This window comes from Marinococcus sp. LNHM3E3-2.2 (genome assembly GCF_056034385.1).
Genome location: NZ_JBQLIC010000003.1, coordinates 341,809 through 383,886, shown reverse-complemented (window position 1 = coordinate 383,886; position 42,078 = coordinate 341,809). Strand labels below are relative to the sequence as shown.

The 42,078-nt window shown below is 51.1% G+C and carries 40 protein-coding genes and 1 pseudogene (1 of these 41 only partly in view); 2 read left to right on the top strand and 39 right to left on the bottom strand.

Annotated features, from left to right (window positions below; translation table 11 throughout):
* The 27 genes from ACTRXF_RS06870 to ACTRXF_RS06740 all read right to left on the bottom strand — a co-directional run.
* A partial coding sequence (locus ACTRXF_RS06870) for an FAD-dependent oxidoreductase (protein ID WP_474278376.1) occupies positions 1-497 on the bottom strand: 497 nt, incomplete at its 3' end.
* Positions 498-587: 90 nt separating this feature from the next.
* A complete protein-coding gene (locus tag ACTRXF_RS06865; protein WP_474278374.1) occupies positions 588-1,619 on the bottom strand; it encodes a tetratricopeptide repeat protein in 1,032 nt (343 codons plus the stop codon).
* Between the two features lie 194 nt (positions 1,620-1,813).
* Complete coding sequence (hisIE, locus tag ACTRXF_RS06860; protein ID WP_474278372.1) at positions 1,814-2,443, bottom strand: bifunctional phosphoribosyl-AMP cyclohydrolase/phosphoribosyl-ATP diphosphatase HisIE; 630 nt, start codon at positions 2,441-2,443, stop codon at positions 1,814-1,816.
* Positions 2,440-3,198, bottom strand: a complete 759-nt coding sequence (gene hisF / locus ACTRXF_RS06855; protein WP_474278370.1) for an imidazole glycerol phosphate synthase subunit HisF — start codon at positions 3,196-3,198, stop codon at positions 2,440-2,442. Before hisF ends, hisIE begins: the two co-directional genes overlap by 4 nt.
* Positions 3,198-3,929: a 1-(5-phosphoribosyl)-5-[(5-phosphoribosylamino)methylideneamino]imidazole-4-carboxamide isomerase gene (hisA, locus tag ACTRXF_RS06850; protein WP_474263059.1), complete on the bottom strand. Its 732-nt coding sequence runs from the start codon at positions 3,927-3,929 to the stop codon at positions 3,198-3,200. The genes hisF and hisA overlap by 1 nt, the downstream gene beginning before the upstream one ends.
* On the bottom strand, positions 3,922-4,566 hold the full coding sequence (gene hisH / locus ACTRXF_RS06845; RefSeq protein WP_474263061.1) for an imidazole glycerol phosphate synthase subunit HisH: 645 nt from the start codon (positions 4,564-4,566) through the stop codon (positions 3,922-3,924). Before hisH ends, hisA begins: the two co-directional genes overlap by 8 nt.
* Before the next feature lie 20 nt (positions 4,567-4,586).
* Complete coding sequence (gene hisB / locus ACTRXF_RS06840; protein WP_474263063.1) at positions 4,587-5,177, bottom strand: imidazoleglycerol-phosphate dehydratase HisB; 591 nt, start codon at positions 5,175-5,177, stop codon at positions 4,587-4,589.
* Between the two features lies 1 nt (position 5,178).
* Positions 5,179-6,450: a histidinol dehydrogenase gene (hisD, locus tag ACTRXF_RS06835; RefSeq protein WP_474278388.1), complete on the bottom strand. Its 1,272-nt coding sequence runs from the start codon at positions 6,448-6,450 to the stop codon at positions 5,179-5,181.
* A complete protein-coding gene (gene hisG, locus ACTRXF_RS06830; protein WP_022793868.1) occupies positions 6,450-7,091 on the bottom strand; it encodes an ATP phosphoribosyltransferase in 642 nt (213 codons plus the stop codon). The genes hisD and hisG overlap by 1 nt, the downstream gene beginning before the upstream one ends.
* Positions 7,084-8,271, bottom strand: coding sequence for an ATP phosphoribosyltransferase regulatory subunit (locus ACTRXF_RS06825; RefSeq protein ID WP_474278368.1), 1,188 nt, complete (start codon positions 8,269-8,271; stop codon positions 7,084-7,086). Before ACTRXF_RS06825 ends, hisG begins: the two co-directional genes overlap by 8 nt.
* Positions 8,272-8,470: 199 nt before the next feature.
* Positions 8,471-8,950, bottom strand: coding sequence for an acyltransferase (locus ACTRXF_RS06820; protein WP_322526891.1), 480 nt, complete (start codon positions 8,948-8,950; stop codon positions 8,471-8,473).
* Positions 8,947-9,603 carry a pyrophosphatase PpaX gene (ppaX, locus tag ACTRXF_RS06815; RefSeq protein ID WP_474278366.1) on the bottom strand — a complete coding sequence of 219 codons (657 nt, stop codon included), beginning with the start codon at positions 9,601-9,603 and terminating at the stop codon, positions 8,947-8,949. Before ppaX ends, ACTRXF_RS06820 begins: the two co-directional genes overlap by 4 nt.
* Before the next feature lie 26 nt (positions 9,604-9,629).
* On the bottom strand, positions 9,630-10,460 hold the full coding sequence (gene lgt / locus ACTRXF_RS06810) for a prolipoprotein diacylglyceryl transferase (protein WP_474263069.1): 831 nt from the start codon (positions 10,458-10,460) through the stop codon (positions 9,630-9,632).
* A 36-nt stretch (positions 10,461-10,496) separates the two neighbouring features.
* Complete coding sequence (gene hprK, locus ACTRXF_RS06805; RefSeq protein WP_462866298.1) at positions 10,497-11,432, bottom strand: HPr(Ser) kinase/phosphatase; 936 nt, start codon at positions 11,430-11,432, stop codon at positions 10,497-10,499.
* Positions 11,433-11,635: 203 nt separating this feature from the next.
* Positions 11,636-11,998 (bottom strand): phage holin family protein, encoded by a 363-nt coding sequence (locus tag ACTRXF_RS06800; protein ID WP_091613443.1) that lies wholly within the window; start codon positions 11,996-11,998, stop codon positions 11,636-11,638.
* On the bottom strand, positions 11,998-12,204 hold the full coding sequence (locus tag ACTRXF_RS06795; RefSeq protein WP_091613446.1) for a PspC domain-containing protein: 207 nt from the start codon (positions 12,202-12,204) through the stop codon (positions 11,998-12,000). Before ACTRXF_RS06795 ends, ACTRXF_RS06800 begins: the two co-directional genes overlap by 1 nt.
* 21 nt (positions 12,205-12,225) lie before the next feature.
* Positions 12,226-13,353 carry a DUF4097 family beta strand repeat-containing protein gene (locus ACTRXF_RS06790; protein WP_474278364.1) on the bottom strand — a complete coding sequence of 376 codons (1,128 nt, stop codon included), beginning with the start codon at positions 13,351-13,353 and terminating at the stop codon, positions 12,226-12,228.
* A gap of 106 nt (positions 13,354-13,459) precedes the next feature.
* Entirely contained in the window at positions 13,460-16,345 is a 2,886-nt protein-coding gene (gene uvrA / locus ACTRXF_RS06785; RefSeq protein ID WP_474278362.1) for an excinuclease ABC subunit UvrA, read from the bottom strand.
* 7 nt (positions 16,346-16,352) lie between these two features.
* Complete coding sequence (uvrB, locus tag ACTRXF_RS06780) at positions 16,353-18,329, bottom strand: excinuclease ABC subunit UvrB (RefSeq protein WP_474278360.1); 1,977 nt, start codon at positions 18,327-18,329, stop codon at positions 16,353-16,355.
* A 190-nt stretch (positions 18,330-18,519) separates the two neighbouring features.
* Positions 18,520-19,713 carry a hypothetical protein gene (locus tag ACTRXF_RS06775; protein WP_474278358.1) on the bottom strand — a complete coding sequence of 398 codons (1,194 nt, stop codon included), beginning with the start codon at positions 19,711-19,713 and terminating at the stop codon, positions 18,520-18,522.
* A gap of 64 nt (positions 19,714-19,777) precedes the next feature.
* The gene (locus ACTRXF_RS06770) at positions 19,778-21,238 is read right to left on the bottom strand and encodes a S41 family peptidase (RefSeq protein ID WP_474278356.1); all 1,461 of its coding nucleotides are present in this window, start codon (positions 21,236-21,238) and stop codon (positions 19,778-19,780) included.
* Positions 21,239-21,412 (bottom strand): hypothetical protein, encoded by a 174-nt coding sequence (locus tag ACTRXF_RS06765; protein ID WP_474278354.1) that lies wholly within the window; start codon positions 21,410-21,412, stop codon positions 21,239-21,241.
* A gap of 19 nt (positions 21,413-21,431) precedes the next feature.
* Positions 21,432-22,310: a YitT family protein gene (locus ACTRXF_RS06760; protein WP_474263081.1), complete on the bottom strand. Its 879-nt coding sequence runs from the start codon at positions 22,308-22,310 to the stop codon at positions 21,432-21,434.
* Between the two features lie 69 nt (positions 22,311-22,379).
* A protein-coding gene (gene prfB, locus ACTRXF_RS06755; protein WP_462866311.1) for a peptide chain release factor 2 occupies positions 22,380-23,484 on the bottom strand; the annotation gives its coding sequence in 2 pieces (ribosomal slippage) (positions 22,380-23,411 and positions 23,413-23,484; 1,104 coding nt in all).
* 90 nt (positions 23,485-23,574) lie between these two features.
* A complete protein-coding gene (secA, locus tag ACTRXF_RS06750; RefSeq protein WP_474278352.1) occupies positions 23,575-26,067 on the bottom strand; it encodes a preprotein translocase subunit SecA in 2,493 nt (830 codons plus the stop codon).
* A 253-nt stretch (positions 26,068-26,320) separates the two neighbouring features.
* Positions 26,321-26,917, bottom strand: a complete 597-nt coding sequence (gene hpf, locus ACTRXF_RS06745) for a ribosome hibernation-promoting factor, HPF/YfiA family (protein WP_474263085.1) — start codon at positions 26,915-26,917, stop codon at positions 26,321-26,323.
* Between the two features lie 225 nt (positions 26,918-27,142).
* The gene (locus ACTRXF_RS06740; RefSeq protein WP_474278350.1) at positions 27,143-28,570 is read right to left on the bottom strand and encodes an NAD-dependent succinate-semialdehyde dehydrogenase; all 1,428 of its coding nucleotides are present in this window, start codon (positions 28,568-28,570) and stop codon (positions 27,143-27,145) included.
* 525 nt (positions 28,571-29,095) lie between these two features.
* On the opposite strand from ACTRXF_RS06740, the gene ACTRXF_RS06735 reads away from it, so the two are divergent.
* Positions 29,096-30,118 (top strand): DUF6612 family protein, encoded by a 1,023-nt coding sequence (locus ACTRXF_RS06735; RefSeq protein WP_474278348.1) that lies wholly within the window; start codon positions 29,096-29,098, stop codon positions 30,116-30,118.
* A gap of 32 nt (positions 30,119-30,150) precedes the next feature.
* Here the strand turns inward: ACTRXF_RS06735 and ACTRXF_RS06730 are convergent, their stop codons facing one another.
* From ACTRXF_RS06730 to ACTRXF_RS06700, 7 genes and pseudogenes are all read right to left on the bottom strand, one after another.
* On the bottom strand, positions 30,151-30,534 hold the full coding sequence (locus ACTRXF_RS06730) for a DUF8042 domain-containing protein (protein ID WP_474263091.1): 384 nt from the start codon (positions 30,532-30,534) through the stop codon (positions 30,151-30,153).
* 96 nt (positions 30,535-30,630) lie between these two features.
* A complete protein-coding gene (gene fliT, locus ACTRXF_RS06725; RefSeq protein WP_474278346.1) occupies positions 30,631-30,987 on the bottom strand; it encodes a flagellar protein FliT in 357 nt (118 codons plus the stop codon).
* Positions 30,987-31,361 (bottom strand): annotated as a pseudogene (gene fliS / locus ACTRXF_RS06720) (flagellar export chaperone FliS); the annotation flags it as partial. The gene fliT and the pseudogene fliS, both read right to left, overlap by 1 nt.
* Before the next feature lie 173 nt (positions 31,362-31,534).
* Positions 31,535-33,544: a flagellar filament capping protein FliD gene (gene fliD / locus ACTRXF_RS06715; protein WP_474278344.1), complete on the bottom strand. Its 2,010-nt coding sequence runs from the start codon at positions 33,542-33,544 to the stop codon at positions 31,535-31,537.
* A 136-nt stretch (positions 33,545-33,680) separates the two neighbouring features.
* The gene (gene gnd, locus ACTRXF_RS06710; protein WP_474278342.1) at positions 33,681-34,580 is read right to left on the bottom strand and encodes a phosphogluconate dehydrogenase (NAD(+)-dependent, decarboxylating); all 900 of its coding nucleotides are present in this window, start codon (positions 34,578-34,580) and stop codon (positions 33,681-33,683) included.
* Positions 34,581-34,602: 22 nt separating this feature from the next.
* Positions 34,603-35,955 carry a GntP family permease gene (locus tag ACTRXF_RS06705; RefSeq protein ID WP_474263099.1) on the bottom strand — a complete coding sequence of 451 codons (1,353 nt, stop codon included), beginning with the start codon at positions 35,953-35,955 and terminating at the stop codon, positions 34,603-34,605.
* The gene (locus tag ACTRXF_RS06700) at positions 35,952-37,529 is read right to left on the bottom strand and encodes a gluconokinase (protein WP_474278340.1); all 1,578 of its coding nucleotides are present in this window, start codon (positions 37,527-37,529) and stop codon (positions 35,952-35,954) included. Before ACTRXF_RS06700 ends, ACTRXF_RS06705 begins: the two co-directional genes overlap by 4 nt.
* 186 nt (positions 37,530-37,715) lie before the next feature.
* Here ACTRXF_RS06700 and ACTRXF_RS06695 point away from each other — a divergent pair, with 186 nt between their 5' ends.
* On the top strand, positions 37,716-38,570 hold the full coding sequence (locus ACTRXF_RS06695; RefSeq protein ID WP_474263103.1) for a MurR/RpiR family transcriptional regulator: 855 nt from the start codon (positions 37,716-37,718) through the stop codon (positions 38,568-38,570).
* A 431-nt stretch (positions 38,571-39,001) separates the two neighbouring features.
* On the opposite strand, the gene ACTRXF_RS06690 is transcribed toward ACTRXF_RS06695, so the two are convergent.
* The 5 genes from ACTRXF_RS06690 to ACTRXF_RS06670 all read right to left on the bottom strand — a co-directional run.
* Positions 39,002-39,661, bottom strand: coding sequence for an SOS response-associated peptidase (locus tag ACTRXF_RS06690; RefSeq protein WP_474278338.1), 660 nt, complete (start codon positions 39,659-39,661; stop codon positions 39,002-39,004).
* Between the two features lie 47 nt (positions 39,662-39,708).
* Complete coding sequence (locus ACTRXF_RS06685; RefSeq protein ID WP_474278336.1) at positions 39,709-39,987, bottom strand: hypothetical protein; 279 nt, start codon at positions 39,985-39,987, stop codon at positions 39,709-39,711.
* A gap of 155 nt (positions 39,988-40,142) precedes the next feature.
* Entirely contained in the window at positions 40,143-40,991 is an 849-nt protein-coding gene (locus ACTRXF_RS06680; RefSeq protein WP_474278334.1) for a GNAT family N-acetyltransferase, read from the bottom strand.
* Between the two features lie 23 nt (positions 40,992-41,014).
* On the bottom strand, positions 41,015-41,266 hold the full coding sequence (locus tag ACTRXF_RS06675) for a hypothetical protein (protein WP_474278332.1): 252 nt from the start codon (positions 41,264-41,266) through the stop codon (positions 41,015-41,017).
* A gap of 32 nt (positions 41,267-41,298) precedes the next feature.
* Positions 41,299-42,078, bottom strand: partial view of a GGDEF domain-containing protein gene (locus ACTRXF_RS06670; protein ID WP_474278330.1) — the 3' portion only. 318 nt of this gene lie beyond the right edge of the window; only the last 780 of its 1,098 coding nucleotides appear in the window; its start codon lies off the right edge, out of view — the gene reads right to left on this strand; it ends in the stop codon at positions 41,299-41,301.

Genomic DNA, 42,078 nt, shown 5'->3' with positions numbered 1-42,078 from the left:
CGGGTCAGGTACACCGCCTCCTCGACGGCGGAGTCCCCGCCGCCGACGACGACAATCTCCTTGTTCCGGAAAAAGGCGCCGTCGCACACCGCGCAGTAGGAGACGCCGCGGCCGCCGAGCTCCTTTTCGCCCTCGACGCCGAGCTGCTTGTACTCCGCGCCGGTCGCGATGATAAGCGCGCGCGTTTTGTACACCTTATTGCCGGCGTAGACCGTTTTGTACTCCCTGCCGTCCTCGACGCGGGAGACGTCGCCGTAGGCATACGCCGCCCCGAACTTCTGGGCGTGCTGGAACATTTTCGTCGACAGGTCGGGCCCGAGAATATGGTCAAAGCCCGGGTAGTTTTCCACGTCCTCGGTGTTGGCCATCTGGCCGCCGGGCACGCCGCGCTCGAGCATGAGCGTATCCATTTCCGCCCGGGAGGCGTACACCGCCGCGGTCATGCCGGCCGGGCCGGCCCCCGCGATAATCACATCATAAATCCGTTCTTCCGTCATAAAAGGCCACTCCCCTTATTTTAAATATCGCTCTCTTATGGCATTTATACTTATTGTATGGCAGCCGCTTTTTGGCGTCCAGTACTCTGCTTACTGCTGAAAATCGTCCTCTACCATTTCTTTTACCCTCTGGCCGGTCAGTATATTCTCTTCATATTCCCGGTAAAGCTGTTTCACTTCCGGATGATCGAGCTGACGGTTCTGTTTCCACCATTTTGCCGCCTGTTCCGTTTCACCGAGCAAATATAACGCCGCTCCGTGATAAAACGCAACCGATCCGCGTTCAATCACGAACCGTTTATGATAAAGACGGGCGTAACGGCAGGCATCTTCATAATAGCCAAGATACGTACAGACCGCACTGATCCAGTGAAGGGACTCCCGGTCGAGCGGAAGGATCGCTGTAAGCACGTTCATCACTTTCTTCGAACGCTCATGCTCCCCTTCGCTTTCATACAATGCGGCAAGCTGACAGCTGGCCGGCACGTAAGCACCCTCCTGGTGCACTGTTTCCAGCAGCTTTACAGCCTGTTCCGTGTCTCCGCGGTGCTGGTGCAGCTTTGCCAGCTGATGGTAAGCGGCCCAATAATCAGGCTCCTCCTCCAAAAGCTCTTCAAATAGTTCCTGGGCTTCCTGCAACCGGCCTTTATCAGCTTTTTCCACTGCCCGTTCATAAATGGTCATGTCTCCCGGATGCTCTAGAAGGCCAGGCTCATTTTCTTTAATCATTTCGAGCAGTTCCTTTGTTTCCTCTGCAAAGTCGCCTTCCGGTGCGATCTTCATATAATAACCGGCTGTTTCCGCTGCTTTTTCAAAATTGCCTTGGAAGGCATAATTGTTGGCCAGAAAGAAGTAGCATTCGGAGCGTTCCGGCTCAATTTCTTTAAGCACCCGGTCGAGGATGTCGTTGGAACGGTCAAACCGTTCCATGTCTGTATATATGGCAGCAAGCTGGCATTGAAACAATCCCTTGGAAGGTTCGAGCTCCACAGCTCTTTCCAAAAAGAGAACGGCACGCTTCAGGTGATTTTTCTGATAAGCCACCACGCCCCGCTGAAAGAAATATTCGCCTGACTGCAAGAAAGGAATAATTGCGTCTTCGTTTTTTTGTTTTGAGCCCAATTCCTTTCATCCTTCCTTCGTTTGTTTTTCTTTGTCTCTTCACGTTCCACATCAATTGTGACATTATAACACGCCCCCTGCTTCATGAAAACTCCTAGGAGCCCGCATGTTTTTTCAGCAGCCAGAGACGGCGAAGGAGGATGCGCAAAGAAAAAACCGCCCGGAGAGGACGGTTTTTTCTGCGGTCAGCCTTATTACGAACGATGTCTTTCTTCGAGAACCCGCAGCACATCATCAAGCGGAAGCTTCTGTTCCCGCAGCAGCACCATCAGATGGTAAAGAAGATCAGCTGTTTCCCAGCTCAGCTCTTCGTGATCCCGGTTTTTGGAAGCAATAATAACTTCTCCGGCTTCTTCACCGACTTTTTTCAAAATTTTATCCACGCCCTCGGTAAACAAGTACGTTGTATAGGCGCCCTCCGGCATTTCTGCCTCGCGGGTGGCTATGACCTGCTCGAGTTCATTAATAATCGCGAACCGCCGGCCGTCGGCTGACTGCTTTTCCTCCGACAGCAGCGAACGGGAAAAACAGCTGTAGTCCCCTTTATGGCACGCAGGTCCTTCCGGCTCCACAAGCACATTTAACGCGTCACTGTCGCAGTCATAGCGGATGTCTGTCACCTGCTGTTTGTTTCCCGAGGTTTCTCCTTTATGCCAGAGCTCCTGGCGGGAGCGGCTGTAAAACCAGGTTTCTTTCGTATCGATTGTTTTCTGCAGCGATTCTTTGTTCATATAGGCAAGCGTCAGTACCTCTTTACTGACAGCATCCTGCACTATGGCCGGAATCAGGCCTGCTTCATCAAATGTTAGTTCGTCGACGTTCATCGTACTAAGACTCCTCTCTCCCGGATAAAAGCCTTCACTTCTTCAATCGATGTCTCTTTATAATGAAAGATTGAAGCAGCGAGTGCCGCATCCGCCCCTGATTTTTCAAATACATCCACAAAATGCTCTTTGGCTCCGGCGCCACCGGAGGCGATAACAGGCACATCCACTGCTTCGCTGACCGTTCGTGTCAAAGCCTCATCAAAGCCAGTCTTGGCTCCGTCCTGATCCATACTTGTCAGAAGAATTTCGCCGGCTCCGCGGGCGGTGACTTCCCTCGCCCACTTGACGACTTCCCAGTCGGTCGGCGTGCGGCCGCCGTGGGTATAAATTCTCCAGGAGCCGAGTGCCTCATCGTATTTTGCATCAACCGCCACAACAATACATTGGGAGCCAAAATAGGTAGACCCCTGAGTAATCAAATCAGGGTTTTTCACCGCAGCTGTATTGAGCGAAACCTTATCGGCCCCGGCACGGAGCATGTTTCGCATATCATCGACCGAGCTGATGCCGCCGCCAACCGTAAAAGGGATCGCGATGCTTGCTGCTACCTGTTCCACGACATCTATCATCGTTTTCCGTCCTTCATGCGAAGCGGAAATATCAAGAAAGACAAGTTCGTCCGCCCACTGCTCATCATAAAATGCAGCGAGTTCCACCGGATCACCGGCATCCCGCAGTTCCACAAACTGTGTGCCTTTCACGACCCGCCCTTCTTTCACATCCAGACATGGAATAATCCGTTTCGTAAGCATTACTGTACCTCCTTCACGGCTTCTGCCACATCCACTTTGCCGGTATATATCGCTTTTCCGACAATGACACCTGCTATCCCTTTATCCCGTTTCTCCGCAAGATTCCGGACATCCTCCATCGTGCCGATTCCGCCGGAAGCAATAACATTTACGCCGGTCGCTTCTGCGAGCTGCTTTGTCGCCTCGACGTTCGGCCCAGTCATCGTCCCGTCGGTGGAAATGTCGGTGAATATAAATGTCTCCGCCCCGTGGGCTGCCATTTCCCGGCCAAGCTCAACGGCTGTTACCTCCGAGGTGTCGAGCCAGCCGTTGACGGCTACGTATCCGTCTCTGGCATCAAGACCGATAGCGATACGGCTGCCGTGCTTTTCGAGCATATCCCGGGCAAATTCCGGATACTGCAGGGCAACACTTCCAAGTATCACCCGGTCCACGCCGTTGGATAAGTAATAGTCCACATCCTCTTCGGTTCGGATGCCTCCGCCGACCTGGATACGGACATCAAGCTCCCGCGCGGCACGAACGACGTGGGCATGATTGATGCGTCGTTTTTCTTTTGCACCGTCAAGGTCGACCATATGAATCCAGGAAGCACCCGCCTGTGCAAATGAAGCAGCCATTTCAAACGGCGAATCCCCGTAAACGGTCTCCTGATTGTAATCGCCCTGAAAAAGACGGACACAGTTGCCGTCCCGGATATCGATGGCGGGGTATACAATAAAATCACTCATGAGCTCCGCTCCTTTCACGGACAATCGCCCCGAAATTTTTAAGCATGCCGATACCGACTGTGCTGCTTTTTTCCGGATGGAACTGCGTGCCCATGACTTCACCGCGGCCAACCACCGCCGGCACTGTTTCGCCGTAATCGCTTGTCGCAATTAAAACGTCCGGGTCGGCGGTTTCTATCACGTAGGAATGCACAAAGTACGCATGGCCTTCCTCCACATTTTTCAAAAGCGGATGGTCCGGCTGATGAAACTTGAGCGAGTTCCAGCCCATGTGCGGCACCTTCAGCCTTCTTCCCTGGCTGTCTTTTCCGGAAAAGCGGCGGGCATACCCCGGAAGAAACCCGAATCCTTCTGTTTCGCCGTGTTCGTCGCTGCCTTCAAACAACAGCTGCATTCCAAGGCAGATACCAAGCAGCGGCTTGCCGTCAGCCGCCCAGTGTTCAATAAACTCAAACTGCCCGTTTTCCCGGATTAAATTCATGGCATCCCGAAAAGCACCGACACCCGGAAGAATCAAGCCATCCGCTTCCGCAAGCTCGTCTGTGTGCTCGGATACAAAATAAGGAATATCCAGTCGTTCCAGTGCTTTTTTTACACTGTACAGGTTGCCCATGCCGTAATCGATGATTCCTATCACAAGCGCTCCACTCCTTTTCTTTACAGCATTCCTTTGGTTGAAGGAACGCCTTTCACTCTTGGGTCCAGCTGGGTAGCTTCATCAAGAGCCCGTGCCATCGCTTTAAATACCGCTTCAATAATATGGTGAGTATTGTGTCCGTAATGGACGACTACGTGGAGGTTCATCCGGGCTTCCACCGCGAATTTCCACAAAAACTCATGGACGAGCTCGGTATCAAATGTTCCTACTTTTGCTGCCGGCAGCTCCGCCCGGAACTCCAGGTGCGGACGATTGCTTAAATCCACAATGACCTCTGCGAGCGCGTCGTCCATCGGAATTTTAGCATGACCGTAGCGGCGGATACCCTTTTTATCGCCGAGCGCCTGTCCGAAGGCTTCCCCGAGGCAGATGCCGATGTCCTCTGTTGTATGGTGGTCATCCACCTCCACATCCCCCTCAGCCTGTACATCAAGGGAGAAATGGCCATGCTTTTTAAACAGGTCGAGCATATGGCTCATAAAAGGCACATTCGTCTGTATGACCCCGTCCCCTTCGCCGTCGATGCCAAACTGCAGGCGGATGGACGTTTCACCCGTTTTTCGTTCGACGCTTCCTGTACGTTCTGCCATTCTACTTCTCCCCCTTCCGGATATCCACTGCGCGCGCGTGTGCTTCAAGGCCCTCAATCCGGGCAATCGCAGATATATATTCCCCATTTTCCTCGAGCGCTTCTTTACTGTAGGAAATCACGCTGGATCGTTTTACAAAATCATCGACACCGAGCGGACTCGAAAAGCGGGCCGTCCCGCTCGTCGGAAGCACGTGATTCGGGCCGGCAAAATAATCGCCGACCGCTTCGGCACTGTATGGCCCTAAAAAGACAGCCCCCGCATGACGAATGGAGCCGAGCAGGTTATCCGGCTGGGCGGTCATGATTTCCAGATGCTCCGGCGCAAGCCGGTTCACAGCTTCTACTGCCTCCGCCATCGTTTCCGTTAAGTAGATGGCTCCATGTTTATCAAGCGATTCCTGCGCAATCTTTTTGCGAGGGAGGTCTTCAAGCTGACGCTCAAGCTCTTCGGCCACTTTTTGCCCGAGCTCCTCCGAAGTGGTTACAAGCACAGCCGAGGCGAGCTCGTCGTGCTCCGCCTGGGAAAGCATGTCGGCTGCAATATAATCCGCCCGGGCTGTTTCATCAGCAAGCACGACAATTTCGCTTGGACCGGCGATACTGTCAATCGCCACCTGGCCGAACACTTCGCGTTTAGCCAGCGCTACATAAATGTTACCTGGGCCGACGATTTTATCCACCTTCCGAATGCTTTCCGTGCCATACGCAAGCGCTGCTACCGCCTGCGCTCCTCCAATTTTCACGATATTTTTAATGCCAAGCTCATTGGCTGTGACGAGCACCATCGGATGAAGGCGCTGGTCCTCACCTGGAGGAGAGCACATCGTAATGCTTTTCACACCGGCAGCGATTGCCGGGATGGCATCCATCATAATGGTTGAAGGATATGCTGCCTTGCCGCCCGGTACATAAATACCGACGCGGTCGAACGGAATAATCCGCTGGCCGAGCATCGTCCCGTCTTCCTTTGTCACCATCCAGGACTGCCGGAGCTGGCGCTGATGAAAATCGCGGATGTTTTCAATCGCTTTACGGATCGCTTCAAGCTCTTTATCGTTCACCTGATCATACGCTTCATCTATTTCTTCCTGTTTTACAAACAGCTCATCGAGTGTCACGCGATCAAATATCTCAGTCAGCTCAATGAGTCCTTTGTCTCCATTTTCCCGCACCTTTTCGATAATGGAGTCGACCGATTCCCGCTGCTTTTCGGTCCCTCCTTCAATGGTGCGCTCAAGCGTTACTGATTTATCCAAAGGGGTCACATTCATCATACCTGCTCTTCCACTCCTATCACCTGGGCAACACGCTCCACAAGATCATCAATAACAGTATCCTTCAGACGATAGCTTACCGGATTGACGATCAGCCGGGACGTAATCGGCACAATTGTTTCAAGCTCTATTAAACCATTCTCCTTCAGTGTCTGGCCGGTGGAAACAATGTCTACAATACGGTCTGCCAGACCGACAAGCGGGGCGAGTTCGATCGAGCCATTTAATTTAATAATTTCCACCTGTTCACCCTGCTGCTTAAAGTACTGTGTCGCCAGGTTTGGGTACTTGGACGCCACCTTTGGATTTACATCGGATTTTTCATACTCTGGAAGCCCGGCTACTGCCAGGTAGCAGGCACTGATTTTCAGATCCAGCACTTCATACACGTCACGCTCTTCTTCAATCATCGTATCCTTGCCGGCGACCCCGATGTCTGCCACTCCGTGTTCAACATAGGTGGGCACATCCATCGGCTTTGCCAGGATAAAGCGCATATTTGCTTCCGGAGCGTCGACGATCAGCTTTCTGGATTCTTCAAACTCCGGAGGAATTGGGAAACCGGCCTTACGGAGAAGCTGCACCGCTTCTTCGAAAATACGTCCCTTTGGCATCGCGATTGTCAGCCATTCATTCATGCGAAGCTCCCTCCTTCTTTTTTCCGATCATGGATACCACATCTTCATAGGACTCGCTCAGCTGATCCACGTCCTCTACGCCGCGGATATCCTGAAGCACGACCCGTTTTCCGGTTTCGCGGAGTTTACGCGCCTGGTCCACCGCTTCCGGTCGGCGCTCCGGGCTGAACAAAATACATGTCTGGGAAGGCACAGCTCCGGTTAGTCCCAGGGCTTCGACGAGCAAATCAAGACGGAGACCGAATCCGACAGCCTGGGCCGGACGGTTAAACTGCTGCAGCAGTTCATCATAGCGCCCGCCGCTTCCAAGCGGCACGCCCAGGTTGTTGCCGTAGCTTTCGAATACGATGCCAGTATAGTAGCTCATATGCATAAATAAGTTAAAGTCGAGCTTAATGTAATCAGACAGCTCGTAGTGTTCAAGCACCGTTTTAAGCTCCTGGAGCTCTTCGACTGCTTCCTTTGCCGCCGGCGTCTGAACCAGATTTAAAGCTTCGTCCAGCGTCCGCCAGTCGCCCCGCAGGCGTAGCAGGCTGTTCAGCTTTTTCTTATCCAGGGAGGGAAGCGGTAGATTTTCCACATGCTGGCGGTAGCCAACATAATTTTTTTCGTATAAAAACCTGCGCAGGTCATCAGCGCGTTCATCATTTCCGAGCACCTCTTCGAGCAGCGCATTCACGTACCCGACGTGCCCGACGGTAATTTGAAACGTGGTCAGCCCGGTTTTTCGCAGAGCTTCGATCATAAGGGAAACGACCTCTCCGTTCGCACTCGAAGTGCCGTCTCCAATCAATTCCACACCAAGCTGTTCAAATTCTGCCGGCCGTCCGGCCTCAAGCTGCTGCGCGCGAAAAACGTTAGTATGATAAGCCAAACGGATCGGAAAGTGCTGGTTCTGCAGACCGGAAGCTGTCACCCGGGCGATAGGCGCAGTCATATCCGGGCGCAGCACCAGCGTCCGCCCCTGCTGGTCGAGCAGTTTAAACAGCTGATGATCAAGAATCGCCGAAGCGCTCCCGACCGTATCGTAATATTCCAGGGTGGGCGTTTCGACGGGCAGATACCCCCAGCTTTCCCATTCATCGTTAATGACCCGTTGTACGTTCCGTTTTGTCTGAAAATATCCCGGAAGCGCATCGCGCATCCCGAGCGGCTTTTCAAACATAAAAAGCTTACTCATACTCTCTCTCCTTTTCTTTTCACGGTGCTTTAGTTCGCTAATGTACTAACAAAATAAAGAATAACCATAGTTTACACATCTTTTTTTACACCGTCAATTTTCCATTTCCGCTTTCATTGTAACAATATTTGCTGCCCTGTCAGCCTTTTCCGCCTCTAGGAAAACGAAAAGCCGGCTCCTTTGAAAGCCGGCTTGAAGCCTACGTTCTTATCCGCATCGGACTGCCGCCGGCAAAGGCCCGTGCCGGCACGTCTTTATGCACGACCGTTCCTGCTGCCACCACAGCCCGGTCTCCAATCGTCACCCCGGGCAGAATAGTCACATTGGCACCGATCATGACCTCGTTTCCGATTACAATATCGCCAAGGCGGTATTCATCAATTAAATGCTCGTGTGTTAAAAGCGTCGACTGATAGCCGATAATGGAATTGCTGCCAATATGGATTTTCTCGGGAAACATGAGGTCCGGCATGACCTTGTACGCAAGCGCCGTTTTTTCACCTATTTCCATTCCAAGCAGCTGCCGGTAGATCCATCTTTTCACAGATACAAAAGGTACAACCCGGGAAGCTTCAATAACAGCTGTATTTCTGAATGCCTTCAAAAATGGAACCGTCCGGTACATCTGCCACAGAGCATTGGTATTATTGCCCGGGAAATAACGATCTGTTTTTCTCATTCTTTTGTTTCTCCAACAATAGCGAGCAGATCGCTCATCCGGGTGAGCATCCAGTCCGGTTCATAATTCTTCAGAAACGATGCACCTTTGATGGTCCATTCCACTCCCGCTGTGTGCACCCCAGCATTTTTCCCTGCCAGAATATCAAACTGGCTGTCCCCAATCATAATGGTCTCCTCCGGGCGGGCATTCAGCTGTGCCATCGCTTTTTGCAGTGGTTCCGGGTGCGGCTTGGGGTTTTCCACATCATCCACCGTAATGAACGTAGAGAAAAAAGGAAGCAGCCCGAGCATATTGGCTCCTTTAACCGCAGCTTCCTTCCGCTTCGTTGTCACAATGCCAAGGGAAAAGCCGCGCTCGTACAGCATTTTGATAGTGTCGTATACTCCGTCATATTCCCGGACGAGCGTTTCATGGTTCGCCAGGTTATGGGATTGATACGTATCAATCATCTGTTCCACCTGGCTCGGATTGCTGCTGATGCTTGAAAAATTATCCACCAGCGGCACCCCGATCCAGCTGATGATGTCATCTCTGCTGTATTGGTCAGGAGCGTAGTATGTCAGCACATGTTCATATGAAGAAATGATCAAATCATTTGTATCAATCAGCGTGCCGTCTAAATCAAACAGCAGTGTATTCCATCTGGTCATGATGCTTCCCCCTTTCGCTTACATCCTTATATGCCGGGACCGTCTTTACTTAAGTATCTTGCTTTTGCAAGGCCGGCCTGCCTGCGGTATAAAATCAGACTCACGGCTGCTACGATCAAGAGCACCGAAATTAACTGCGCCACCCGGATCGTATCAAACAGCATTAAGCTGTCGGTCCTCATCCCTTCGATAAAAAAGCGTCCGAAGGAATACCAAATAACATATGTTAAAAACAGCTCCCCGCGGCGGAGGTTAACCCGGCGCAGCCCTAAAAGCAGTAAAAATCCCGCGATATTCCAAAGCGATTCGTACAAGAACGTAGGATTATAGTAAGCTCCCTCAATATACATCTGATTAATAATAAATTCCGGCAGCTGCAGCCCCTCCAAAAACGAACGGCTCACTTCACCGCCGTGGGCTTCCTGGTTGATAAAGTTGCCCCAGCGGCCGATCGCCTGCCCTAAAATAATACTCGGCGCGGCAATATCAGCCAGCTTCCAGAAAGAGACGCGTTTGATTTTCGAGAAAACGATGCCCGTAAGCACGGCGCCGATCAATCCGCCGTGTATCGCAAGACCGCCTTCCCATACGGCCAGAATACTGCCTGGATTCTGAACATAGTAATCCCACTCAAAAATCACGTAATACAACCGGGCGCAGATAATCGAAATCGGTATGGCAAAAATGAGCAGATCCGCGAAAATATCTTCCGGGAGCCCACGTTTTTTTGCTTCGTAGGAAGCTAAAATGTACCCAAGCAGAGCGCCCAGGCCAATGAGAATCCCGTACCAGTAAATAGGCACAGATCCGACTTCAAAGGCAACCCGGTCGATCGGCTGTATCGATGAATAAATCATATCCCCTGCCACTCCTGACTGCTAAATGTGTAATCGTTAAAACTCTTCTTTATCACCGTCGTCAATCATCTGTTTTAACCGGTCCGAAAACTGCTGGGCCGTGTTCACGCCCATCCGCTTCAGCCGGAAGTTCATCGCCGCTACTTCAATAATAACAGCGAGGTTCCGTCCCGGCCGCACCGGAACAGTCAGCTTCTGAATCTCGGTATCGAGCACCTGAAGCGTCTCTTCATCAAGACCGAGCCGGTCGTACGCTTTTTGTTCATCCCAAAGCTCAAGATGAATCGTCAGCGAGATGCGCTTATACGGACGGACGGCGCCTGCCCCAAACAGCGTCATCACATCAATAATGCCGAGGCCGCGGATTTCAAGCAGGTTCTGGATCAGCTCGGGCGCCGTGCCGACAAGCGTATCGCCGTTCTGCTGGCGGATTTCGACAGAATCATCCGCTACAAGCCGGTGACCCCGGCGCACAATATCGAGCGCCGTTTCGCTTTTTCCGACACCGCTTGCCCCGGTAATCAGCACGCCGATGCCGTAAATGTCCACCAGAACACCGTGCATGGCTGTGGATTTGGCAAGTTTGGTGTCGAGATAGTTCGTCAGCTGGCTGATCAGCTGTGTACTTGGCAAATGTGAGCGCATGATCGGCACCCCGGTCTTTTCCGCATTTTCAATCAGCTCCGGCGGAGCCACCAGTCCCCGAGAGATGACAATGCCCGGAGTATCGTATGTACACAGCTTTTCCATGCGTTCCTGCTTTTCTTCGTCCTGAAGCTGTTGAAAAAAAGAAAGCTCTGTGCGCCCGAGCAGCTGCAGCCGCCGGGCCGGATAATATGTAAAAAAACCAGCCATCTCTATTCCCGGACGGGAAATATCGCTCGTGGTTATCGCCCGGTACAGCCCTTCTTCCCCGGCAAGAAGCTCTAATTGAAACCGCTCCTTTAAATCCGTTGCTGTCACTTTTGCCATCGTGCTGCCTCCCTCAAAAATCGCTCTGTTATATCATGAATACGTTTGCTTTCTCTACTTCGTACGTTGTTATTGTAGCACGTTTTCAAAAGAAGATGGAACCTGCTCCGGAGGATTTCAGTTTCACTGCTGCACGAAAAAGACCCGCCAGCAGGCGGGCCATTTTTAACTTATTATAATTTTTTCCCGGTTTCCGGAAACCGTCACGTTTTTCTTCCGCTCAGCGGGTTCACGAAAAGATTGTACATCAGCATATTTAAAACAGCGATCACTACAGCAGCAAGAAAAGCCATGCCAAAGCCGGACATGTTAAAGGCTTCTCCCATTACCGCTGATGTAAGCATCAGCATCAGCGCATTGATCACAAAAATAAACAGGCCGAATGTAACGACAGAAAGCGGGAGAGTGAAAAAAATCAAAAGCGGGCGAATCACGAGATTGATCAGCGTCAACACCAAACCGGCCGCAATAGCTGCCCCAAAGCCGTCAATAGTAAAGCCGGGGAAAAACCCGGCTACTACCATTAATGCAATAGTGTTAACAATAAAAGGTACTAAACAGCCCATTAGGAGACGGCATCCTCTTCATCAGGGAGCAGCACGGCTAATACGAGATAAATCAGAAGTACCCAGGAGGTGACGGGTAAAATAACCAGCACCACACTGATAATCCGTATTAAGGAGGAATCCCAGCCGAGGTAATCTGCCAATCCGCCGCATACGCCTGTCAATTTCCGGTCTTCACGGGATTTATACAACTTCTTTTTTGCCAACCTGATCACCCTTTCAGTTTTTTATTCATGATCCTGCACGGTTATGGCACCAGTTTTTGCCGAAGCCTCCAGTCTAAGCGTTGGAGTCGAATCCGGATTGGATACAAACTGATAATACTTTTGCATGAATTCGCTTTTTTCTTCTTTCACTTCGATGTTGTCGAGCAGGCACTTGTAGTTCCCGACGTTTGTGCGGAGTACGCCCTCCGTCCGGATGTCCCGCGGCGTAATCACCTTGATGCTCCCCGTTGTAGTGGAAAGAAGCGCCCGGCTCCTCTCACTCAGGGACGTGTACCGGGCCGTAATCGCCCCGTTCAGCGCCTCTGCTTCAATATCTGAAAGCGATCCGTCGTACTGAATCGAACCGTTCCATGTTTTGACGTCGGCGCTGCCGATTTTACCTTCTTTCAGCTCCACTGACCCGTTGGCTGTCTCCACTGCCAGATAGCCGGCAGAAGCATGCAGCACTGTAATTGCCCCGTTGCTTGCTTTGACGTACAGATTATCTGTCTGAACTCCGTCGATCCGGATGTCTCCGTTAAACGTCGATACATCCATTTTGTCCATCGATTTTTCCGGCACATAAACGACCGCCTGGACTTTATAGTTGCCGGACCTTGAAGCAAAGCGGAGCTTCCCGCTCCGGGAGTCAAAATCAGTTCCTTCGATGAACTCACGGCGGGCTGCGTCTTCACTTTCCTCGGTATAGGCTTTTACCTGGCAGGCAACACGGATGGTGCTGCCCTCCCACTTCTGACAGATAAGGCTTCCGTTTTGAATAAACATATCGAGCGAGCGAATGTCACTCTCATCATGTTCAAACGTATGCTGGAAGTCTACGGCTGGGCCGAAATTAAAGTCGAGGTCAAACCGTTTGACGCGGTCAAGCGCATGATCAAAAAAGCCGGAGAGCATCGCAAACGGGTCGTCCTTGCTTTTTCTTTTCTGGCTGCCGGCTGCTTTCTTATCTGTCCGGTAGGCGCCGCTTCTCCGGGATTCGGAGGAGCTGCCTTCCCCTTGTTCCCTGCTGTCTGCCTGGGGACCGGACGATGCGCCTGATCCTTTGGCCCGGAGCAGTCGTTCTCCTTCTTCAAGAGAAATAATACCGTCTTCCATCATTTTCAGTATTCGCTGACGTTCTTCATCCATTTCATGTTCCTCCTTAGGTAATATATCAGAACCGGTACATGGACTTTTTAGCCTTCTGCTTCCTATTACATACGAAGAACAGTGGTATCCGTTTCAGTCGATTCTTCTATGATGAAGGGGTATGGGCAGCCTGCTCCGATGCTTCCCATTGCCTGGCCATGCGCTCCCGCTCTCTTTCAAGTACGGGCTTTAAATAATAACCTGTATAGGAAGCCTTTGACTCCGCTACTTTTTCCGGCGTGCCGGTAGCCACAATTTTGCCTCCGCCTGCTCCGCCTTCCGGACCGAGATCAATGATGTGATCCACTGTTTTAATGACGTCGAGATTGTGCTCGATGATTAAAACAGTATCGCCATTATCCACGAGCCGCTGGAGCACCTTCAGGAGCCGGTCGATATCATCCACATGGAGACCGGTCGTCGGCTCGTCGAGGATATAAAGGGATTTGCCCGTGGAACGGCGGTGCAGCTGGGAAGCAAGCTTTACACGCTGGGCTTCCCCGCCTGAAAGTGTCGTTGCCTGCTGTCCTAGTTTTATATACCCTAAACCAACGTCATATAACGTTTGGATTTTGCGCCGGATTTTTGGAATATTTTCAAAGAAGTCCACTGCTTCTTCCACAGTCATTTCAAGTACATCAGCAATGTTTTTGCCTTTGTATTTGATTTCGAGCGTTTCACGGTTGTAGCGCTGACCGCCGCACTCTTCACAGGTGACATAAATATCCGGAAGAAAATGCATTTCTATTTTGATAATACCGTCGCCTTTACACGCTTCACAGCGTCCGCCCCGGACGTTGAAGCTGAAGCGCCCCTTCTGGTAGCCGCGGATTTTCGCTTCATTGGTCATCGCGAATACCTCGCGGATATTATCAAATACCCCCGTGTAGGTCGCAGGGTTTGAACGCGGCGTCCGGCCGATCGGCGACTGATCGATATCAATCACTTTCTCAAGCTGATCGATACCTTCCACGCTTTTGTGTGCGCCCGGCTTCTGTTTACCGCGGTGAAGCTTCTGCGAAAGCACCTTGTATAAAATATCGTTGATCAGTGTACTTTTTCCGGAGCCTGAGACACCGGTAATCGCACTCAGCAGGCCGAGCGGAATATCCGCATTCGTACGCTTCAAATTGTTTTCGACCGCACCTTTTACCTTCAGCCAGCGGTCGGAGGGCTTACGCCGTTCTCCCGGAAGCGGAATAAATCGTTTTCCCGCTAAATACTGACCGGTCAGAGAGGCGTCGTTTTCCTTCAATTCCTCCGGTGTGCCCTCTGCGATAATGTGACCGCCGTGGCGGCCGGCCCCGGGGCCGATGTCAATGATATGGTCGGCAGCAAGCATGGTGTCCTCGTCATGTTCAACGACAATCAGCGTGTTTCCAAGATCTCGCATGTTCTGCAGCGTCTGTATCAGCCGGTTGTTGTCCCGCTGGTGAAGGCCGATCGACGGCTCGTCGAGAACGTAGAGGACACCCATCAGCGCCGAACCGATCTGGGTAGCCAGCCGGATGCGCTGCGCTTCCCCGCCTGACAGCGTGCCAGCAGAACGGCTCAGGGTTAAATAATCGAGACCAACATTAATGAGAAAGCCGAGTCGTTCATTGATTTCACGCAGAATCAAACGGGCGATCTCCATTTCTTTTTCCGTTAGGTCGATGTTTTCGACATACGTATACGCCTGCTGTATGGAAAGGTCCGTCAGCTCCCCGACGTGAATATTTCCAAGCAGCACAGAACGCGCCTCGAGGCTCAGGCGGTGGCCTTTACACGTCGGGCACTGCTTGTTGCTCATATACTGCTGCATCTGCTCACGGGTGAAATCCGATCCGCTCTCACGATAGCGGCGGGAAACGTTGTTGAGTACTCCTTCAAAATAAATCTGGCGCTCCCGGACCTGGCCGCGTTCATTTTTATGACGGAAGGTTATTTTCTGCTGGCCGTTGCCTTCGAGCAGTATTTCCTTATGCTCTGCCGAAAGATCTTTAAATGGCGTGTCCATATCAATATTAAAGTGATCGCAGGCCGAGCGGAGCAGCTGAGGGTAATACTGGGAGCTGATCGGCTCCCATACAGCGATGGCATGCTCCCGGAGCGTCCGGTCCGGATCCGGAACTACAAGGTCGCTGTCCACTTCGAGCTTGCTGCCAAGACCGTCACATGTCGGGCAGGCGCCGTATGGACTGTTAAAGGAAAACATTCTCGGCTCGAGCTCTCCGATCGAAAATCCGCATTCCGGGCAGGAGTGATGCTGATTAAACCGCATTTCCTTTTCACCGACAACATCAATCAGCACCTTCCCCTCTCCGAGTTCGAGGGCCGTTTCCAATGAGTCTGCGAGCCGGGACTCCACCCCTTCTTTAATGACAACGCGGTCCACCACGGCTTCAATATCATGCTTTTTATTTTTTTCGAGCTTGATTTCTTCTCCGACGTCGCGCATTTCTCCGTCCACACGAATACGCACCAGCCCTTTTTGCTTCAGCTGGTCCATCACCTTCATATGCTCTCCCTTTCTGCCGGCAATAACCGGAGCGAGAATCTGCATTTTCGTCCGTTCGGCATAAGCCATCATCTGATCGACCATCTGGGAAATGGTCTGGGAGGTGATCGGCACATGATGGTACGGACAGTAAGGCGTACCAACCCGCGCAAATAAAAGCCGCAGGTAGTCATAAATTTCCGTCACGGTGCCGACTGTGGAGCGCGGGTTCTTGCTCGTCGTTTTCTGGTCAATCGATATTGCCGGGGACAGTCCTTCAATGGAATCAACGTCCGGCTTTTCCATCTGCCCTAAAAACTGGCGGGCATATGCGGACAACGATTCGACATACCGGCGCTGCCCTTCAGCATAGATTGTATCGAAGGCAAGCGAAGATTTCCCGGAGCCGGATAATCCAGTCATGACGACCAGCTGGTCCCTCGGAATTGTTACGTCAATATCTTTTAAATTGTGGGACCTCGCCCCCTGAATCTTAATGTTATCTGCTGCCATTCGTTGGTCATCCTTCCGCTTTAAGTTCTAATACCATATCGCGCAGTTCCGCTGCGCGTTCAAACTGCAGGTCTTTGGCCGCCTGTTTCATTTCGTCTTCCATTTGGTCGATCACTTTTTTCCGCTCCGACTTGCTCATTTTATCGAGAGCCGGTTTATCAATATCGGATGAATCCTCTGAGCTGACCGTTGCCTGGATCAGGGCAGGGATTTCTTTCTGGATCGTTTTTGGTGTAATGCCGTATTTTTCGTTATGCGCTATCTGGATCTCGCGGCGACGGTTCGTTTCACTGATCGCCACATCCATCGACCGCGTGATTTTGTCTGCGTACATAATAACATGCCCGCGGTCGTTCCGGGCAGCACGGCCCATCGTCTGGATAAGGGAGCGTTCCGCGCGCAGAAAGCCTTCCTTGTCCGCATCCAGAATACCTATCAGCGACACTTCCGGAATATCGAGCCCTTCACGGAGAAGGTTAATGCCGACCAGAACATCAAACTGGCCGAGGCGAAGCTGGCGGATAATATCGATCCTCTCGAGCGTTTTAATATCCGAGTGCAGATACTTCACCCGGATGCCGAGCTCTTTTAAATAGTTGGTCAGATCCTCCGCCATTTTCTTGGTGAGCGTCGTTACGAGCACCCGCTCGTTTTGCTCCCGGCGTTCATGAATTTCGCCGATCAGGTCATCGATCTGTCCTTCAATCGGCTTCACTTCCACGGTAGGGTCAAGCAGACCGGTCGGCCGGATAATCTGTTCGATAACTTCCGGTGCGTGTTCAAGCTCATACGGCCCCGGCGTTGCGGAAATGAACATCGCCTGGTTAATCCGCTCTTCAAATTCATCAAATTTCAGCGGACGGTTGTCCATCGCAGACGGAAGACGGAAGCCGTGATCCACGAGCACCTGCTTTCTTGCCTGGTCCCCGTTGTACATACCGCGCACCTGTGGAAGCGTAACGTGGGACTCATCCACCACGAGTAAAAAATCATCCGGAAAATAGTCAATCAATGTATACGGCGCATCCCCGGGGTTCCGGAAGGTCAAATGCCTCGAATAGTTCTCGATGCCGGAGCAAAAACCCATCTCCTGCATCATTTCAAGGTCATAATTAGTCCGCTGTTCGAGCCGCTGCGCCTCAAGCTCCCGGCCATTCGCCCGAAACTTTTCGAGCTGCTCCTGAAGCTCCTGCTGAATATTTTTAATGGCACGCTGCATTTTTTCTTCCCTTGTCACAAAGTGGGATGCGGGGAAAATTGCAGTATGCGAGCGTTCGCCGATAACCTCGCCGGTCAGGGCGTCCACTTCAGTGATACGGTCGATTTCATCGCCAAACATTTCAACACGAATGCAGTGCTCGTCTCTTGAAGCCGGAAAGATCTCAACGACATCGCCGCGCACGCGAAACGTCCCGCGCACGAAATTAATGTCGTTACGTTCGTATTGAATGTCTACGAGCTTCCGAAGAATCTGGTCCCGTTCAATCTCCATGCCGGTCCGGAGCGAAAGCACCAGGTCCCGGTATTCCTCCGGAGAACCGAGGCCGTAAATGCAGGAAACACTGGCGACGATAATAACGTCCTCCCGCTCAAATAAGGCGCTCGTCGCCGAGTGCCTTAGTTTATCAATTTCATCGTTAATACTCGCGTCTTTTTCAATAAATTGGTCCGTCTGCGGTACGTAGGCCTCCGGCTGATAGTAGTCGTAATAGCTCACAAAATATTCCACCGCATTGTTTGGAAACATCTCTTTAAATTCATTATATAACTGCCCGGCCAGTGTCTTATTGTGCGCCATGACAAGCGTCGGCCGGTTCACTTCTGTTAACACGTTGGAAACGGTGAACGTTTTGCCGGTCCCTGTCGCCCCGAGCAGTGTCTGGTATCTTTTGCCGTCGCTCAACCCTTGAACCAGCTTTTCAATCGCCTGCGGCTGGTCGCCCGCGGGGTTATATTTACTCGCCAGTTCAAATGTTTCGTTCATATTAGTCCCTCACTTCCTGTCTGCGTTCCGGTCATATGTCTATTTACTATACCACATGAAGATTGGAAAGAAACAACATAAAAACGAACGTATATTCGCTATTATTATTGTACTCCACTCCCCGGCAATTGCAAAGAAAACGACACCCCTCCTATACCATAAAAAACAGAACCCGGCAGGGGGTTCTGTTTTACTGGGCCGTATGCATGCTTTCCGGTGCTGTTCGTTCTTTATTAATCATCAATATCCCAAGCTGATGGTGCTGATTACTGTAAAGCGCCGCCTGTGCCTGGCGGAGCTCTCCGTTAATATCCTCCACGTCCAGACGGCAATAGGCGGAATTTTTCTGCACCGCCCGGTACAGGCTCGCTTCATCATATACTTTTTCGCTGTTCACCCGCCGGATAACCTCGCCTGCTTTAATATGCATGCGGTCTGCCGGAGACTCCGGGAGCACAGCAAGCACGGATATTCCGTCTCCACGGAGCGTATAAAGAAAATTGCTTTTAGCTGAACTGCCGGCAGCAATGGTTACCCATTCCCGCAGCAAAATCAGGACAGCCGTAATTACCGGAATAACCCATCCGCTGTAAAAATAAGCAAGTGCTGCACCGGCGCCGGTAAGGACAGCAATTCGTACAACCCACCATCCGGCCGAACGCACCTGCACAGCTGCCAGACGGTCGAAGGTTTTCATCCGTATGCCGATCACTGCCGGCAGCAAAAGAAGAGAAAAAGCGGTTCCGCCCGGAAGCAGCGGCCACCAGCCTCCTGCCTCAACAGCGCTACCCGGGATAAACAGAAATACCGGGAGCATCCAGAGGCGGTGCGTGATCTGGCCTCCAATCGGCTTACCGCGGCGGCTGACTGTCCGTATCGGAGAAAAGAACTTTGTCCCGTTCCAGACAATCAGTATTCCTTCCGCAAGCGTGAGCACTGCGAGCCAGACCATCAGAGAAAAAGCATCAAAGCCGTTTCCGAGCCAGGCTGCGTCAGAGAAAAACGGCACCGCAATTCCGGCAGCATCAAGTGCCAGAGCAGCTAAAAATGACGTCCCCCACACGTGCAGGGCGGTCAGCCAGCGGTGCAGACCTGATACTGCCAGCAGCGCACTGATCACTATTGCAAGCAGAACTGCTCCCAGAGGCAGTGAGATGCCCGTAACAATGGTGACGACCGAGACAAAAGCAGCGATTACGATCGCCGGAATAACACTCATCGTCAATTCCATCAGCATTGGATACATTTTTGCCTGAAACATTTTACGTTCTCTTTTCACCCGAATATAACCAACCATAAGCATGGCTGCTACTGCTATGTAAGTCAGCGGGTTCAGAAAAAACCACGCTAACGCAGGACCAATTTCACCGATTATTTCCTGCATCCACTATTTCCCCCTTTTCTTTGGGCCGGGCAGAACCCGGCCACCGGTATCATCCAGCTTTCATTTATTGTTCTATGACTGCATCAAGCGCGCGCTGCAGCTGCTTGTCGTTGTCCCGGTTCTGGACATTTTCAAGCACAAAATCATTCAGCGCCTCTGCTGTTTCCGGCGTCAGCGTGCCAGTGGCTTCCAGACCTTCCTGTTCCTCCTGGAAATCCTGTACCGCCGCTTCGGTTTCTTCGCTGTAGTACCCGTCTTCACGTCCCGGATCGAAGCCGGCTCCTTTTAAGAGGGTCTGCGCAGTCGCAATATTTTCTCCAGTTGTATCCGGCTCCAGGGCTTCATCAATGGACAAAATAGAGGCCTGGAAATAGTCGGGCTGCTCCTGCTCAATGGTCGGCTCCACGCCTTCTTCATTGATCCAGTTTCCATCCGGTGTCAGCCATTTGGAAACAGAGAGCTTCACATCACTTCCATCATCCAGTTCCATTACCTGCTGGACCGTCCCTTTGCCGTAGGTGCTCTGTCCTACCAGCTCAAAGCTTCCGGACTCTTTCATTGCAGCTGCCAGAATTTCAGAAGCAGAAACGCTTCCCTGGTCAATCACACCGACCACCGGGTAGTCTTTGTTTTCCTCTAAGGATGAAGTCACCTCTGAAATCGTGCCTTCCCGGTCTTCTATTTCGACTACCGGCTCTCCGCCCGGAATAATCATGCTGCCGATATCCTCCACCGCGTTCAAATATCCGCCCGGATTTCCACGGACATCAATTACCAGTCCGTCAATGTTTTCACTCTCCACCCGCTCGAGCTGGGTTTCAAATTCATTCGCTGTATTTTCAGAAAATGACGATACGTTCAGATAACCAATGCTTTCTCCGTCCTGTTCGATCACTTCGCCCTCTACGGTTTCGATCGGAATTTCATCGCGCTCCACTTCAACATTAAAAGGCTCCCCGCTTCCCCGCTGTACGGTGAGGTTCACGTTCGTTCCTTTTTCTCCGCGGATTTTTAGGACTGCTTCATTGAGTTCCAGATTTTCTGTGCTTTCTCCGTTAATTTCCAAAATATCATCATTTGGCTGAAGCCCGGCGGCTTCTGCTGGAGAATCATCGATTGGAGAAACGATAGTTACCGCGTCCCCGGATTTATTTACTTCAGCTCCAATGCCTTCGAAGGACGACTCCAATGACTGCGTGAATTCCTGTGCTGTGCTTTCACTCATGTAGCTGGAGTGAGGATCATCGAGTTCTCCGATCATTCCTTCGATAGCCCCCTGTACCAGCGCATCGTCATCCACTTCTGTCATGTATTCGGAGTCGATCAGATCATATACAGAACTGATTTTATTTAAGTCTTCTTCTGACACGTTTTCCGTTCCGCTGTCCGAACCGGATTCGGACAGTGCGGGCGAAGATGTCCCCGACTCTCCTCCCCAGACAGAAGCACCTACGGCCGCGCCTCCGGTCCCGGCTGCTGCTGCTGTGACCAGAATTGCTGCCGTCACTTTGATGTTTTTCTTCATCTATTTCACTCCAGCTTTATTAAAGTCATAACCAAACCATAGACTATACGAAAGAGGAATCAGCTGCACGAGCTGTTCCTCCGAATCGAAAACGACGAGCCGTCCCTGGGCGGTAAACAAACGCTCTGCGCTTTTCTTTAGTGTAGCATGAACTTCTATGGTTCTGAAACACAATGTTGGCGCTTCCGCTTTTTTACACAGAGTTGCCTTGATTCTCAAATCCCTGTCCAAGCACTTCTGAAGCGTTGCTCACAACCACAAAGGCCTCGGGATCCTGCAGCTGGATCACGCGTTTCAGCCGGGTGACCTCCCCACGGTTGACGACGCACATCAGCACCGGACGTGCATCATTAGTAAAGCCTCCGCGTCCTTCGAGTTTGGTTACTCCGCGGTCCACTTCTTTTAAAATAGATTTGCGCACCGTTTCTTCGTGCTTTGTAATCACAAAAGCCACCTTGGCATAGCCCAGACCGGTCTGCACGACATCAATAGTTCTTCCGGTAACAAACAACGAAATAAGGGCATACAGTGCGAACTCCAGGCCAAATATAAACGCCGAGCCCGTAACGATCAGTCCATCCATAATAAAGACTGAGGTACCGAGCGTCCCCCCGGCGTATTTATGAATAATTTGAGCTAAAAGATCTGTGCCTCCAGTCGAAGCACTCGCTCGAAACACCAGTCCAAGACCAAAGCCCACTCCGATTCCGCCAAACAACGCGCCAAGCAGCGGGTCATCGATACCGATGTCCCAGTTCCTCGTGAAATAAACAATAAAGGGCAAAAACAGCGTCCCAATTATTGTTTTTGCCCCGTACTGGAGTCCACCAAGAAGCAGGAGACCGAGAATGAAAAGGAGAACGTTGGTGATTCCTATCGTTACAGCCGGTTCTACGTCCAGCGAAGCCTCCAGCAGAGTCGCAAAACCACTTACCCCTCCGGATGCGATCGAGTTCGGCAGTAAAAAAGCGTTATAGGAAATAGCCACAACGGCTGTTCCGGCAAAAATCTGAAACCCATTGACCCATTTCAACGCTGTTTTTGACATTGGTTTTCTTCTTCGATTTACCATTACACTTCCTCCTTTTGGTTTGACGTAAAAAGAGCCTGCGCGAACGCAGGCTGCTGATTTTGCCCTTTGTTATACTTTCATGCTTGCACGCAGGTACTCATCGATGAACGGGTCAAGATTGCCGTCCATCACTGACTGCGTGTTGCCCATCTCAACATTCGTGCGGTGATCTTTCACCATGTTGTACGGATGGAACACGTAAGAACGGATCTGGCTTCCCCAGCCAATTTCTTTCTGTTCTCCGCGGATTTCATCCATTTCCTGCTGACGTTCTTCAATCTGGCGCTGATACAGCTTCGCACGCAGCATTTTCATCGCCTGATCCCGGTTTTTCAGCTGGGACCGCTCGTTTTGGCAGGTGACGATGATGTTTGTCGGCAGGTGGGTGATCCGCACGGCAGAGTCCGTCGTGTTTACGTGCTGACCGCCGGCACCGCTCGCACGGTACGTATCGATTCTCAAATCCTCCGTCCGCACTTCCACTTCTACGGAGTCTTCCATTTCCGGCATGACTTCGCAGGAGACAAAGGAGGTGTGCCGGCGCCCGGAGGAGTCAAACGGGGAGATCCGCACGAGCCGGTGCACGCCCTTTTCTGCTTTCAGGAAGCCGTAGGCATTGTATCCCTTAATCATCATAGTGACGCTTTTCAGGCCGGCTTCGTCCCCGGGAAGATAATCCAGGGTTTCCACCGTATAATTTTTCTTTTCTGCCCAGCGGGTGTACATCCGGAGCAGCATGGACGCCCAGTCCTGGGATTCGGTACCGCCGGCGCCGGGATGCAGCTCCAGAATGGCGTTGTTTTTATCGTACGGCTCGCTGAGGAGCATCTGCAGTTCAAAATCGTTAATGTCTTTTTTCAGCTGCTTTGTGCCTGATTCGAGCTCTTCTTTTAAATCTTCGTCGTCTTCTTCCTTTACAAGCTCATAGGACACCTCGAGATTTTCGTGCTGTTCTTCGAGCTCGCGATAGCCCTCGGTAATATCCTTTAACGCATTGTTTTCATCAATAACTTTTTTGGAGGCGTCCTGGTCGTCCCAGAAGCCGGGGTGGGTCATCTTTTCTTCGAGTTCGCTTATGCGCTCCCGCTTGGCATCGAAGTCAAAGAGACCCCCTGAAGTCCGCTAATCGCTTAGCCATATTTTCAAGTTCATTTCGAATTTCTGCCATATCCATGTAAGAAATCCCCTTTCTGAATGTAGGTGGCACGGAAAAAGCCCGAAGCGAAGCACTTCGGGGCTTGTCCCTGCCGTTTTTCGTTTCTTATTACCGCTTGTTCGGCACCGGCATTTTCCGGTTACCGTTTGCCGACGCTGATTTCTTTTTGTTTTTCGGCTGCTCTTCTTCTGCTTCCTGTTCGTCCTGCCGCACTGCTTTTCCTTTAGCGACTTCCTGGCGCTGCAGGTTCTCTTCGTTCACTTCCGATTTGATTACGTACGTCGCTACTTCTTCTTCAATGGAGGCAATCATGTCTTCAAACATATTAAAGCCTTCGAATTTGTATTCCCGAAGCGGATCATTCTGGCCGTAAGCCCGCAGGTGAATGCCCTGGCGGAGCTGGTCCATCTGATCGATATGGTTCATCCACTTCCGGTCCACCGACCGGAGGAGCAGCACTTTTTCGAATTCACGCATGGACTCTTCGTCAAATTCCTGCTCCTTTGCTTCGTAGTTCCCTTTTGCTGTTTCCCATACCTTTTCGATAACTTCTTCCTGTTCAAGACCTTTAACGTCCTGCTCTGTCAAATCACCTTCATTCAGAACGGTTGTGTTCAGGTAATGAAGCATGCCTTCCAGGTCCCAGTCCTCCGGCACCTGCTCCACCGGCGTGTAGGCTGCAACAATATTTTTCACTGTAGAATCCAGCATACGGAGCACGATGTCACGCAGATTGTCCGACTCGAGCACTTCCATCCGCTGGGCGTAAATAATATCACGCTGCTCGCGCATCACATCGTCGTACTGCAGGATCTGCTTCCGGGAGTCATAGTTGGCGCCTTCCACCCGCTTTTGCGACTGTTCCACCGCGCGGGTGACCAGCTTGCTTTCGATCGGCTGATCTTCACTCATTCCGAGGCGCTCCATCATACTGCTCATATTATCAGAGCCAAACCGGCGCATCAGCTCATCTTCCATGGATAGGTAAAACTGGGAAGCACCCGGGTCTCCCTGACGTCCGGCACGGCCGCGAAGCTGATTGTCGATACGGCGGCTTTCATGCCGTTCGGTACCGATTACAAATAGTCCGCCAAGATCCGGAACATCGTCTCCGAGCTTGATGTCGGTACCACGGCCGGCCATGTTGGTTGCAATAGTGACAGCCCCGCGCTGCCCGGCATTTTCAATGATTTTCGCTTCGTTTTCGTGGTTTTTTGCGTTCAGGATGTTGTGAGGAACGTTTTTCTTTTTCAAGTACCGGGAGATCAACTCGGACGTATCAACGTTAACTGTACCGACGAGCACAGGCTGGCCTGTTTCGTACAACTCAGCAATCCTGTCGGCAGCCGCACGGAATTTCGCTTCCCGGGTTTTAAAAATCAAATCGGATTTATCTTCACGAACGACCGGTTTGTTGGTAGGAATCGAAACGACATCCGTGCCGTATATATTGCGGAATTCCTCTTCCTCTGTTTTTGCCGTACCGGTCATACCTCCAAGCTTCTGGTACATCCGGAAGTAGTTCTGGAACGTAATTGAAGCGAGCGTCATGCTTTCCTTCTGCACCCGCATGCCCTCCTTCGCTTCAATGGCCTGATGCAGGCCTTCACTGTAACGGCGGCCAGCCATCAAACGTCCGGTAAACTGGTCCACGATGACTACTTTTCCGTCCTGCACCACATAGTCCTCGTCGCGGTGCATCGTTACGTGGGCTTTTAATCCCTGATTGATATGGTGCAACAGCTGCACGTGCTGCTGATCGTATAAATTCTCTATCTGAAACGCTTTTTCCGCCCGGGTAACGCCTTCATCGGTCAAAAGCACCGTTTTGGTTTTTTCATCGATCGTGTAGTCCCGCTCTTCCTTCAGGCGGCTCACAAATACATTAGCCGCTGCGTAAAGCTTGGTCGACTGCTCCACCGAGCCTGAAATGATCAGCGGAGTTCTCGCTTCATCGATCAAAATCGAGTCAACTTCGTCGACGAGGGCAAAATGAAGCGGGCGCTGCACCATTTGTTCCTTGTACAGAACCATATTGTCCCGCAGGTAATCAAAGCCAAACTCATTATTGGTCCCATACGTAATGTCAGCCAGATATGCTTCCCGCTTCGCTTCTTTACTCATATCTTTTAAATTCAGGCCGACGGTCAATCCGAGGAACTGGTAAAGCTCTCCTAAAGTCTCGCTGTCACGCTTGGCCAGATAGTCGTTGACGGTAACAACGTGCACGCCTTTGCCGGTAATGGCGTTTAAGTAGACCGGCATGGTTGCGACCAGGGTTTTCCCTTCCCCGGTTTTCATTTCCGCGATATCGCCGTCGTTTAATACAATGGCACCCATCAGCTGTACGCGGAAGGGAGTCATTCCCAGCACACGTGTCGATGCTTCTGCTACAACCGCATAGGCTTCCGGCAATAGCTGTTCAAGCTTTTCACCCTGCTGATAGCGTTCTTTAAACTCTTCTGTCTTACGGGCAAGGTCTTCATCGCTCAAAGCCTGGATGTTTTCATAAAAAGCCTCTATTTTTTCCGCTTTTTTCTCCAGTTTTTTTACATATTTTTGGTTTGTATCTCCAATGACTTTCTTCAATAAACCTCTCATGGTTTAATCATCGTCCTCTCTTTCGTACCATCTAGCCGAAATACGATTGACGCGCATAGTTGTTTTAATTGATAGTAAGGGCTCGAAGCCTAATTTATCTGTCGTTTTACATATATAAATGAATCGTTGTATTTCTAAGCATCATCGTACATTTTAACAGTATTCCGCTATTGTTACAACGAGTACCCGTGCTCCCGGCAAAACTAAAACAAGCCCTGCGCATTACCCGCACAGGGCTTGTTGATTCATATAATTATTCTTCCGGTTCAATCAGGCCGTAGCGCCCGTCGCGGCGTTTGTATACGACTGATGTGTCACCGCTGACAGAGTTGGCAAAGACGAAAAAGTTGTGGCCGAGCATGTCCATCTGAAGGATTGCTTCTTCCGTATCCATCGGCTTTAAATTAAACCGTTTGGTCCGGACGATTTCAAGGCCGTCATCTTCCTCTGTCACTTCATCCGTTAACGGAGCTTCTTTCACCCCGCCATTGGCAATTTCCTCATTTAATTCTTCAATATTGGTTTTAAATACTTCCGATGTTTTGCCGTTTTGGCGGAACTTGCGATTTACTTTTGTTTTATATTTTCGAATCTGCCGTTCGAGCTTGTCCGTCGCAAGGTCGATCGCCGCATACATATCCGTATGCGTTTCTTCTGCCCGGAGCAGCAGCTGCGGCATAGGGATGGTCACTTCTAAAATTTTCTCACTGTTTTGAACTTCCATATTTACATGGACGTCCGCCACAGGGGTTGTATCAAAGTAACGTTCAAGCTTGCTCACTTTCTTTTCTACGTAACCTCGAAGAGCTGGAGTCACCTCTAAGTTTTCCCCGCGAATGTTAAAGTTCATCAAGTGAACCCCTCCTTATCGTTATGTGTCTACTTTCTATATTCCTTTTGCAGAATCCTTTTCAAACAACAAAATTTTTTTAAAAAGTGAAAAGAATGTGGCATAACAAAAGGGTCTCAGGACTTATGAAACAGATAAAACCCTTTTAAATGTAAGCGCTGGCTCAACCAAAAATTTCACATAAAAAAGCTGCGCCGGATCGTTCCGGCGCAGTCTGTATTTCTATTATAATCCCATTGAAATATATTTGGTTTCAAGAAACGGCATAATGCCCTGACGTCCGCCCTCGCGTCCGATACCGCTCTGCTTCCAGCCGCCAAACGGCGCCTGGGCGGCCGAAGGGCCACCGTCGTTCCAGCCGACAATACCGTATTCGAGTCCTTCGGCAATTTTCATGCCCCGGGACATGTTTTCGGTAAAGAAGTACGAAGCAAGACCGAACGGCGTCGTGTTCGCGAGCTTGACACCTTCTTCATCACTGGTGATTTTCTGCACCGGTGCCACCGGACCGAACGTTTCTTCGTGCATGATAATCATGTCATGGTTGACGTCACGGAGCACGGTCGGTTCAAAGTAATAGCCGCCGTCCTTTTCATAACCGTTGCCGCCGGTTACAACTTTTGCGCCTTTATCGACAGCATCCTGCACGTGACGTTCAACTTTGTCGTATGCGTCTTTATCAATCAGCGGGCCGACCTTCACGTTTTCGTCCATACCGTCGCCGACCTTCAGGTCCTTGCATGCCTCCGCAAATTTTTCGACAAACTCTTCGTATACCTTTTCATCGGCATACACACGGTTGACGCAGATGCATGTCTGTCCGGACGCACGGAATTTTGAGGCCACGACGCCATTGACCGCTTTTTCGATGTCTGCATCGTCAAGGACGAGTGCAGGCGCATGGCCGCCGAGTTCAAGCGACAGCTTTTTAATATCCTGGGCGCCCTGCTCCATCAAATTGCTTCCGACTTCGGTGGAGCCGGTAAATGTAACCTTACGGACTTTTTCGTTCGACATCAGTTCATTGCCAATCGCCGACGAGCTCTGGCCGGTAACCAGATTGATAACGCCTTTTGGTACGCCCGCTTCTTCACATATTTCCACGAAACGAACGGCGGACAGCGGCGTATTCTTTGCTGGCTTCAGCACGATCGTGCAGCCTGCAGCAAGAGCCGGTCCTACTTTACGGGTGATCATTGCCTGCGGAAAATTCCACGGGGTAATAGCGCCGACAACGCCGACTGGCTGGTGAATCACCATCAGCCGCTTGTTTTCCGAACCGGATGGAATGGTCTCCCCGTATACCCGTTTTGCTTCGTCTGCGTACCATTCAATAAAGGAGGCTGCATAGGCTACTTCGCCTTTTGCCTCCGCAAGTGGTTTACCCATTTCCTTTGTCAGCAGCTCGCCGAGTTCATCCTGGCGCTCCATCATGAGGGTGTGAACCTTGCGGAGAATGTCTGCCCGTTCGTACGCCGTCGTCTTCGACCAGGAATCAAACGCCTCGTGGGCGGCATTAATTGCTTCCTTTGTTTCCGCTTCGCCTGCGTTAGCCGTCTCTCCCACTACTTCTCCGTTTGCCGGATTCACAACATCAATGGTTCCTTCGTCTGCCTGTTTCCATTCACCGTTAATATATATTTTTCCAAACATACCATTATTACTCCCTTTCATGCGGAATGTGCATCGTTCGTTCTATACCCGCAATTCTCAATTATTATTCTGCTCATTTATAAATCAGACGCTCCCTATTTTAGAATAGGACACGGGCAGGAGCCCCTATTTCAAAATAAAGCCTAAAAGTTCGTCTCCCCTTGTATTCCGGTGCTCCGGAACATATGATAGTACCAGGCAGCAGCACTTCGGCTGCTTACTCTTCTACATATTTCCCCTTATACCTCTGACAGCAGCAACCTCCCACACTGTTCTGTCCGTCCGGGCGCCGCTCCCCTTGTCTAAGCGGTCGTCCCGGGCACCAGAAGCCCGGCATCCGCCGGGTTTCTTTCTTATGGTCTCCTGCTGCTGAAGGCACTTTCCACTACACAGTCCATATTTGTTCCGCCCTCTCTGGAAAGCGGTGGAAGACAACCGTGAACGAGGTCTTATTCTTTTTTGTGTAAAAGTGTGGTATTCTTAAAAGATATGTAAAAAGAATTTTAGATGGAGGTCGGAGGTTCCATGAGGAAGTCTTTTGGCGTACTTCTCGTTTCTTTAAGTCTCGTCCTTCCGATAGGATGTTCATCCATTGACAATGAACCAGATCCCACGGAAAACCAAGCTTCAGATGAGGAACCGGCTTCTGATGAGGTTCTTTCTGAAAGTATTGAATATATGCAGGAATTAGACCGTTATTCTATTAATATAAACATGAACCAGACCATCGGCCCGGCCCAGGAAGAGCCGGTTACCAATGAGCTCACCTCCCATGTGGAAGTCGGTACCGATCCGTTCGCCTATCATGAGTCTTCGACACTGCAGACGACCGAGCAGGAGCCCAAGGAAATCGAGCGATACCTGACGGCCGAAGGCTTTTTTACGTATGATTCTGCAGAGGAAGAATGGATCAAGTATCCGGATGAATTCACCGGTGATTTGAGCGCTTCAAGCCAGTCCATCGGCGAACCATCGGCTGTGCTGGAGCTGATCGAAGCTTACGCTACAGATTTTCAATTGGACGAACAGGAGTCGGAATACGTGATCGAGGCGCGAGGGCGTTCCGATCAAATGCGTGAGCTCGTAAAGAGCACGGTTGGTTTCACCAATGAAGATTTTGACAACTTAATTGACGACATGCTGTTTGCCGGGAGCCTGGAAGATACTGTCTACACTATTACTATCGATAAGGACTCGATGCAGACTAAAAGCATTCAGGCAGATTTTAAAATTGCCATGAATAACAGTCAGACTCCGCAGACTGCTTCCTCCACTCAGTCCCTCACGTTTGCCTATGATGAGGTAAACAATGAGCAGACAATCAGTGCTCCTTCCAACGTCATCGCTACGGCGGAAGAGCTGAACTTTGAAAATCTGCAGGAGTGGGAGGAAGGTGAACGGTTCAGCCAGATTGAAGGCCAGAGTATTTCCGAGCTCATGTATCCGGACCGCCAGCCGGCGAATTGGATTATTGATCACGGCTCTCTGCCGACGCTTGAACAGAGGCTGGGGCTGCCGCCTCTTTCCGAACAGGGCAGCGACGAATAAATAAACAGGCAGGGAGCCGGCTCCCTGCCTGTTTATTTACGCGCGAGTGCTGTCACCCGCAGCTTCCAGCGTTCAAGCACCGGCATATATACCGAAGCAACGTATCGCATCTTTTCGGCGCTGCTCATCGCTTCTGCATCTATCAGGCCCCGCACTTCTTCCGTTGCCTGCTCGAAAGCTTCAAGATCCTGCTTCCATTCTTCCTCCTGTCCAAACAGATACGCCATCGTCACTGTCTGCGAGGAAAACAGCGAGGACTCCCTGGTCGTGCTGTCAAGCAGCCGGTCTCCGTTTTCTTCAAACCCTTCCCGGTAAAAGCCTGTCACCTGTACCATACTTTCCTGCACCATCTGCAGCCAGTCGCTGTACTGCTCCAGAAATGTTGCTTCTGCCCTGCGGAGATGTTCGCTCATCATTACCTGCCCCTTTTTTATCCTTTAAGCCGTTTATAACATAATCGAAGCACGCATACATAAAATAACCTTCAGGTCGAGGCCTGAAGGTTTTACATATTAGTTTTTGCTGTCGAAAAAATAGGCTGAAGCCGCGGCGCCGGTTTGCTCATATTTTCCCATATGGCGGCGTTTTTGACGGCTTCCCTGCAGCTCCGTGCGGATCACCTGTTTCCAGCCGGCTAGCCGGTCGTCAATATAAAGATTCATTTTGACCGTCTCTTCCCCGAGCTGACGCTCGGCCTCTGACCATTCCTCTACTGGCGGCAGGACCTTCAGCTGTCTGTCCCGTGCCTGCAGAAAAAGATCCACGCTCTCAATGTACTCATCCCTTGGCTGTTCATTCTCCGGCATGGGCTGCGCCACTTTGTCGTACAGCTCCCGGGTGGTGACATACAGTTCACGGATTACACTCATTACACCCGGCCGCCTTCACGGAAACGGCTCTCCCGGTCTTTTTGCATCGCCTGCTTCCATGTGTCGCGGAACTCTTCGACAAGTCCGTACACTTCCCGCAGAGCGTCTGTGTCATTACTGACATTCGCTTCAATCAGGCGGCGGTACATGTAGTCATACATCTGCATCATGCTGCTGCCAAGATCGCTGTCCGTTTTCAGCGTAATCATCAGCTCTCCGATAATGTTTTGGGCCCGAATCATCAGCTTGTTTTTTTCTTCAACCTTTCCCTCATTCATCGCCTTCTCCGCTTTTTGGAGAAATTTCAGGCAGCCGTTGTATAAAAGAAGCGTGAGCTCTCCCGGTGAGGCGGTCTGCATTGCCTGCTGCTGGTAGGGATTCGTTTTGACCGGTGCCGGCTTCGGAGCAGGTGCTGCCTGTTTTGGCCTGAATGTTTTCTGCGGCGTTTCTTTATCCTGTGCAGTCGTCTGCTTCATTGCCTGCTGGTACATTGCCTGTGCCTGGTTAAAACTCATATGTTTTCTTCCTCCTCAAGAAGGTGCTGTTGTTACTGGCCGTTGTTCATAAACTGCATCAAATAGTTGGACTGCGAATTGGCCCGGCTCATCGCCTGCTCCATCGCTGTAAACTGGCGGTAATACCGGTTTTCCACTGATGCCATCCGGTCCTCAAATTGGGCGATACGGTCGTCGATGTTTTCCATATTGCGGCCGAGCGTAAACTGGTGCGGAAGCAGCTTGCCTTTGTAGCCCCCGGCCCGTTCAGCAAGAGCGGACACGCCGTTGTCGAGCGTTTCCCTCATCCGGCGGGCAAGTCCCTGGGTTTCGGTTGTTGAGCCGCTCGCGGCAAACAGCTGGTACACCCCTTCACTGTCATCTTCAATCGCCTGGCGCAGCTTGTCTTCATCGATTTCGAGCTTGCCGTTGTCGGTGTAGCTCGAACTTGTCGTAATGCCGATCGAATAGAGCGTATTATATGCTGAATCGGTGCCCCCCACCTGCTCGTACAAAAGCGAACGCATATTGTTCATCACATTCGAAATGGAGCTGTCGCTGCGGAGCAGACCGCTGCGGGCTTTTTCTTCCCACATTTCGATTTCTTTTTCGCTCATCTCTTCTTTCTGCTCGTCACTGAGCGGCTTAAAGTCCCGGTTTACCTTTTCGTTCAGCTTCCCGTTCACGTCTTCAACGATCTTATTATACTCTTCAACAAATCCTTTAATCGTGTCCATGACACCATCGGTATTTGTATCCGATCCAAGCGTTACCGCGCCGTCTGCTTCAGTGAACGTTTCTTTAAGCGTGATGCTCATCCCGTTTACGTCAAACGTGTTTTTCGCACGCTCGGTTTCAAGTCCGTTCATCGTAAACACAGCATTCTGTTCGCCCTGGTTGGACTCACCCTCGACATTATTCAGACCCAAAGTGTTATTGAAAAAGTCACCCGAAAAGAGCATTTCATCGCCATTTTTGTTAAAGTCACCGGTCTCCGAACGGGTGAGCGCTGCTTTACCCGAATGCTCATCGTAAAATGCACTCACTCCTGCTCCGGACGAGCTGATCGCGCTCATAATGTTATTCATCGACTGCGCGCTCGTGAACGTAAATTTGTTTTTCTGTTCGTTTCCGTTTTTATCAAAGGTCGTAATGGTATTTGTAGAATACTGCTGGGTGAACGTCGCTTCAATCGTTCCGGTGGCCGCTTCACCGAGCGTCACTCTTCCTGTTTTCGTATCCACGTAGGCTTCGTCTGCCGCGAGCTCCTGTTCCGGATCCGTCACAATTGTCAGCTCTTTACCGCCTGCGGTGATATTCAGCGTGTCAATCGCTCCCTTACCCAGAGAAAAAGAAGAGGTCGGCACAGCTGCCTCAATGGTTTTAGTTTCATCTACCGCTGCATACTGCACGCTGATGCTTTTGCCGCTCGTTACCGCCGAACCAAATTCCAGATCAATCTGGTCGCCGTTAAAGCTGGCGCGCACCTGGCCGGGCTCGAGCGGAGCCGTGCCGGTCACTACCTCATACTGTTTTCCGCTTACCTTCACGATCATGTCGTCCGTGTTTTGTTTAAGATTGCTGCCTTCCACGCTGTAGGAAGTACCGCCGTCGGCGTTAATCGTTTTGCTTTGAATCACACCTTCGCTCCACTGCGGTGCTTTTCCGTCTGCAAATGTCTGGCTGCCAACCGCTTCCGTAGCGGAAAAATCAGGCCCGGTCGCCCGTTCCGAGCTGCTCTGCGACGCTGATTTCGCCAGCTGTTTTACCTCGCTGATCGAATAGGTGGCATTACCGGCATCCGCTGACGCCCTGGCACTCACGCGGCTGTCATTAGTGGACGTCGCTGAGCGGTCTGTCATCGACGATTTTTTCATAATCGAATCAAAAATCGTGTTACGGAAATCAAAAAACTGCTTGTTTACATCCTGATACATTTCCGTCTGCCACTCGAGCGTCTGTTTCTGCTGATTCAGCTTATTGATCGGCTGGCGCTCCGCCCGCATTAAATCCTTTACTGTCTGGTCAATATCCATTCCTGAAGCAAACCCGGATACTCGCATAAATGATAGGCTCCCTTCTGCCGTTTTCTTCGTTACTGTTACTATCGGAAATACTTTAAGGCAGTTGAAGCATTTGCCGCAGTTTTTCTAAAATACGAAAAAAGACCCGGATACCATCCGGGCCTCTGGGACATTGCTATTCACTTTTTTCTACGGCATGGCCGCCGAAGCCTTTACGGAGGGCAGCCACCACTTTGCCATTAAAGGTATCGGTTTCCTGCGAACGGTAGCGCATCATGAGCGAGAGCGCAATGACCGGAGTTGTTGCCTCGTATTCGAGCGCGGACTCCACGCTCCACTTGCCTTCGCCGGACGAATGCATCACGCCGCGGATCTCGTCGAGTCTCGCATCGCCGCGGAAGGCTTCCTCCATCAGCTCCATCAGCCAGCCGCGGATGACCGAGCCGTTGTTCCAGACGCGGGCGACCTGCTCGTAGTCATAGTCGAACGGACCCTTTTCAAGCAGTTCAAATCCTTCGCCCATCGCGGCCATCATGCCGTACTCGATGCCGTTATGCACCATTTTCAAGTAGTGGGCGCTGCCGCCTTCCCCAGTATAGTGGTAGCCGTTTTCCACCGACAGGTCTTCCATCAGCGGCTCGAGCACCGGGAAGATGTCCTTGCGTCCACCGATCATCAGGCAGGCACCGTTTCTTGCACCGGAAATGCCGCCGCTTGTACCGACGTCGAAAAAGTGGACGCCCCTTGCTTCAAGTGCTTCATAATGAGCCAGTGTCCGCTTGTAATGGGAGTTGCCGGCATCGATTAAAATGTCACCTTCATCAAGGTACGATGCCGTTTCGGTAAGCACCTGATCGGTCGCATCCCCGGCCGGCACCATCACCCAGATGATGCGCGGCTTCGGAAGCTGATCCACCAGCTCCTGCAGGGAGGCGGCTGTGCTTCCTCCGTCACCCTTAAAGCTTTCGCGAAATTCTTCGGACAGGTCATAGGCAACAACGTCGTGATTTTTGTCAAGCATCTGCAGGCCGATATTATACCCCATTTTTCCTAACCCAATAATTCCTGCTTTCATGTTCTCCACTCCTCTTTTCTATTTATACGAAGATACTTAAAATCAGTGCCACACCAAAGCCAACAAAACCGATAATTGTTTCCATAACGGTCCATGTCTGGAGCGTTTGTTTTTCATTCAGGCCGAAGTACCTGCTGACCAGCCAGAACCCGGAGTCGTTCACGTGGGAGAAGGCTGTGGCACCGGAAGCAATTGTAATAACAAGCAGACCGAGCATTGCCTCGCTGACGTCATATGTCTCAAGCAGCGGCGCTACAAGGCCGGCAGCTGTTACCATCGCAACGGTCGCAGAGCCCTGGGCTACACGGACAAGAACAGCTGTGATAAAGGCAAAGACAAGAATTGGCATGTTCGCGTTTTCCATCGCGTTTGCGAGTACATCGCCAACGCCTGACTGGATCAGCATTTCACCGAATACACCACCGGCACCGGTAACAAGAATGATAATACCGGCCGGCTCAAGGGCTTTCGTCGTAATCTGCTGTACTTCCTGCTTCGAGTAGCCCCGGCGGATACCGAACACATAAAATGTTAAAAGTGCTGCAACAGTTAGTGCAAAGAATGGATCCCCGATAAAGGAAAGTATTTCATATGCTGTACTGTCTTCTGCGAGGAAAACCCCGGATCCTGTGTTAAGCAGAATCAGCACAAGCGGGAGAAGGATGATAGCGAGAACGCTGCGGAAGCTTGGCAGCTCGCGGTCGTACTCGACGTTTCTCATCTGCTCCATCATGTATTCCGGAACACCGATGTCGATTTTTTTCGCCATGTATTTACCGAACAATGGACCAGCAATGGCTACTGCCGGAAGGCCGGCAATTGTACCAAACAGAATGACCCAGCCGAGATCCGCGCCGATGATCGAAGCAACCGAAATCGGTCCCGGCGTTGGCGGAATAAAGCTGTGCGTCACGGCAAGACCAGCTACAAGCGGAATACCGTAGTATACGAGTGATTTTTTCGTTTTACGGACAAGACTGTACACAATTGGAATTAAAATAACAAGTGCAACGTCTAAAAAGACGGGAATCGAAACGATAAAGCCTGTAAGTGCAAGTGCCCAGCTGACGTTCTTTTCTCCAAATTTATCAACAAGTGTCAGTGCCAGACGTTCTGCGCCCCCGGACACCCGGAGCATTTCCCCAAACATGGCCCCAAGGCCGATCACGACGGCAATAAATCCGAGGGTGCCGCCCATCCCTTCTTCGATGGTCGTTATAATTTCACTTGGCGGCATGCCGACGGCAATACCGACGAGGAAGCTGACGAGAAGCAGGGCGATAAAGGCCTGCAGCTTCGTCTTCATAACTAAAAATAACAGTGCAACAATTGCTAATACGGCTACAATAATGAGCCACGGTGCTGAAGTCGTCATAGTATTTCTCCTTTTTCAGTTGATAGTGTGCGTTTGCCTTCTGCGTGTGCACGCTGCACGTCGGCAATCGCGGAAAATTCAGATTGAAGATTGCGTGCAAGCCGGAGGAAAATCGGCTTCAAGTCCCGGTATGCTGTCACATTATCCATAATTGGGGACTGCCGTGTTTCGATCGGGATCAGCTCGTGAATCGTATCCAGGCTGTCCTTTTGCCCGGTAGCTGTCATGGCGAGCCACGCGGCGCCGAAGCAGGCACTCTGGTGGCTGTCCGGAACGACAATGTCGCTTTCGAATATGTCGGCCATCATCTGCTTCCAAAGCTCCGAACGGGCAAAGCCGCCGTTGGCACGGAATTCTTTAATGTTGATACCGGCCTCAATCAACGCCACTACTACAGCGTACATCTGCATCATGACGCCTTCCATAACGCTCCGGACCATCTGTTCGCGCCCGTGGTGCAGCGTCAGGCCGAAAAATACGCCCTTCGTATCGCTGTTCCAGAACGGGGCGCGTTCACCAGTCATGTACGGAAGAAACAGCAGACCGTCGGAACCAGGCATCACGCTTTCTGCCATTTCCGTCAGCACGTCGTAAGGATCTGTACCATTTTTGCGGCATTCTTCCTTTAGATCCGGCATGATTTTGTCCCGCATCCAGCGAAGCGCTATACCGCCGTTGTTGATCGGACCGCCGATCACCCACAGGTCATCGGTCAGTGCGTAGCAGAATATTCGTCCCTTCGGATCCGTGTACGGCCGGTCGATGACCGTGCGTATCGCTCCGCTTGTACCGATCGAGCAGGCAACCACGCCTTCCTCAAGCGCCCCGGAGCCGACGTTTGCAAGCACTCCGTCGCTTGCCCCAATGACGACTGTTGTCGTTTCCTGTAAATGCAGCCGCTTACAAACATCTTTGTTTAAGTCACTGCGCTTGTACGTCGTACTCACCGGCCGGGACAAATGATTTTCCGTAATACCGGCAAGAGCCAGCGCTCTGTCGTCCCACTCTTTTTTATGAATATTGAAAAGGCCTGAAGCGGAAGCGATGGAGTAATCAACGATGTATTCCCCGAACCATTTATGAAAAAGAAATTCCTTCACCGAAATCCATTTCGCTGCCTTTGCGGCAATTTCTTCCCGGTGCTTCTGGAACCACATAACTTTTGTCAGCGGTGCCATTGGATGGATCGGTGTGCCGGTCCGTTCAAAAATGTCCTGCCCGTTTTCGGCTTTTACTGTTTCAGTTTCGTGCACCGACCGCTGATCCGCCCAGGTGAGTGCCTGTGTGAGCGGCTCACCGTTTTCATCTACAGCGAGTATGCTGTGCATCGCTGCACTGAAGCCAATCGTTCCAATATGTTTTCCTTCTTTAGCGACGTCTTCGACGACGTTTTTCAGCGTCTGTTCGACGGCGCGAAGAATTTCGTAGGGGTCCTGCTCCTTCCAGGCCGGGTCCGGAGAATAAATTGGATATTCAAGCTCCCGTTCCGCCCAGATCTTTCCGTCTGTATCGTACGCCAGCGTTTTTGTGCTCGTTGTGCCTATGTCCACGCCGGCTGTAAGTGACTCAGCCATAACATTTACTCCCTCGCTTTCGCTAACGCTTTCAATTGATGAAAATATTTTTCTCAATTCGTTATTATACGTGAAATAAAATTCTATGCAAGCGTTTTAAGAAAATTTTTTTCGTGCATTTTAATAGCTAAGTGAAATTTATTCCTTTATGATAAAGGTAAGACTTTTTTCTCCGGAGGGATACTCATGGCTACCGAAACGACTCACGTCCGCCAGCGGATCCAATCGCTGTACAACAGTTTTAGTGATAAAGAAAAGCAAATCGCCGACTATATGCTGCAAAATCCCGAAACCATCGTCCATTCGACCATCAATCAGGTAGCCGACCAGCTTTCCCTGGCAGACGCCACCGTGTTCCGTTTCTGCAAGCGGCTCGGCTTTAAAGGCTACCAGGCGATGAAAATCGCGCTCGCTTCTGACATTATCGAACCGATCGAAGACATTCATGAAACGATCCAGGAAAGCGACACCGAAGCAGAGATTATGTCCAAGGTTTTTCAAAGCAATAAAAATGCGCTCACCTACACCCAGGAGGTGCTTGATGAAAACACTGTCCGCCAGGCGGTCGAGTACCTGCTTGAAGCATCAGAGCTCCATTTTTATGGAAGCGGCGGCTCCGGCGTCACTGCGCAGGACGGCCAGCACAAGTTTATGCGCACGGGACTTCCTAGCCACGCATATACTGATGCCCACTGGCAGGTCATGGCCGCCTCCCAGCTGAAGCCAGACGACGTAGCGATTGTAATTTCGCACTCGGGGGCCAATGAAGACGTCCTCGAAGCGATGGATGTGGCAAAAGAACAGGGCGCACGCATTATCGCGATTACAAGCTATGCCAAAACGCCGATCAGCCAGAAGGCCGACCTGACGCTGCAGACTATTTCCCGCGAAACCGAATACCGCTCCGAAGCGCTCGCCTCCAGGCTTGCCGAGCTCTCGCTCCTCGACGGCCTGTATGTAAATTACTGCATCAAGAAGAAAGACCAGGCACAGGAAGCTGTGGCTAAAATGCGTAAAGCCGTCGCAAGAAAAAAGGTGTAGGAAAAGCGGAGAGCGTTCGGTCACCACCCGGGACGGCTCGCCGTTTTCAGTCGGCTTGAGACGAAGTCGCAAACGAACTGAAAATGCGAATGGACCCGGGCGGTAACGCTCAGAGCTGGACAGCAGGAAAAGCGGAGCCACCCTTGTTGGAAGGAAGTTCGATGAAAGACGTCACTTTCGTGACAACATCGAACTGACCTGCTACGCAGGCCCCAGACGGCTGGCGTAATCCTGGCTGGAAGCGTCGAAAGACGGTGAAGTCAGGATGCAGCCAATGGACTGGACAGCTGGGTGGCGAAGCTGGACAGCGAGAAAATCGGAGCCGCCCTTGCTGTAAGAAAGTTCGATGAAAGTCGACACTAACGGATGCAGACTTCAACCAAAAAGAGCCCGGCTTCTCCTTTGTTACAGGAAAAGCCGGGCTCTTTGTTTTACCCCGAGCGTTCGATTAATGCAGCATGATTATGTTTTGGACTGTTTACTTCGGTGCTTACGGGATACATCGTCATCCGGGAAGCGTCGAATGGCTGAAGCAGTGATTTTAACACTTGTTTATCGGTTTCATGCGGATCAAGCCAGGTTTTTCGTGCGGCTTCATCCAGAATCACCGGCATCCGGTGGTGAATACTCTTCATTAAGTCGTTGGCTTCGGTCGTAATGATCGTGCAGGACGTGATCGTTTCATCTTCGCCTTCCCACCTGTCCCACAGGCCGGCGAACGCAAACAACGCTTCGTTGTCGACCGTTATCCGGTACGGCTGCTTTGTCCCGCCTTCCCGGTCCCATTCATAGAACCCATCGGCAATAACCAGGCAGCGCCGGCGTTCAAGCAGGCGGCGGAACGCTGGCTTGGTATCAACGCTTTCCGCCCGGGCGTTGATCATTTTATGGCCGATTTTCTTATCATCTGCCCAGGATGGAATCAGCCCCCACTGCAGCCAGCCGGCTTTCGTCTGTTCAGTAGAGGAGGCCACCGCCAGCACTTTCTGTGACGGCGCTACGTTGTAGCTTTCCTCCCCTTCCGGAAATGCTGCGCCGAAGGCTCGTTCCAACGCCTCTTTAGAATGAACGAGCGTGTATCTTCCACACATCACGGGATACCTCCTTTTACAGCTTATGTACCCAAAAAACGAGCTTTCTACTTAAAAAAATTACTATTACGCAAATCCCAACCGGCTATTACAAAGCATACGACGGCATAGAGGCTTAAAAATCCTCCCAGAATACCGTACGATGCCCCCTCAAACCCCCGGATATGCATATAGCCGTAATAAAAAAGCGAAATAGCTGCGGCCATAAGTGCAATTCCCGGCAGCAGCTTTACCCAGAGCGCCCATCCCTTCAGCACAAACAGCAGCGTAAAAAGGACAGCTATAACTCCTGGAAGTATAGATGTTGTGAATGGTCCACTGATCATGATATCTCTCCCACGGTTCCCCACCATTAATAAAATCCAGGCAAATCTTCATGCCCCCGCACTTCTCTCCTAATAAAGTAACACAATCTGCCACCAGATATCCTGTTTCAGGCAGTAAGCTTCATGAAAATTTAATTTTAACGAAGGCCTGTTCTTTACCCGAAGATCTGTGAAGCAATAGCGTACAAGGTCCCGTTCCTGGAGCCTAACTTTCCGGGATGCCGCACCATCATATGCGGTTCGCTCTGTTTTTCAAAGCCGTACTTCCCAAGCATTTTCGTTATAATGCTGCTTTCTGCGGTAAGATCAATCCGGACCTTCACCGGATGCGCTTCAATCAGCTGTTCAACTAATGCAGCTGCTCCTCTTTCATCCGGAGCTGTGACCGGGCCAATCAGCAGCTGCCCTTCATGCCAGATCGACAGACCAAAGCCTACCGGCTGATTGTTTCCGTTTATTAATACAAGAGAACGATATGCCTGAACAAACCGGTGGCGTAAAAAAGCTTCCCGGTCTTCCCCAAACGCTTCACGGTCCAGCTCCTGTATGCTTCCCCAATCGGAGGATTCGTGCATTCTTATATTTTTCGGCAGAATAGTGCTGTTTGTATTCAACGTTTGGCCCGGGGCGGTATATTTGTACACCAGGCCTGCTTCTTCAAACCCAAACTCTCGGTACAACGGTTTCCCTTCTTTAGTGGCAAACAGCATCACACTGGCTTTCTCCGGCACCAAATCCAAACACGCCTTCACTGCTTCCCGGGCCAGCCCCTGTCGCCGGTAAGCCTCCCGGACAATAACAAGACCGAGAGCCGCCGTTTCCCCGTATGGAATTACAGCCGAGCTGGAGACCACGGTGCCTTCCGGAGTTTTATGACCGTATACCGCTCCCGAAGCGAGCACCGCCTTCATTTCCGCTTCATCGTAGTCCCAGCCCACTTCCCGGGGTAGTTCTGCAAGTGCCGGAATATCGTTTTCCGTTAACCGGTGTATCGTAAGCTTCATCTGACATTGCTCCTTCCTAGCGTTTATAGTTTGCGCCGCAGGCTTTTCTCTATCCACAGCTGTTCTGCTTTCCATTTACGGTAAATATACATATCCTCCGCTGCGAGCACCGTATAAACCACTCCGTAAAACAAATACGTCCCCATTGTGAAATCAGCCGACAGCCAATGAATTATTGTTACTAAAAGAAGCAGGGCGCTGCCGAAGAAATCCTTCTTTAAGCGCCCTGCATATATCGATTTTTTGTTCGCAGCCTTTTGCTGCCTGCTATCCATTCTGTCACCTCTTTATGCTGCACGGGTGTCTGTTACAGTTTCACCATATTTTTTCCATTGCTTTTTGCCTCATACAGAGCCTGATCCGCTTTGTGCATCATGTCCTCCCGGCGGCGGTGAATAGCCGGAACGACAACGTTTACGCCAATGCTGACCGTCACCTTCGGGCTCACTCTCGATGTTTCATGGCGGATATTCAATTTGTCTACTTCGTCGCTGATTGCGTGGGCAATGGCCCTGGCTTCTTTATTGTTTGTTTTCGGAAGCAGAAGGGCAAACTCTTCTCCCCCAAAACGGGAGGCCATTCCGCCGGAACGCATGCACACCCCGTGTATAGCCCCGGCGATCTGCTTAAGGCATTCATCACCCTCGAGGTGTCCGTACGTGTCATTAAAGTTTTTAAATTCGTCCAGATCAATCATCATCACCGCAAGCGGGGACTGGCGTTCCATGCCTTCACTCCAGTATCGGTCAAAGGCATCATTAAACGCCCGCCGGTTGGACAGGCCCGTCAGGCCGTCCACGTTCGCGAGACGTTCAAGCTTGCGGACGTTCGCATTCTGCTTGGAACGATCCCGGATAATCCCTATCATGCCAATAATACGTTTATACATAAAAACCGGGCTTGCCATCACTTCCAGCTCCATAAGCGATCCGTCCTGCCTTCGCAGGTTTACTTCAAAGTGCTGGGAGTTTCCTTTCATGACCCGGTCCATATATTTTTCCACCAACGCATGATCCGTAAAATTCAATTCCTTCATCGAAAGGCCGATTACTGTGTCACGTTCCTTGTTCAGCATTTCAAGCAGTTT

Excerpts from the sequence above, each read along its gene's own strand:
- hisF (WP_474278370.1), bottom strand. The coding sequence starts at position 3,198 with ATGCTTACGAAACGGATTATTCCATGTCTGGATGTGAAAGAAGGGCGG.
- ACTRXF_RS06740 (WP_474278350.1), bottom strand. The coding sequence starts at position 28,570 with ATGTTTGGAAAAATATATATTAACGGTGAATGGAAACAGGCAGACGAA.
- hprK (WP_462866298.1), bottom strand. The coding sequence starts at position 11,432 with ATGGCAAAAGTGACAGCAACGGATTTAAAGGAGCGGTTTCAATTAGAG.
- gnd (WP_474278342.1), bottom strand. The coding sequence starts at position 34,580 with ATGAAAGCAGGAATTATTGGGTTAGGAAAAATGGGGTATAATATCGGC.
- hisB (WP_474263063.1), bottom strand. The coding sequence starts at position 5,177 with ATGGCAGAACGTACAGGAAGCGTCGAACGAAAAACGGGTGAAACGTCC.
- ACTRXF_RS06690 (WP_474278338.1), bottom strand. The coding sequence starts at position 39,661 with ATGTGTGGAAGATACACGCTCGTTCATTCTAAAGAGGCGTTGGAACGA.
- hisIE (WP_474278372.1), bottom strand. The coding sequence starts at position 2,443 with ATGAACGTCGACGAACTAACATTTGATGAAGCAGGCCTGATTCCGGCC.
- ACTRXF_RS06820 (WP_322526891.1), bottom strand. The coding sequence starts at position 8,950 with ATGAGAAAAACAGATCGTTATTTCCCGGGCAATAATACCAATGCTCTG.
- fliD (WP_474278344.1), bottom strand. The coding sequence starts at position 33,544 with ATGCGAGTATCCGGGTTTGCTTCAGGAATGGATATTGACCAGACAGTA.
- ACTRXF_RS06685 (WP_474278336.1), bottom strand. The coding sequence starts at position 39,987 with ATGATCAGTGGACCATTCACAACATCTATACTTCCAGGAGTTATAGCT.
- uvrB (WP_474278360.1), bottom strand. The coding sequence starts at position 18,329 with ATGAACGAAACATTTGAACTGGCGAGTAAATATAACCCCGCGGGCGAC.
- hisA (WP_474263059.1), bottom strand. The coding sequence starts at position 3,929 with ATGAGTGATTTTATTGTATACCCCGCCATCGATATCCGGGACGGCAAC.
- ACTRXF_RS06695 (WP_474263103.1), top strand. The coding sequence starts at position 37,716 with ATGGCTACCGAAACGACTCACGTCCGCCAGCGGATCCAATCGCTGTAC.
- hpf (WP_474263085.1), bottom strand. The coding sequence starts at position 26,917 with ATGAACTTTAACATTCGCGGGGAAAACTTAGAGGTGACTCCAGCTCTT.
- ACTRXF_RS06825 (WP_474278368.1), bottom strand. The coding sequence starts at position 8,271 with ATGAGTAAGCTTTTTATGTTTGAAAAGCCGCTCGGGATGCGCGATGCG.
- ACTRXF_RS06735 (WP_474278348.1), top strand. The coding sequence starts at position 29,096 with ATGAGGAAGTCTTTTGGCGTACTTCTCGTTTCTTTAAGTCTCGTCCTT.
- hisD (WP_474278388.1), bottom strand. The coding sequence starts at position 6,450 with ATGAATGTGACCCCTTTGGATAAATCAGTAACGCTTGAGCGCACCATT.
- ppaX (WP_474278366.1), bottom strand. The coding sequence starts at position 9,603 with ATGACCAGATGGAATACACTGCTGTTTGATTTAGACGGCACGCTGATT.
- ACTRXF_RS06760 (WP_474263081.1), bottom strand. The coding sequence starts at position 22,310 with ATGGTAAATCGAAGAAGAAAACCAATGTCAAAAACAGCGTTGAAATGG.
- fliT (WP_474278346.1), bottom strand. The coding sequence starts at position 30,987 with ATGAGTGTAATCCGTGAACTGTATGTCACCACCCGGGAGCTGTACGAC.
- ACTRXF_RS06775 (WP_474278358.1), bottom strand. The coding sequence starts at position 19,713 with ATGCAGGAAATAATCGGTGAAATTGGTCCTGCGTTAGCGTGGTTTTTT.
- secA (WP_474278352.1), bottom strand. The coding sequence starts at position 26,067 with ATGAGAGGTTTATTGAAGAAAGTCATTGGAGATACAAACCAAAAATAT.
- ACTRXF_RS06705 (WP_474263099.1), bottom strand. The coding sequence starts at position 35,955 with ATGACGACTTCAGCACCGTGGCTCATTATTGTAGCCGTATTAGCAATT.
- ACTRXF_RS06790 (WP_474278364.1), bottom strand. The coding sequence starts at position 13,353 with ATGGATGAAGAACGTCAGCGAATACTGAAAATGATGGAAGACGGTATT.
- lgt (WP_474263069.1), bottom strand. The coding sequence starts at position 10,460 with ATGATTTATTCATCGATACAGCCGATCGACCGGGTTGCCTTTGAAGTC.
- hisG (WP_022793868.1), bottom strand. The coding sequence starts at position 7,091 with ATGAATGAATGGCTGACAATCGCGATGCCAAAGGGACGTATTTTCGAA.
- ACTRXF_RS06730 (WP_474263091.1), bottom strand. The coding sequence starts at position 30,534 with ATGATGAGCGAACATCTCCGCAGGGCAGAAGCAACATTTCTGGAGCAG.
- ACTRXF_RS06675 (WP_474278332.1), bottom strand. The coding sequence starts at position 41,266 with ATGGATAGCAGGCAGCAAAAGGCTGCGAACAAAAAATCGATATATGCA.
- ACTRXF_RS06700 (WP_474278340.1), bottom strand. The coding sequence starts at position 37,529 with ATGGCTGAGTCACTTACAGCCGGCGTGGACATAGGCACAACGAGCACA.
- uvrA (WP_474278362.1), bottom strand. The coding sequence starts at position 16,345 with ATGGCAGCAGATAACATTAAGATTCAGGGGGCGAGGTCCCACAATTTA.
- ACTRXF_RS06770 (WP_474278356.1), bottom strand. The coding sequence starts at position 21,238 with ATGAAGAAAAACATCAAAGTGACGGCAGCAATTCTGGTCACAGCAGCA.
- ACTRXF_RS06800 (WP_091613443.1), bottom strand. The coding sequence starts at position 11,998 with ATGGGCTGTTTAGTACCTTTTATTGTTAACACTATTGCATTAATGGTA.
- ACTRXF_RS06680 (WP_474278334.1), bottom strand. The coding sequence starts at position 40,991 with ATGAAGCTTACGATACACCGGTTAACGGAAAACGATATTCCGGCACTT.